Genomic DNA, 55,805 nt, shown 5'->3' with positions numbered 1-55,805 from the left:
GAGGCAGCGGGGTTCCAACCGCGGCACGGGGGAGCCGGCCGCCCGGCAGAAAGATAGTGATGGGTCTCACGAGCAACAACCTCGTGATCGCGGCGGTCGTAGCGGCGTTGCTGCTGTTCGCGGCCACGATATGGCTGTGGCCCCGGTTGTCCGGGCGCGGAGTGGCTCCCGTGCTCGGCCGGGTCGGCATGCTACTGGGGACGCAGCTCACCGTGTTCGCGGCGTTCGGATTGTTCGCCAATCAGTCGTTCGGCTTCTACGGTTCCTGGTCCGACCTCTTCGGTACGCAGGACGAGCCGGGTGTCGTGGTGGACCACGACACCCCGGGTACCCGGGTGCGGGTCACCGAGACCCGCCATCTGGCCGTGGACGGCGGCTCGTCGCCCAAGGTCGCCGGGCGTGTCGAGAAGGTGAACATCCAGGGACCGGTCTCCGGGATCGCGAGCCCCGCGTACATCTATCTGCCCCCGGAGTACTTCCGGCCCGAGTACGCCCGGCGGACCTTCCCCGCCGCGCTGGTGCTGACCGGATACCCGGGCACCACCGAAGCCCTCATCAATGGCCTGAAATACCCCCAGAACTCGCATAAGCTGGTCAAAGCGGGGAGGATGCAGCCCCTCGTCCTGGTGATGATGCAGCCGACGGTCGCGCCGCCGCGCGACACCGAGTGCGTGGACGTGCCGGATGGGCCGCGGACCGAGACGTTCTTCACCAAGGACCTGCCGAAGGCCGTGGCCGACCACTATCGCGTGGGTCAGCGGGCCCGTAACTGGGGCGTCATCGGAAGTTCCACCGGCGGCTACTGCGCCCTGAAGATGGCGATGCGCCACCCCGACGCGTTCTCCGCGGCGGCCGGGCTCTCCCCGTCGTACAAGGCCCCGATCGACGCGACCACGGGCGATCTCTTCGGCGGCAGCAAGCGGCTGGAGCGGGAGAACGACCTGATGTGGCGGCTGTCCCACAAGCCGGCGCCGCCGGTGTCGCTGCTGGTCTCCAGCAGTGAGCACGGTGAGCAGAACTACCGGGACACCGTGCGCTTCGTGAACAAGGTGAAGCGGCTGAACCGGCGCGGGGAGCCGACCCGCATCTCGTCGATCATCCTGGGCACCGGCGGCCACAACTTCAACACCTGGAAGCGGGAGGTCCCCGCAGCGCTGGAATGGCTCGGCGGCCGCCTCAGCGACCGCTGAGCCCCCGGGGCTCCCCTGAACCCCCGAAAGCCTCTGGAAGGCGTCGGGGGAGTCCGGGGGAGGTCCGGAGGGCCCGGGGGCGTCCTAGACGTCGGCGACGGTCTGCAACTCGACGTCCCCGCGGGCAATGCCGCCCGCGTCGGCGTCGATCGAGCGGCGGAGGGCCTCATGGAGCCGGGCCGGGGTGAGGACGCCGAGGAAGCGGTCCTCGTCCAGCACCGCGATCCAGCCCGCGTCATGCTGCAGCATCGTGCTGAACGCCTGCTTGAGCGGCGCCCCGACCGGCAGCCACGCCTCCATCCGGCGCGCCTGGTCCCGTACGGTCCCCTTCGGGCCGTCGACCGCGTCCGCCGGGATCCAGCCGTGCAGCCGCTCGGCGTCGTCCAGGACGACGGCCCAGCGCGCCCCTTCCGAGGCCAGCCGGGCGGCCGCCTTGGGGAGCGGGTCGTCCAGGTGGACGACGGGCGGCTGTTCCAGGTCACCCGGCTCGATGGGGGTGACCGACAGCCGCTTCAGCCCGCGGTCCGCGCCGACGAAGTCGGCCACATACGGGGTGGCGGGCGCGCCCAGCACCGTGGCCGGGGTGTCGAACTGCTCGATCCGCCCCGAGCCGTAGACCGCGATGCGGTCTCCGAGCCGGACCGCCTCCTCTATGTCATGGGTGACGAAGAGCACGGTCTTGCGCACCTGTGATTGAAGTCGCAGGAATTCGTTCTGCAGATGCTCGCGTACGACCGGGTCGACCGCGCCGAACGGCTCGTCCATCAGCAGCACCGGCGGATCCGCGGCCAGTGCGCGGGCCACGCCGACGCGTTGCCGCTGGCCGCCGGAGAGCTGGTCGGGGTAGCGGTCGCCGTAGACGGACGGGTCGAGGCCGACCAGGTCGAGCAGCTCGGCGGCGCGCTCCCGCCCCTTCTTCCGCTGCCAGCCCAGGAGATGCGGCACGGTGGAGGTGTTCTCGAGCACGGTCTTGTGCGGGAACAGCCCGACCTGCTGGATGACATAGCCGATACGGCGGCGCAGGGCGACCGGATCGGCCTCGGCGATGTCCTCGCCGTCCACCACAATCCGCCCCGACGTCGGCTCGATGAGCCGGTTCACCATCTTCATCGTCGTCGTCTTGCCGCAGCCCGAGGGGCCGACCAGGGTGACCAGTTCACCCTCCGCCACCTCGAAGGAGAGGTCGTCCACGGCCGTCGTGCCATCGGGGTAGCGCTTGGTGACATGCTCGAAACGGATCATGGCTCCTCATTGTTGCCGCATTCGTGGCAGACATTGTTGCTGTTGTGTGGCGATCGGACGAGATTGTCATCTCTCGGGGTTAGGGTCACCAGGAATTGTGAAGAGCAACGGGCCGTGACCCGACGGGGGAGGTGAGCGTATGGCCGACGGAAACTGTCTGATCAGTAACGAGTGGATATGCGGTGAGTATGTACGCACACGTGGTCAGGAGCTGACGGACGCGACGCTCGAGCATGTATGGATCACGCTCGCCTCGGTCGCGATCGGTCTGTTGGTCGCCTTTCCGCTGGCGCTGCTGGCCCGCCGCTGGCGGGTGGTCTCGGGGCCGGTGCTGGGGCTGACCACGATCCTCTACACGGTGCCGTCGCTGGCGATGTTCTCGCTGCTGCTGCCCGTGTTCGGGGTCTCGGCCGCGGTGGTGATCACCGGTCTGGTGCTCTATTCGCTCACGATCCTGGTGCGCAACATCATGGCCGGTCTCGCCTCGGTGCCCGAAGAGGCGCGGGAGGCGGCCCGGGGCATGGGGTACGGCCCGCTGCGGCTGCTGTTCGGCGTGGAGCTGCCGCTCGCGCTGCCCGCGCTGATGGCCGGGCTGCGGATCACCACCGTCTCCACGGTCTCGCTCACCACGGTGGGCGCGATCATCGGATACGGCGGCCTCGGCAACCTCATCTACGAAGGCATGCGCAGCTTCTTCAAGGCCGAGGTGCTCACCGCCTCGGTGCTGTGCGTGGCGCTGGCGGTCGTGGCGGATCTGCTGCTGCTCGCCCTCCAGCGGCTGCTCACGCCGTGGGCGCGCAAGAGTCGGAAGGGCACCACCTGATGGACGTCGTCGCCAAGGCGTGGACCTGGCTGGCCACCGGGTCGCACTGGGCGGGCCCCGACGGGGTGTGGCACCGGCTGGGCCAGCATCTGTTCCTGACCTTCGCCTGCCTGGCGATCGCCTGCGCGGTGGCGCTGCCGATCGCCGTGGCCCTCGGCCATATCGGCAAGGGCGGCGCGCTCGCGGTCAACATCTCCAACGCGGGGCGCGCCGTGCCCACCTTCGCGGTGCTGGTGCTGTTGCTGCTCAGCCCGCTGGGGACGCACGGCCAGTGGCCCACGATCATCGCGCTGGTGCTGTTCGCCATCCCGCCGCTGCTCACCAACGCCTATGTCGGGGTGCACGAGGTGGACCGGGAAGTCGTGGAGGCGGCCCGCGGGATGGGAATGACGGGCGGCCAGCTCATCCGCAGGGTCGAGCTGCCGCTGGCGTTCCCGCTCATCATGACGGGCGTACGGACGGCCGCGGTGCAGGTCGTGGCCACCGCGACGCTGGCCGCGCTGCCCGGCGGCGGCGGTCTCGGCCGGATCATCACGGCGGGCTTCCGGCTCACCGACACCCCGCAGGTGGTGGCCGGGGCGGTGCTGGTCGCGGGCCTCGCGCTGGTGGTCGAGGGCGTCTTCGTGGTGCTGGGGCTGGTGCTCGACCCGATGCGGCTCAGGACGGGGCGGCGGCCGGCCGCGGCCCGCCGCCAGCCCGCCGACCAGGCCCCGGCCTCGCCGGTGCTGAAGACGTAGAACCCGCGGGCCGAGCCCTCCCGCGACCGGACGCACGCGTGTGTGCGGACAACCCAGGGCGGACAACCCAGGGCGGACAGCCCGGGTGACGCGGATGGCGCGGCTGACGCAGAGAGCGCGGACAACCCACAGAGCGCCGACGACGCAGAAAAACGCGGAGAACGCGGAGAACGCAGAAAACGCGGCCGACGCGGAAGACGCGACGACGCGGACAACTACGGATGGGGAACCATGAGCAAGATCTATCGGGCGGCGGCGGCCGTGGCGGGGGTCGCCGCGCTGACAGCCGGACTGACCGCGTGTGGCGGGGACAGCCTGGAGAAGTCGAGCGGCGGTGACAGCTCCGGGAAACCGGGCAAGGGATCACTGGTGATCGGATCCGCCTCCTTCTCCGAGTCGAAGATCCTCGCGGAGCTGTACGCGGGGGTTCTGAAGGACGCCGGCTATTCCACTTCGATCAAGACCGTGGACGCCCGCGAGCTGTATGAACCGGCCCTGGAGAAGGGCCAGATGGATGTTGTGCCGGAGTACGCGGCGACGCTGGCCGAATTCCTCAACCAGAAGAAGAACGGGTCGAATGCCGCCCCGGTGGCCTCCTCGGACATCGACGAGACGGTCACGGCGCTGAAGAAGCTCGCCGAACCGCGCGGGCTGAAGGTGCTGGACCCCGGCAAGGCCGTGGACCAGAACGCCTTCGCGGTCAGCCGTTCCTTCGCGAAGAAACATGATCTCAAGACGCTCTCCGACCTCGGGAAGTCGAAGCAGAAGGTCACCCTGGCGGCGGGCGACGAATGCCCCAAGCGGCCCTTCTGCCAGCCGGGTCTGGAGAAGAAGTACGGCATCGACATCGCCGGGATCGACCCGCTGGACATCGGCAGCGTCCAGGCCAAGCAGGCCGTCAAGGACGGTAAGGACCAGATGGTCCTGACCACGACCACGGACAGCACGCTGGATCAGTTCGGGCTCGTCCTGCTCGACGACGACAAAAATCTGCAGAATGCCGACAACGTACTTCCCGTGGTGAATGCGAAGTCCGCCGGCTCGCAGAAGATCGCGGACTCGCTGAACAAGCTCACCAAGGTGCTGACAACCGCCGATCTGCGGGAACTCAACAAGAAAGTTGACGCCGAGCGGCTCAAGCCGACAGATGTCGCCGCCGACTACCTGCGGGACAAGGGGCTGGTGAAGTAGGATCAAAACCCCGCTCGGGAGGGCTTGGCAAGGGATCACGGCCGCGCGACCGCCGCTATTTGCCAACGGATTGACAACAGATCTGGCCCGGCGGGCACCCAAGCGACCCCTTTGCACGGTAAGTTTCGGGCCATGCCACGTGGACGCCACCGCCAATCCCCACCCCTGCACAGGCTTCTTCCCTCCGCTTCGGTCGCAGTCGCGTCAATAACCTGCGCCGCCGGAGCCTGGCTGGTCGGCGATACGGTCGTGATCCGCGGGCTTGCCGCGACCGCGGCCGCCGCCGCGGTCGTCGGCGCCTTCCTGATGCGCCGTTGGGACCGCTCGGCCGGCCGCCGGGTCGCGGAGGCCGCGAGCGAGGCCGCGCGCCAGGAGATGAAGTACGAGGAGCGGATCGCGGAGCTCGAGGCGGACGCCGAGAAGGCGAGCGAGCTCCGCACCGCGCTCAACACCCGGCTGCGCGCCAAGCGCGCCGAGCTCGCCCGGCTGCGCAACGAGCACGCCGAGCTGCTGCGCCGCTACGCCACGGCCGAGACCGAGCGGGCCACCGCCCTGGAGGGCCGCCGCCGGCTCGCGCTGGAGGCCGCGTCCCCGGCGAAGGCGCTGGAGGCGGCGACCCGGCCCGCCGAATCCGCCGGGTCGAGCGTCGAGTCGAACGAGCCGGACGGCGCCGCCTCCGGGCGCGCCATGCCGTCGGCCACCGCCTACGCCAAGGCCGACGAGGCGCTCAGCCGGCTCAGGGAGAGCGCGCGACGGCAGAAGGAGCGCCGGGAGCAGGCCGCCGCCGCGGGCGCCCGGGCCGACGCCACGGCCCCCGCGATGGACGCCAAGAAGGACGCCGAGAAGGACGCGGAGCGCGACGGGCGCGAGGGCCGTCGCGAGAGCCGCGACAAGGGCGGTGCCGCCACGCTGGGGAAGTCCCCGGCGGCCGGCGGGCAGGACGACGACGGTCCCCAGGACCCGCCCGTCCACGCCCGTACGGCCGCCTCGGCGGTGGTGCCGTATGCCGCGGCACGCCGGGCCGCCTCCCGTTCGGAGAGCGGCTTCGACTACTTCGGCACCCAGAAGAAGCACCCGAAGAAGCAGCAGCGGGAGCCCGAACCCGCCGAGGAGGACCTCGCCGATGTGATCGGCGACGAGACCCTCGCGGAGACCAGGAAGGGCGCGGTGGGCGAGGTCATCGACCTGACCGCGCACGACGAGACGGAACAGATCGACCTCGGGGAGCTGCGCAGCGCGATCTCGTAACGGGATCGCGCCCGCGCGGCGGGTCCGGGATCGCGCCCGCGCGGCGTCTTGGCGTCGCCGCCTGCTCGTCGATGCCGCCTACTTGTCGATGTCGCCGACGACGAAGAAGAGCGACCCCAGGATCGCCACCATGTCGGCGACGAGAGTGCCCGGCAGCAGTTCGGTGAGCGCCTGGATGTTGTTGAACGAGGCCGAGCGGAGCTTCAGCCGGTACGGCGTCTTCTCGCCCTTGGAGACGAGGTAGTAGCCGTTGAGGCCGAGCGGGTTCTCGGTCCAGGCGTAGGTGTGGCCCTCGGGCGCCTTGAGCACCTTCGGCAGCCGCTGGTTGATCGGCCCCGCCGGCAGCTCGTCGAGCCGGTCCAGGCAGGCGTCCGCCAGCGCCAGGGAGTTGTGCGCCTGCTCCAGCAGGCATTCGAAGCGGGCGAGGCAGTCGCCCTCCTGGCGGACGACGACCTTGAGGACGTCCTGGAGCTCCGGGTAGGCCAGATACGGCTCGTCGCGCCGCAGATCGAAGTCGACCCCCGAGGCCCGGGCGATGGGGCCGCTGACCCCGTACCCGTGCACCGTCTCGCGGGCCAGGACACCGACATCGCGGGTGCGGCCCCGGAAGATCTCGTTGCCGAGCACCAGGTCGTCGTACACGTTCATCCGCGAGCGCACCTCGGCCACGGCCTGCCGGGCCCGGCCCAGCCAGCCCGCCGGGAGGTCCTCCTTGAGGCCGCCCACCCGGTTGAACATGTAGTGCATCCGGCCACCGGAGATCTCCTCCATGACGTGCTGGAGGTCCTCGCGCTCCCGGAACGCGTAGAAGATCGGCGTGATGCCGCCCAGCTCCAGGGGGTAGGAGCCGAGGAACATCAGGTGGTTCAGGATCCGGTTGAGCTCGGCGAGCAGCGTACGGGTCCACACCGCCCGCTCCGGGACCTCCATGCCCAGCATCCGCTCGACGGCGAGCACGACGCCGAGTTCGTTGGAGAAGGCGGAGAGCCAGTCGTGGCGGTTGGCCAGCATGATGATCTGGCGGTAGTCGCGCGCCTCGAAGAGCTTCTCCGCGCCCCGGTGCATATAGCCGATGACCGGTTCGGCGCTCTGGATCCGCTCTCCGTCGAGGACCAGCCGCAGCCGTAGCACTCCGTGAGTGGAGGGGTGCTGTGGGCCGATGTTGAGCACCATGTCGGTGCTCTCCGCGGCGCCGCCGATGCCGACTGTCGTCTCCGTCATGCCCCCAGTCTCTCAGCTCCCCCGAAGGCCCCCGCGAGGGCTCGTAACAGCGCCCGGGGCCTACGGCCGGAGCGGGTTGTGCGGCAGCTCCACCGGGTGGTGGAGCCAGGTGAAGGCGCCGAGACCGGCGGGGTCGGTCAGCTCCGCGGCCTCGCCCGCCGCGCCGAGGGCGCGGACGTAGGCGGTGGGGTCGGTGGAGGCCAGGGCGAGCGGGGGGCGGCGGGCGTCGAGGCCGAGCGCGCGCAGCGCCGCGCGCTGGGTCATCAGCCCGGCGCCGGGCCCGGCCGCGGCGGCGCACGCGTCCATCGCGACATGCGCCGTCAGATCGCAGGAGCCGTCCGGTACGGGCCGGACCTCGCGCCCCTCGCGGAAGCCGGTCAGCGTGCCGAAGAGGGGCCGGGCGGCGCGTTCGTGGCCGTAGTCGACGGCGACCGCGAGGCCCGCCCGCAGGGAGCGCACGGCCCCCTCCCAGGCCGCCTCGCGCGGATGACCGATCTCGGCGCGCAGCCCCGGTTCGGCGTCCGCCAGGGGCCACCAGCGGGCCAGCCACGCGGCGTCCTCGCCGTTCACCGGGTCGCCCAGCCGCTCGGTGCCGTCCCCGGCCGCGAGATCCACTTCGACCCGGCGCGGCACGCCGTCCGCGTCGGTCTCGGCGACGTCCACGGGCACGTTGTCGAGCCACTCATTGGCGAACAGCAGCCCCGTGCACCCCTCGGGCGGGGTGTCGAGCCAGGCGATCCGCTCGTCCAGGCCCGCCGGCCGCTCCGCCCGCTCCACCGCGTAGGGTCGCAGCCGCCGGTCCAGATCGTGCGGCAGGCCGGGGGCCAGGGCGAGCACCCGCGTGAGCAGCTCGCCGCGGCCGGCGCCCAGGTCCACCAGCGCCAGCTCGGCGGGGTGCCCCAGCGCCTCGTCCACCCGGCCCAGCAGCTCCGCGACCGCCCGGGCGAAGAGCGGTGAGGCATGCACCGACGTGCGGAAATGCCCGGCCGGGCCCTCCGGGCGGCGGAAGAATCCGCCCCTTCCGTACAGCGCCTGTTCGGCCGCCGTACGCCATCCGCTCCACTCATGCTTCTCGGTCGCCACACCGCCACGCTATGTGGAATCGTCTCCACCTTGGGGAGTAGGGCCGGGCGATACGGATCGCCCCTCGGGTTGACCCGAGAGGGTTCGGCGGTGCCTACGCTGGGTGACGTGCAGCGCCTCTACGAATTTCTCCGCAGGCATCCGACAGGGGTGGACACCTTCTGGGCCGTCCTCCTCGTCGGCTTCGGCTTCCTGTGGGTCGTGGAGGCGGAGATGAGCCGGGGTTCCCGCTTCGCGGCCGTGCCGATCGTCCTGGCGCTGGGGACGACGGTCGCGCTGCGCCGCCGCGCCCCCGAGAAGATGCTGGTGCTGGCCATCCTGTGCGGTGTCGCCCAGCTGGCCACCAGCGTCAAGCCCAATCTCGCCGACTTCGCCATGCTGGTGATCGTCTACACGGTGGCGGTCGCCTCCTCGCGCCGGGCCTCCCGCTTCGCGCTGGGCGTGGCGATCAGCGCGGCCCCGCTCGCCACCCTCCGCTGGCCGCATTCCCAGCAGGGCTGGTGGGAGGACGTCGTCTCGGCGGTCTTCGTCTCCATCCCGTTCGTACTGGCCTGGGTGCTCGGCGACTCGATCCGTACCCGCCGCGCCTACTACGCCCAGTTGGAGGAGCGGGCCGCCCGGCTGGAGAAGGAGCGCGAGGCGCAGTCGAAGGTCGCGGTGGCCGCCGAGCGCGCCCGGATCGCGCGGGAGCTGCACGATGTGGTGGCACACAACGTGTCGGTGATGGTGGTGCAGGCGGACGGCGCCGCGTACGTCATGGACGCCTCGCCCGAACAGGCCCGGCAGGCGCTGGAGACGATCTCCGGCACCGGCCGCCAGGCGCTCGCCGAGATGCGGCGGCTGCTGGGCGTGCTGCGCACCGGGGAGCCGGGCGAGGAGAACGACTACGTCCCCCAGCCGGATGTCGAGCAGATCGACGAGCTCGTGGAGCAGGTGCGCGGCGCCGGGCTCCCGGTGGACTTCAAGGTGGTGGGCAGCCCGCGCCAGCTCCCCAGCGGGGTCGAGCTGACCGCGTACCGCATCGTGCAGGAGGCGCTCACCAACACCCGTAAGCACGGCGGCCCGGACGTGGGCGCGAGCGTCCGCCTCACCTACTTCGACGACGGGCTCGGGCTGCTGGTCGAGGACGACGGGCGGGGCGCGCAGCGCGAGATGTACCAGGACGGCGGCGCCGACGGCAGCGGCCACGGGCTGATCGGGATGCGCGAGCGCGTCGGCATGGTGGGCGGCACGCTCGACGCGGGGCCGCGGCCGGGCGGCGGCTTCCGGATCAGCGCACTGCTGCCGCTGAAGCCGGCCCGTTGAGCGGTGGGCGCATCATGAGCCGTATGCGCACTCGTAACGTCGCGCCATGGCCGCTGTAAGCCGGCTGTCGGCCGGCGGAGCTGTCAGCCAGAGGAAGGGACCCGTCCGGAATGTCGATTCGCGTCATGCTCGTCGATGACCAAGTGCTGCTGCGTACCGGCTTCCGGATGGTGCTCGCGGCCCAGCCCGATATGGAGATCGTCGCCGAGGCGGGCGATGGGGTGGAGGCGCTGCAGGCGGTGCGCTCCACGGAGGTGGACGTCGTCCTCATGGACGTCCGGATGCCGAAGCTGGACGGAGTGGAGGCGACCCGGCTGATATGCGAGCGGGAAGGGGCGCCGAAGGTCATCATCCTGACCACGTTCGATCTGGACGAGTACGCCTTCTCCGCGCTCAAGGCCGGGGCGGGCGGCTTCATGCTCAAGGATGTGCCGCCCGCGGAACTGCTCGCGGCGATCCGCGCGGTGCACAGCGGTGACGCGGTGGTCGCGCCCAGCACGACGCGCCGGCTGCTGGACCGGTTCGCGCCGATGCTGCCGGGCGGTGGGGGAAGCGGCGGACGGGTCCGTCCGGAGCTGGAGCGGCTCACCGACCGGGAGCGCGAGGTGGTGCTGCTGGTCGCGCAGGGGCTGTCGAACGGCGAGATCGCGGCGCGGCTGGTGCTGTCCGAGGCGACCGTGAAGACCCATGTGGGGCGCATCCTCACCAAGTTGGAGCTGCGGGACCGGGTGCAGGTGGTGGTGATGGCCTACGAGACCGGGCTGGTGCGGGCCGGAGGCTCGGCGGGCCCGGCCCGCTGAGGCGCGGCGGCGTTCTTACGGCGGTGCTCTTACGGCGGCGTTCTTACGGTGGAAGTGGCGCCCTTACGGTGGGGACGGCCGTCCTACCGTTCGTTCTCGCCACACTCCCGCCGGTCGCGCAGGACCAGGTCGAGCAGTCCGGGGAAGCGCTGGTCGAACTCCGGGCGGCGCAGCCGGTTGACCCGCTTGGGACCCATGTCGCGCTGTTCGATCAGCCCCGCCGCGCGCAGCACCGAGAAGTGGTGGCTGAGCGCCGCCTTGCCCACGGGCACGTCGAAGGTGCCGCAGGCGTGCTCCCAGTCGGCCGTGGTGGCCAGTTCGCGGACGAGCTGAAGCCGCACGGGGTCGGCGAGCGCCGCGAGGGCGGTCTGCACCGGGACGTCGTCGGGGTGGGTGTGCTCGGGTGCGGCCCGGTGGCTTCGGTTGCTCATCGCTGCTCTGCTCCTCTGCCGCTTATGGCCCGGTCTGTGTTCACTCCGGGGTGAACATTTTAGGCGGAGCCCCTGGGGCCGCACGCTACAGACGGGGCCTTACCGCAGCACGCTCTCCAGGAAGTCGCTGCCCAGGCGGGCCACCGACGGCAGGTCGAGCTGGTGCAGCACGTAGCGGCCGCGGCGGCGGGTGGTGAGGAGACCGGCCTTCTTCAGCACGGCGATATGGCGGGAGACCTCCGGGGGCGTGATGCCGTACGACTCGGAGAGTTCACCGGTGGTGTGCGGGCCGCGGGCCAGGGTGCGGCACAGCCGCATCCGCATCGGGTGGGCCAGGGCCTCGAGGCGGCGCTGGACGAGCTCCAGGGCGGCGGGCGGGGGGAGTTCGGGGGCGGCGACCGGGTACTGGATCACCGGGCGCCAGCCGGGGGCGTACAGGACGATGAGATGCGGCCAGCCGAAGGCGGTCGGGATGAAGGTGATGCCCTCTCCGTACGCCGTCGTCCGGCCGCCCGCCAGCTTGTCGACCAGGATGCTGTCCCCGTCCTCCGACAGCGACAGCGCGGCGGAGGCCGCCGTCAGGGCCTCCCCGAGCCCCTTGCGCTGCAGCAGTTCCGCCTTATGGCGGGCGTCGGCGGCAAGCTGGATCCGCGTCCGCCGCCAGGTGTCGGCGAAGAACGCCTCGTCGCAGTCCTCCAGCAGCCGCCGCAACCAGACCCGCAGCCCGTCCGGGTCCTCCAGCATGCGGTGGGTGAAGGCCGCCTGGCGTGGCCCCCGGGCGGCCGCCATCTCGCGGACCCGGGTTCGTTCGTCCGCGTCGACCAGCGGCGAGGGGGTGTGCCGGGCGTACGCGGGGGAGCAGGCGATCTCGAAGGCCGCTGCCACGAACGTCTCGTCGTCGATCCGGTCCAGCGCGTCCAGCTCCTCCGCGAGCGTCGCCCCGGGGACGGCCGGGAGCAGCAGATCGGAGCGGGAGGTGCGCCACAAGAGGTCCGCCTCGCAGAGCCGGTCGGCGAGGTCCGGCTTGAGCGCGGAGGACGTGGCGGTGGCCCAGCCGTGCAGCCCGGGGTGGTGGCCGGGCTCGGACAGCACATGGAGCGCGGCGCCCAGCTCGGCGAGCGGGGACGGGCTGAAGACGATGCGCTCGGGCGGCAGCCCGGCGATGTCGATGACATTGGCCATGAGCCCATGGTGCGGGAGCCCGCCCCCGGCGCCGCCCTCGTTTGACGGCCGCCGTCAATCGGCGTGACGGGCGCCCGGGGCCCGGCGGACCGTCGAGCCATGTCCCTCACGGAGCAGTACGCACTCGACCTGTACCGGGCCGCCCGGCGCGGCGAGCCCGCCCCGCCCGCACCGGGCCGCCACGACTGGCGCACCATCCGGGAGCTGCGGGAGTACCGCGACGTCCAGGCGGTGATGGCGGGGCGCCCGGCCCGCCGCCGCGGCCGCCATGACCGCCTTACGGACGCGCCGGGCGCCGTAAGGGCGATGCCGCATGCCGTTAGGGCGATGCCGCGCGCCGTAAGGGCGATCAGGGAGGCGCTGGCCGCCCTGCGGCGCCGGTCAGCCGTCCCCCGCCATGAGCTCCCGGACCCGGGCGAGGAAGGCACCGGCCGCGGCCGTGACGTCGTCGGCCGTCCAGTCGAGTGCGGGTGAGGCGACCGTCAGCTCCGTCATGGCCAGACCGGGCGGCCCCGGCTCCCGCCAGCGACGGAACAGCGTCGTCCGGGTCTCCTCCGCCAGCCGCACCCCCGCCTCGTCCAGCACCGCCGCCGGATACGGCAGCCACACCTGGAACTGGTGGGTGTGCGGCACCTCGGGATGCACCCGGGACCACCCCACCCCCTCGGCCGTGAACGCCGTCCGCAGCGCCTGCGCCACCACCCGCGCGTGCGCCACGTACGACGGAAGCCTCGGCAGCTCACGGTCCAGGCCGTCCAGCGCGGCCAGCGCCGCCGGCCACTGCTGGAAGAGCTGGCCGCCGTACCGGTGCCGCCATGCCCTGGCCTCCGCCACCAGGGTCTCGGGCCCGGCCAGCGCCGCTCCCGAGATGCCGTCCACCGACTTGTAGAAGGACACATAGACGGAGTCCGCCAGGGCGGCGATCTCCGGCAGCTCCCGGCCGAAGTGGGCCGTGCACTCCCACAGCCGCGCCCCGTCGAAGTGCACCACCGCGTCCCGCTCCCGGGCCGCCTCCACGACCGCGACCAGCTCGTCCCACTCGGGCAGCACGAATCCGGCGTCGCGCAGCGGGAGTTCGAGGGCGAGCGTGCCGAACGGCTCGTCGAGGTCGAGGACGTCCTCGGCGGTGGGCGGCCGCGGCTCGCTCGTGGGACGCACCGCGCGCAGCCCGCTCACCGTCAGATACGCGTCCCGCTCATGCACCTCCAGATGCGCCAGCGGATGCACCGCCACCACCGGATTGCCGGTGCGCCCCGCCCAGCAGCGCAGCGCGACCTGCTGCGCCATGGTGCCGGTGGGGAAGAACGCCGCGGCCTCCATGCCCAGCAGCGCGGCGACCCGCCGCTCCAGCTCCTCGACGATGCCGTCCCCGTACATGTCCACCCAGCCGTCCCCGCCGTACGGCGGGGGATCGGCCGTAAGGGCGGCCGTGAGGGCGGCCAGCCGTTCGGCGATCCGCCCCTCCGCGGGCCCGCGGGTGAGCGTCCGCTCGGAGCCGTGCCAGGCCGCGAGGCGGCGCACTCGCGCGGCCCGGTCCGTGTCGCCGGTGGCGTCGTCCGCCCCGGCCGGAGTCTCATCCGCCGTCTCGTGCGCCGTCCCGTCCGCGGCGATGCGCGTGCCGTCCGACTCGTCTGCCTCGCCCGTCCTGTCCTTCATAGGCCGATCATGTCGCACGGGTGTCCATCGGACCACAGAGTTGTCCACAGGCCCGGGCTACGGCCAAACTCCCCCGGAAACACTCGCGTAGCATGGCGGGGAATCGTCCGGTACCCCCTGAGGACTGGAACGGAAGGCCGCTGTCGCGTGAATGCACAACCACTTCCCGAACCGCAGGACCGGCCGGCCCGGCTCACCGTCGGGGTCGTCGGCGCGGGCCGCGTCGGCCCGGCCCTCGCCGCCTCGCTGCGGCTGGCCGGACACCGCCCGGTCGCCGCCTCCGGTGTCTCCGACGCCTCCGTGCGCCGGGCCGCCGCCCTGCTCCCCGAGGTCCCGATCGTCCCGCCCTCCGAGGTGCTGGCGCGGGCCGAGCTGGTGCTGCTCACCGTCCCCGACGACGCGCTCCCCGAGCTGATCGAGGGCCTCACCGAAACCGGTGCGGTGCGCCCCGGCCAGCTGCTGGTGCACACCTCCGGCCGTTATGGCGTCAGTGTGCTGGAGCCCGCGCTGCGGGCCGGTGCGCTGCCGCTCGCGCTGCACCCCGTCATGACCTTCACCGGCACCTCGGTGGACGTCCAGCGGCTCGCCGGCTGCTCCTTCGGTGTCACCGCCCCCGAGGAGCTGCGGCTGGCGGCCCAGGCGCTGGTCATCGAGATGGGCGGGGAGCCCGAGTGGATCGCGGAGGAGTCCCGCCCGCTCTATCACGCCGCCCTCGCCATCGGCGCCAACCACCTCACCACGCTGGTCGCCCAGTCCCTGGAGCTGCTGCGCGCGTCCGGGGTCGAGGCCCCCGACCGGATGCTCGGCCCGCTCCTCGGCGCCGCGCTGGACAACGCGCTGCGCAGCGGCGACGCCGCGCTGACCGGCCCGGTCGCGCGCGGCGACGCGGGCACGGTCGCCGCCCATGTCGCCGAGCTGCGGCGGCACGCCCCGCACGCCGTGGCCGGCTATCTGGCCATGGCCCGTACGACCGCGGACCGGGCGCTCGCGCACGGCCTGCTCAAGCCGGAGCTCGCGGAGGACCTGCTGGGCGTGCTCTCGGATGTGACCGACGCACGGGGCCGTGGAGGCAGTGAGACATGAGCCCGAAGCTGTGGACCAAGGCGCTTCCTGGGGAGCCGGATGTGGAGCTGTTCCGCCATCGCTCGGATCTGGACGCGGCGCTCGCCCACTTCGCCGTGCCGGGGCGCACAGCCGTCGTGATGACCATGGGCGCGCTGCACGACGGGCACGCCTCGCTCATCCGCGCCGCCCGTGCCCGGGTGGGCGCCAAGGGCCTGGTGACCGTCACCGTCTTCGTCAATCCGCTGCAGTTCGGCGCGGGCGAGGACCTCGACCGCTATCCGCGCACCCTCGACGCCGACCTCGAGGTCGCGGCCGAGGCGGGCGCGGACATCGTCTTCGCCCCCGCCGCCGAGGAGATGTATCCGGGCGGCGAGCCGCACATCCGGATCACCGCGGGCGCCATGGGCGAGCGCTACGAGGGCGCCTCGCGGCCCGGCCACTTCGACGGGATGCTCACCGTCGTCGCCAAGCTGCTCCATCTCACCCGCCCCAATGCCGCCTTCTTCGGCGAGAAGGACGCCCAGCAGCTGGCGCTGGTCCGCCGGATGGCGCGCGACCTGGACTTCCCGGTCGAGATCGTCGGCGTCCCCACCGTCCGGGAGGGCGACGGGCTCGCCCTCTCCAGCCGTAACCGCTATCTGTCGGCCCAGGAGCGGGACACCGCGCTGGCGCTGTCCCGGGCGCTGTTCGCGGGGCGGGACGCGGGGCTGCTGGCGGCCGGGGAGGGCCCGGCCGGCGCCGAGGAGCACGAGCTCATACGGGTCGCGTCCCCCGCCGCGGTGCGGTCCGCGGCGCGGGTGGTGCTCGACGAGGCGGCGCGGCTGGAACCGCCGCTCGTCCTCGACTATCTGGGCCTGGCCGATCCCGCCGACTTCACCGAGGTCTCCGACGGATACACCGGCGAGGCCGTGCTGGCCGTCGCGGCCAAGGTCGGCGCCACCCGCCTGATAGACAACGTCCGCCTGTGGATCGGAGCCGCCCGATGACCCATCCGACCGGGCGGCCCGAAGCCGTGGCCCCCGCCACCGCCCTGCGCGCTTCTGCCCCGGGCTGGGCCACCGAGGCGGATGTCGTGGTCGTCGGTTCCGGGGTCGCCGGGCTGACCGTGGCGCTGCGCTGTGCCGCGGCCGGGGCCAGGGTCACCGTGGTCACCAAGGCCCGCCTGGACGACGGCTCCACGCGCTGGGCCCAGGGCGGCATAGCCGCCGCCCTCGGCGAGGGCGACACACCCGAGCAGCATCTGGACGACACCCTGGTGGCCGGCGCCGGGCTCTGCGACGAGCGGGCGGTACGGACGCTGGTCACCGAGGGACCCGACGCGGTGCGGCGGCTCATCACCACCGGCGCCCGCTTCGACGCCGACGACGGCACCGGCGAGATCCTGCTGACCCGCGAGGGCGGCCACCACCGCCGCCGGATCGCCCACGCGGGCGGCGACGCGACCGGCGCGGAGATCTCCCGCGCCCTGGTCGAGGCGGTGCGCGAGGCCGGTATCGACACCGTGGAGAACGCCCTGGTGCTCGACCTGCTCAAGGACGGCTCCGGCCGGGCGGCCGGGGTCACCCTGCACGTCATGGGCGAGGGCCGGCGGGACGGCGTGGGCGCGGTGCGGGCGGGCGCGGTGGTCCTCGCCACGGGCGGCATGGGCCAGATCTTCTCCGCGACCACCAACCCCGCCGTCTCCACCGGCGACGGGGTCGCGCTCGCGCTGCGCGCCGGGGCCGAGGTCAGCGATCTGGAGTTCGTGCAGTTCCACCCCACGGTGCTGTGGCTGGGCCCGGAGGCGGAGGGCCAGCAGCCGCTGGTCTCGGAGGCGGTGCGCGGCGAGGGCGCCCATCTCGTCGACGCCGACGGGGTGCGCTTCATGCAGGGGCAGCACGAACTGGCCGAGCTGGCGCCCCGCGACATCGTCGCCAAGGGCATCACGCGGCGGATGCAGGAGCGCGGCGCCGAGCATATGTACCTGGACGCCCGCCACTTCGGGGCCCGGATGTGGGAGCGGCGCTTCCCGACCATCCTGGCCGCCTGCCGCGCGCACGGCATCGACCCGGTGACCGAGCCCATCCCGGTCGCCCCGGCGGCGCACTACGCGAGCGGCGGGGTCCGCACCGATCTGCACGGCCGCACCACCGTCCCCGGGCTCTACGCCTGCGGGGAGGTCGCCTGCACCGGTGTCCACGGCGCCAACCGGCTGGCCTCCAACTCCCTTCTGGAGGGCCTGGTCTTCGCGGAGCGCATCGCGGAGGACATCACCGCTGGAGCCGCCGGAGCCGCCGGAGCCGAGGGCCCCGCGCGGCCCGCCACGGCCGCCGAGCGGCCCGGGCCGGACGAGGATGCCCCCGGTGGAGCGCCCCTACTGGCCTCCGAGGCCCGCTACGAGATCCAGCACATCATGACCCACGGCGCCGGAGTCCTGCGCTCCGCCGAGAGCCTGGCCCGCGCCGCCGACCGGCTGGAGCGCGTCCACGACGAAGCCGCGGCGCAGTTGCGGCGGGACGGCAAGACGGCCGAGCCGGGGGTCGAGACCTGGGAGGCCACCAACCTCCATCTGGTCGCCCGGGTCCTGGTCGCCGCCGCGCTCCGCCGTGAGGAGACCCGCGGCTGCCACTGGCGCGAGGACCGCCCCGCGCGGGACGACGCCGCCTGGCGCCGCCACCTCCTGGTCACCCTCGGCCCGGACGGCGCCCTCGATGTGCGTTCCACGGACTCCGAGGCGTTTCCCCCACCGACCACCCCCCGAACCGAGACGGAGTCCCGCCCGTGAGCAGCACCTCCGAAGACCGCCAGCCATCCGTGTCCCTGCCGCTGCTGCAGATCGGCCGCCCCGGTGAGGCGGCGGGCTGCGGCGACGCCTGCGGCTGCGGCGACGACGCCGACGGCGCCGGGCTCGACCCGATGGAGTGCGGTCTGGACCCCGACCTGGCCGAGCTGCTGATCAGCGCCGGACTCGACCCCATCCAGGTCGAGGACATCGCGCACATGGCCATCGAGGAGGACCTCGACCAGGGCGTGGACGTCACCACCGTGGCCACCGTCCCCGAGGACGCCTTCGCCACCGGTGACTTCACGGCCCGTGAGGCGGGCACCGTCGCGGGGCTGCGGATCGCCGAGGCGATCCTGTCCGTCGTCTGCACGGACGAGTTCGAGGTCGAGCGGCATGTCGAGGACGGCGACCGGGTGGCGGCGGGCCAGAAGCTGCTCAGCGTCCGCACCCGCACCCGCGACCTGCTCACCGGTGAGCGCAGCGCGCTCAACCTCCTGTGCCGGCTCTCCGGTATCGCGACGGCGACGCGTGCGTGGGCGGACGCCCTCGACGGGACGAAGACCAAGGTCCGTGACACCCGTAAGACCACCCCGGGGCTGCGCGCCCTGGAGAAGTACGCGGTGCGCTGCGGCGGCGGGGTCAACCACCGGATGTCGCTCTCGGACGCCGCGCTGGTCAAGGACAACCACGTGATCGCGGCGGGCGGGGTGGCGGAGGCGTTCGGCGCCGTGCGGGCCGAGTTCCCGGACGTGCCGATCGAGGTGGAGGTCGACACCCTCGACCAGATCCCGCCGGTCCTGGAGGCGGGCGCGGACCTCATCCTGCTGGACAACTTCACCCCGGAGCGGACCCGCGAGGCCGTCGAGCTGGTCGCCGGCCGCGCCGCGCTGGAGTCCTCGGGACGGCTGACGCTCGCCAATGCCCGTACGTACGCCGAGACGGGCGTCGACTATCTGGCGGTCGGCGCGCTCACCCACTCCTCCCCGATCCTGGACATCGGCCTGGACCTGCGCGAGGCCGAGGGGAAGTAAGCGATGCTGCCGACCATCGACGCAGGAAACATCCGCCCGCCCGTCGCCCCACCCACCACCCCAGGGCTCGTCCTCGGCCGTCAGCCCGCCCGGAAGCGGTGCCGCCCATGCTGCTGACCATCGACGTCGGAAACACCCACACGGTGCTGGGCCTGTTCGACGGCGAGGAGATCGTCGAGCACTGGCGGATCTCCACCGACGCCCGCCGCACCGCCGATGAACTCGCCGTCCTGCTGCAGGGCCTGATGGGCATGCACCCGCTGCTCGGCGAGGAGCTGGGCGACGGCATCGCGGGCATCTCCATCTGCTCCACCGTCCCCTCGGTGCTCCACGAGCTGCGCGAGGTGACCCGCCGCTACTACGGCGATGTGCCGTCCGTCCTGGTCGAGCCGGGCGTGAAGACCGGTGTGCCGATCCTGATGGACAACCCCAAGGAGGTCGGCGCCGACCGGATCATCAACGCGCTGGCCGCCGTCGAGCTGTACGAGGGTCCGTGCGTGGTCGTCGACTTCGGCACCGCGACGACCTTCGACGCGGTCAGCGCGCGCGGCGAGTACGTGGGCGGGGTGATCGCGCCGGGCATCGAGATCTCGGTCGAGGCGCTGGGCGTACGCGGGGCGCAATTGCGCAAGATCGAGCTGGCCCGTCCGCGCAGCGTGATCGGGAAGAACACGGTGGAGGCCATGCAGTCCGGCATCCTCTACGGCTTCGCGGGCCAGGTGGACGGGATCGTCCGGCGAATGGCGCGGGAGCTGGCCCAGGACCCGGAGGACGTCACCGTGATCGCCACCGGCGGGCTGGCGCCCATGGTGCTAGGAGAATCCTCAGTGATCGATGAGCATGAACCCTGGTTGACCCTGATCGGCCTCAGACTGGTCTACGAGCGGAACGTCTCGCGCGGCTGAGCACCGGCGATCAGCTCTTCACCTGCGTGCTCGACCGTATTGACGGCATTCCGAAACGAATTCCCGCCGCCCTGGATTCGCCGGGGCGCCGATCGCTCTTCGCCATTGGTCGCGGAGCGGTCAAGGGAAAGACGGCACTTCGAATTCCGTATTGACAAGCGGAAGGGCCGTCGACCACGTACACCGGCACCCGGATGCGACGGTCCGCCCCGGGTGCCGGGTCCGGACGGGGCCGCCTCGACGCGGCCCCGTCCGGCGCTTCCTCCGTATGGCGGCTCGGCGTCCGCAACGCGCCGCACCGTCCGGCGCTCAGCGAAATTTGTCCGCTTAGCACTTAAAGTCGCCCCATGCCCACGCCATATGGATCCCGCGGCGGAATGGCGTTCAGTGCGGATGAGCTGCGTGTGCTCCGACGCGCCCTCGCCATCGCCCTCCGACCCGACCCCGTCACTCCCTCTGCCGGCCCCCTCGGCCCGGACCGGGCGGAGGAGGTCCAGGACTGTCTCCGGCTCGCCGAGGCCGTGGACGAAGCGGTCCGCGAGGGCGGGCGGCTGCGAGCGTTCCTGCTCGACGAGCTCGCCCGCTACCGCGCCGCCCTGCCCGGCGCCGCCGTCGGCTATCTCGAGCAGCTCCAGGGCGCCCTCGCGGCCGGTTACGAGCCGCTGGCCGAGGATCTGGCCGCGCTCCGCGCGCTGTGCGGGTCGGCCGCCGGGGGTGGTGAGGCGACGCGCCGACGCGCGCTGCTGAGCCACTGCGGGCGCCTTGCCGAGCGGGGCGTGCGCGCCCGGCTCGCGGAGCACGCCGGCGCCGTCGTACAGCCGCGCACGAGCCCCGTGGGGCCCCGGCTGCGCGCCCTGCCCGGCGGGGTCTCGGCGGCGCCCGGGACGGCCGCGCAGGGGACGGTGCGGAAGGGGTCGGAGGTCGTGCTGGAGGCGCTCCAGAAGGCCGACGAGCCCAAGCGGGAACCGCAGCCGCGCAAGAAGCCCGCGGCGCCGGAGCACGGCGACCGCGAGGAGCCGAAGCGACGGGAGCCGGGCCGCCGGGCGCCGCGCCCGGGGCGTCCGGTGCCCACGCCGGCGGAGGTCTTCCCGCCCAAGCGCCGCCCCTCGCCGCCGCCGGAGCAGGAGTCACGGCTCGGCGCCGGGGCCCGTTCCGCCTGACCCCGGGCCTGGACCCCGCCCCTGCGCCCGCCCGGCCCCCGGGCCGCCGCGCCCGGGCCGGTGCCCGGCTCCGGGAGGCCGCGGCGCGCCGCGTAATCTGGTGGTCTCGAGCAAAAGGAGGCCGAGAGCCATGGATTATGTCTCCGCGCTGATCCCGCCCGTCGTGATGGCCGTGGCCTTCACCGCGCTCATCGTGACGATGGTGAAGAGCCAGGGCGGCGCCAACAAGTCCAAGGAGGACGCCGCGGTGGACGCGGTGCTGGCGGCCCGCTCCGAGGCCGAGGGCCCGGCCCCGGAGCGCGAGACGGCCTGATCGGATCGATCGGGCCCATCGGGCGCCGCCACCCCCGCACACCACGGCGGCAGCACGCCGGACCACGCCCCGGGACGCATCGCGTTCCGGGGCGTGTGGCTTTTCCCGCGCAGACCTCCCGACATTCGGGACATCTCCCACTATTATTCTCGGTGTGCCTAGGCCATTGGGAGATCTCGAAGACGCGGTCATGACGCGGGTGTGGAAGTGGAACCGCCCGGTCACGGTCCGCGAAGTGCTGGAAGACCTTCAGCGGGAACGCTCGATCGCCTACACCACCGTGATGACCGTAATGGACAACCTCCATCACAAGGGCTGGCTGCGCCGGGAGGTTGAAGGCCGCGCCTATCGATATGCCGCGGTCTCCACGCGCGCCGCCTACTCGGCCGCACTGATGAACGAAGCGTGGTCGACCAGTGACAACCCCGCGGCCGCTCTCGTCGCGTTCTTCGGGATGATGTCCGAAGAGCAGCGGGACGCACTACGGGATGCCATGCGCGTCGCACAACTGGGGCAGACCGGGGAGAGCCCCGGTGAGTCGGGGCGATGACCCAGGGCGATAGCGTCCGGTCATGTCCTCCCCACTATCAAAAGTAGTCACCGTCCGCCGTGCCCGGACCGGCGATGTACGGGCGGTGCGCCGCCTCATCGACTCGTACGTGGACGATCGCATCCTGCTCGACAAAGCCACCGTGACGCTTTACGAGGACATCCAGGAGTTCTGGGTCGCCGAGCGCGACGAAGACGCTGAGGTCATTGGCTGTGGAGCGCTGCACGTCATGTGGGAAGACCTCGCGGAGGTCCGCACTCTCGCCGTCGATCGGACTCTCAAGGGCACCGGCGTAGGCCACCTGGTGCTCGACAAGCTGTTGCAGACGGCGCGCTGGCTGGGGGTGCGGCGCATTTTCTGCCTCACCTTCGAAGTCGACTTCTTCACCAGGCACGGCTTCGTGGAGATCGGCGAGACGCCGGTCGACGGCGATGTGTACAGCGAGCTCCTGCGTTCCTATGACGAGGGCGTCGCCGAGTTCCTTGGTCTCGAACGGGTGAAGCCGAACACCCTTGGCAACAGCCGGATGCTTCTGCAACTGTGATCGCGGGTCCTATGTCCGAATCGCTCCCCTATCACATAGCTCCGGAACATGACCTTCCATGAGGCTTCCCGCTTGGTGGATCCATCGAACCTTCCCGGAGGGTTTGTGTTTTTCCGGGAAAGGCGGTTTCCTATTCTCTCGTAGTGTAATTACCTGGGGGGTGAGTCATCAGCGGCTAACGCCGCACCCCCGAGCCCCCCGTTTTCCCTGAAAGGAACCCCATGGCACAGAAGGTTCAGGTCCTTCTTGTCGACGACCTCGACGGCGGCGAGGCGGACGAGACCGTGACGTTCTCGCTTGACGGCAAGAGCTACGAGATCGACCTCACCACCAACAACGCGGACAAGCTCCGTGACGCCCTGGAGCCCTACACCAAGGGCGGGCGGCGCACCGGTGGCCGGGCCGCCGGCGGCCGGGGCAAGGCGCGCGCGGCGTCGGGCGGAAGCCAGGACACCGCGAAGATCCGCGCCTGGGCGAAGGAGAACGGCTACGAGGTCAACGACCGCGGCCGTGTTCCGGCGACCGTTCGTGAGGCGTACGAGAAGGCCAACGGCTGAGCGCGTCAGCCTTTCCCGGCTCGTCGCTGCCTTGGCAGCGGTCGGGCGCGCACCAATCGGGCGCGGAGGCATTCGGTAGCCGCCGTGCTCACGAGCCGTACGAGATCGGGGGCGCCCCCATCGCCCCCGAAGCCTGTCCTCGGCAGCGTTGGCTCCACCTCGCCCCTCGGGTCGGGAGGTCGCAGCCATACGGCGGCCTCCTGCGGGCATCGCTCTCCGGGCGCCCCGGCGGCCAGGAGCGGCGGCCAGGAGCGGGAGGGGCATGGCGCGGTGATCCGGCCACCGGCGCCGATCGCGCCAAGGTCCAGGGCCACAGCGCCCCACTCCAGCCAGTCGAGCAGCCCCGGAAGCTCGTCGGCGCTGCCAGGGGCCACCAGGAGCCGCATCCAGGCGCCCTCCACCGCGACCGGACCGGTCCGCGGTACGCGCCGCAGCATCGCCATTCCGGCCACGGCCGGCAGTTCGATGACGTCGAAGGCCACCCCCGTGAGCAATTCGACGGGATCGCTGCCGGCCGTCGGCCAGCCCAGCTCCCGCTCGTACCAGCGTGAAAAGGGAGCCGGTGTCGTCGGTGCGGACGGCCTGGCGCCGTGGACCCTGTGGATCATGCCCAGCAGAACTCTCCGCCCTCCCGCTTGGTTACGCCCTGGATGACCTACCGTGCGGGCCCGTGCGCGCACCGTGCCCGTAAGGGGTCCTGCAGGGCCGGTGAACGGGCGCAAGGTTGTTCGCCCGTAGCGGATGGAACCGGCCTCTACGGCATGGACTGTCTGTGCTTGCGGGTAAGACATCCCTAGTGGGAAGGGGCGGTCCGCGTGTCGGGAGGAAGCGGCGTTCGCCATCGGCGTACTGGCGGTGGGCGTAGATGCCTGGCCTGCGGGAACATCGTCTCGCACCATCGGGTTAAGGCAGTTGTCGGCTGTTCGGGCAGGAAGCCAGTGGCTGTTTGCCCCGCGCGAGCGGGGGTGATCCGGACGGTTGTCGGCAGTTGGAATGAGCTGTCCCGGGTTGCGGGACTAGCATGCGGAAGGACAGGGAGGGGATCGTCCCCGATCTTTCTGACCGCTCTGAGGAGCGATTAACGATGTTCGAGAGGTTCACCGACCGCGCGCGGCGGGTTGTCGTCCTGGCTCAGGAAGAAGCCCGGATGCTCAACCACAACTACATCGGCACCGAACACATCCTCCTGGGCCTGATCCACGAGGGTGAGGGTGTCGCCGCTAAGGCCCTGGAGAGCCTCGGGATTTCGCTCGAGGCGGTCCGCCAGCAGGTGGAGGAGATCATCGGGCAGGGCCAGCAGGCCCCGTCCGGGCACATCCCCTTCACCCCCCGTGCCAAGAAGGTCCTGGAGCTGTCGCTCCGCGAGGCCCTCCAGCTCGGCCACAACTACATCGGTACGGAGCACATCCTGCTCGGCCTGATCCGCGAGGGCGAGGGCGTCGCCGCCCAGGTCCTCGTGAAGCTGGGTGCCGATCTGAACCGGGTGCGGCAGCAGGTCATCCAGCTGCTCTCCGGCTACCAGGGCAAGGAGGCCGCCACCGCCGGCGGCCCGGCGGAGGGCACTCCCTCCACCTCGCTCGTCCTGGACCAGTTCGGCCGCAATCTCACGCAGGCCGCCCGCGAATCCAAGCTCGACCCGGTCATCGGGCGCGAGAAGGAGATCGAGCGGGTCATGCAGGTGCTTTCGCGCCGCACCAAGAACAACCCCGTCCTCATCGGCGAGCCCGGCGTCGGCAAGACGGCGGTCGTCGAGGGACTGGCCCAGGCGATCGTCAAGGGCGAGGTGCCCGAGACCCTCAAGGACAAGCACCTCTACACCCTGGACCTGGGCGCCCTGGTCGCCGGCTCCCGCTACCGCGGTGATTTCGAGGAGCGCCTGAAGAAGGTGCTCAAGGAGATCCGCACCCGCGGCGACATCATCCTGTTCATCGACGAGCTCCACACCCTGGTGGGTGCGGGTGCCGCCGAGGGCGCGATCGATGCCGCCAGCATCCTCAAGCCGATGCTGGCGCGGGGCGAGCTGCAGACCATCGGCGCGACCACGCTCGACGAGTACCGCAAGTACCTGGAGAAGGACGCGGCCCTGGAGCGCCGTTTCCAGCCCATCCAGGTCGCCGAGCCGTCGCTGCCCCACACCATCGAGATCCTCAAGGGCCTGCGGGACCGCTACGAGGCGCACCACCGCGTCTCGATCACGGACTCGGCCCTGGTCGCGGCCGCCACCCTGGCCGACCGCTACATCTCGGACCGCTTCCTGCCGGACAAGGCGATCGACCTGATCGACGAGGCCGGTTCCCGGATGCGGATCCGCCGGATGACCGCACCGCCGGACCTGCGCGAATTCGACGAGAAGATCGCCGATGTGCGCCGGGAGAAGGAGTCCGCGATCGACTCGCAGGACTTCGAGATGGCCGCGGGCCTGCGCGACAAGGAGAAGCAGCTCCTGGCCGCCAAGGCGAAGCGGGAGAAGGAGTGGAAGGCCGGCGACATGGACGTCGTCGCCGAGGTCGACGAGGAGCTGATCGCCGAGGTCCTGGCCACGGCCACGGGCATCCCGGTCTTCAAGCTGACCGAGGAGGAGTCCTCCCGGCTGCTGCGCATGGAGGACGAGCTGCACAAGCGCGTCATCGGCCAGAAGGACGCCATCAAGGCGCTCTCCCAGGCCATCCGGCGTACGCGTGCGGGCCTCAAGGACCCCAAGCGCCCCGGTGGCTCGTTCATCTTCGCGGGCCCGTCCGGTGTCGGTAAGACCGAGCTCAGCAAGACTCTCGCCGAATTCCTCTTCGGCGACGAGGACGCGATGATCTCGCTCGACATGTCGGAGTTCAGCGAGAAGCACACCGTCTCGCGGCTCTTCGGCTCCCCGCCCGGATACGTGGGCTACGAGGAGGGCGGCCAGCTCACCGAGAAGGTGCGCCGCAAGCCGTTCTCCGTGGTCCTCTTCGACGAGGTCGAGAAGGCCCACCCGGACATCTTCAACTCGCTGCTGCAGATCCTGGAGGACGGTCGGCTGACCGACTCCCAGGGCCGGGTCGTGGACTTCAAGAACACGGTGATCATCATGACCACCAACCTCGGCACCCGGGACATCTCCAAGGGCTTCAACCTGGGCTTCGCCGCCCAGGGCGATGTGAAGACCGGCTACGAGCGGATGAAGAACAAGGTCAACGAGGAGCTGAAGCAGCACTTCCGCCCCGAGTTCCTGAACCGTGTCGATGACACCGTGGTCTTCCACCAGCTCACCGAGGAAGACATCATCCAGATCGTCGACCTCATGACCACCAAGGTGGACGAGCGGCTCAAGGACCGCGACATGGGCATCGAGCTCAGCGGTGACGCCAAGAAGCTGCTTGCCAAGCGGGGCTACGACCCCGTGCTGGGCGCCCGGCCGCTGCGCCGGACGATCCAGCGCGAGATCGAGGACGTGCTCTCGGAGAAGATCCTCTTCGGCGAGCTGCGTCCGGGCCACATCGTGGTCGTGGACACCGAGGGCGAGGGTGAGGAGAAGAAGTTCACCTTCCGCGGCGAGGAGAAGGCGGCGCTGCCGGACACTCCGCCGATCGAGTCCGCCGCCGGTGGCGCGGGCCCGAACCTCAGCAAGGAGGCGTGACGCGGCGACGCGGTAACGCGGCGTCGTCCATCGCCACGGGGCCGCCCCGGACCGTTCCGGTCCGGGGCGGCCCTTTTGCGTGGCCACGCCCCTGACGGGCCCTGGCGCGCCCTGACACGAACTGGGGCGCAACTTGGGCGCGCGCGGCCGTGGGAGGGCCCGGAGAGCCCGGAGAGCCCGGGGACCAGGGCTCTCCGGGCTCTCCGGGGGCTTCCGTGGGCCTGTTGCGGGGCACGGCCCGCCGTTCTTCCTTACGCGCCCGCCACGATGACCTGGACGCCCTCCGGGACCCCGGTCACCCCCGTGTTGCGGTGGCTCAGCCGCAGGGTGTGCAGCCGGGGGAAGGCGGACAGCCAGCTCAGGTCCAGGTCCGCGCCCAGGTCGTAGGCGAGCCACAGCTCGGTCAGCCGCTCCGCCACCAGGCCCTCGGCGAGCTGTTCCGGGGTGAGCGCACCGGCTATCTGGACGCAGGGGCGGCCGCCGAGCCGCCGCAGGGCCCGCAGTTCCTCCAGGTCCGACACCGGAAAGTCGAGTTCCCGCTCATCGAGATGGCCGATGATTTCCTCGGCGTAACGATCGGTGTCATATCGCCGCCAGGCGCCCGCGAGCTGCGCCCGTACCGCCCAGGAGGCGCGGTCCCGCAGCCGGACCAGATAGTCGATGGCGCGGTCGTCGGCTATCGAGGTGGCGGTGACGGCCAGCCGATGGGCTTCCTCATCGGATACGCCGCTGGGATCGGGCAGCATTTCCAGCACGATAGGCCCGATCCAGCCGAGCGCGCGGGCCGCTTCCAGCGAGGTCGGGCGTACCAGATCGCGGGTATAGCGATGCACCCGGGAACGCACCTCGGGGTCCAGCTCCGTCGCGTGTTCCAGACATGCGGCCGCCAGGAGTTTGCGATGGCGGGCATGGACCGGCCGGGCGTCTTTACGGGCCGCCAGCAGCCCCTCCAGGAGGTAGCCGCATTCATCGGGGCGGGCGAGAGCGACCGACATTCTGATCACTTCTTCCCAGTCGTCCAGGTGTGCGTGGTCGATCAGGAAGTCGAAATCGTGCCGTTCGACGACCGCTCTCGCGCTGAGATAGTCCTGGAACGTTCGGTGCACGAAATCGACCGAACCGGGTGTGGGCTCGCGCAATAGACCGGTCCGGTTGAGCAGATGTCGGTAGATCTCCTCCGGCCCGCCCTGCCGCGCCGCGTGCGGAATGGCCGGGAGGTGACGGCCGAGCGTCTCGACGGCGGTGGTCCGGTCCATTTCGGACCGGCCGTTGACGAGCATCCAGTGCGCCAGCTTCTGCAGCAGCTGGATCTTCGGTTCCTGAGGGAGGTCGATTCCCTCCGGCGGCAGCATGGCGCGCTCGCGGTCTCGCCGTTCCAGCAGCATGGAAAGGGCCGCGTCATAGAGCGCTTTCCGGCCGCGCGGCAGATAGCCGCGGCGGTCCCGGTGCAGCGCGCACAGCAGACCGCACATCAGTGGATTGGTGGCCAGCCGGCCGAGGTCCCGGGTAATCCTTACGGCGTCCAGCAGCGTTTCCTCGTAACCACTCAGCCGGTCCAGATCGGCACGGTCGGTGATGTCCTGGCGGGCGGCCGCATGCCAGCGCCGGATGAACGCGGTGACCCCCTCGCGGCTGAGCGGGGAGAGTCTCAGCTCGGTGAAGCGCTCCGAGGCCAGCCAGTTCTCCCTTACGGCCGAGGGGCGCGAGGTGACCAGCCAGACATTTCCCGGATAGCGCGCCGGAAGCTCGCGCAGCGCCTCCCGCAGCCGCTCACGCTCCCCCTCCGGGGCCTCGTCCACCCCGTCCACGAGCAGCAGCCCGCGCCCGTTGGACAGCACCCGCTCGGCCCATCCCGGCGGCTGGGCGGCGGTGTGCGGATAGCGGACGGCGGACAGGAAGGCGTCCGGCTCCGGGAAGCCGTCGCGGCGGAACCGGCGCACGGGGAGCACGAAGGGGACCCGCCCGCGCAGCCCCGCCAGCGGGGCCGGGAGGTCACCGCGCGCCACGGACACCGCGAGCCGCTGCACCAGCGTGGTCTTGCCCGACCCCGCCACGCCCCACAGCAGCACCCGTTCGCGTCCGGCGAGGGCCTGTTCGGCGGGGGCGCTCGGGCCTCCGCCGTCGGCCTCGGTCTCCAGGCTGAGATAGGCGGCGTCCAGCGGCCAGCTGTCGGGGGAGTGGGCCAGATCGATGCCGTAGATGGTGAGGTGGTCGTGGGCGGCGATGATGTCCTGGGCGTAGCGCTGCTCGAACGCGGCGTCCTCGGCGGCCGTGACGAAGGGGGAGCGGCGGACGAGGAAGCGGAGGATGTGGGCGCAGGTGGTCTCGCGCAGTGCGGCGTGGGTATGGGCGTCCGCCGGGTCCAGCTCTTCGTCGGCGTCGGGGGCGGCGATGGCGAGGTGGCGGGCGAAGGCTTCGGGGCCGAGGCGGACGGCCCGCAGGTCGTCCAGGTCGACGGTGCCGAGGGCGTGGAGGGTGCGGGCGAGCGCGTCGGTGAGGGCGGAGCGCGCCTGGTCTGCGACCTCTTCGGAGATCTCTTCGGAGACGCCTTCGACGAGCGCGGCGGCGACTCGGGTCAGGTCCCGTTCGGTGAGCGTGCGGTGGTCGCCCTGGAAGGCGACCAGGGAGGCGATGCGAACAGGCCGGTCCACCGGCCCGTTGGCGACGAAGAGTTCGTGGACCAGTGTGTCTATGGCTGCGGGATCCATGAGGCCCCGTCCCCCGGTGACTGTTGTTCGCCGTTCAGAAGCCACCAGGGTAGGCGGGGTCGGGCCGGGGATGGTGGGGGTTCGGCGTGGGTTCCGGGGGCGGGCGGGGGCACGGGGCGGGGGCGCTCAGGGGCGCTGGGGGGTGGTTGCGGTGCTCTGCGGTGCGGTGCGTTGCCGGGCGCGGGGGCGCTGTTGCGTGGGGTGCGGGTGCGGGTGCGTGGGGGTGCGCCTGCTGTTCGTGGTGGGTGCCGGGGGCGGGGCCTCCGGGGCGGCGCCCTGGACCGTATATTTACGGCGCCATTTGCCGGGGGCGTTGGGTGGGCCGGGGATTGGCGCCACAAATACACGTAAGCGTCCAGGACACCACCCCTCCGACCCCACCCCCTCCCGCCGTCGGCGGCTCCCCGCCGGTGGCCCCGGCCCCTGGATCGGTTCCGGGCCCGCCCGGTGGGCCTACCGGCCTGGCTCCTCCCCGAAGAGCTCGTCCAGCAGCTCGTCTGCCTGGGAGACGGTGAAAGCGCGGTCGAGCCAGTGCCTCAGGGTGTCGCGGTAGGCACATTCGTTGATACGGCGGCGTGTCTCGGACCGGACGGCGATCCCCCGGTGTTCGAGGATGCGCAGGACCCCCTCGGCAAGCCCTGCCGCCTCTCCGTGGGCCTGGCCCTTGAGGAAGGTCTGCTCGATGAGGGTGCCACGGCCGGGGAAATAGGTACCTACTACGGCCATGGTGTCGTCAGCCGTCCTCGGTGAAGAGCTCGTTGGCGGTGGAGACGGTCATGGCGCGGTCGAGCCAGTGGTCCAGTGTCTTGATGTCGGTGCAGTTGGTGATGCGCTCGCGGATCTCCGCCGACGTGCGGATACCCCTGTTCTCCAGGGTGCGTAGCACGGCGCGCGCGCCTCCCACGGCCTCACCCACGGCCTTGCCTTTCAGGAAGGTCTCTTCGACAAGGGTGCCGCGACCAGGGAAGTAGCTGCCTACCACGCTCATCAGTTTCCTCCAGACGTCTCGTGCTGGGGTGTCCCCCAGGCCGATCTCCAGTAGCTCCGAGTAGTAAGGGCGGGTCTCCGGGTCGGCCTTGGCGAGGGCCTGAGCCAGTGTTTTCAGTATGGCCGGAGCGTTTGGATCGCGCCCATGTGTCAAGGCCGAGAAGGCAGCCAGGGTCAGATCCTGGGACGCCTCCTCGGGGTCGAGGATCACCGGGACATTTCCGGGGCCCAGCACCAGCGGGTGTACGGACAGTGCTGTCCACCCTTCCACGCCGATCCGAAAGGGCCCCGCCGCCCAGTCGGCGGTTTTCTTGTCCTGGCAGACTACGAGTAGCAGTGCCGGAAGCTCGTGCTTCGCTGCCATGTACGAGAGGTAATACGCCCAGCTGACCGCCTTGTCTGGGTCGCGGCGCCCTTGTGCCTCGATGGCCGAGAGGAAGCCGCCGCCGTCAGGAGGCGTCACGCGCAGCACGCTGTCCACGCGCCGTTCCAACGGTCGGATCTCGGTGGCGTCCGGGGTGAGTACTTCAACTGCCGCCTTCTCGGGGAGCGGCAATTCCAGGATGCGGAACACCGGAGTGAGTAACTCCGGCCGATCTTGAAAGATGCGATGTGCGGCCTCGTGCCGCGAACTGACCATGTTCGTGAACGTATGGTCATCGGAGCATGTGCACGGGGCAAATGACCGGTGATCACCCGATTGGGGGAAAGGTCTGCGGGGGGTCAGGCGGCGATCTCGTAGGCGTTCTGCTGGGGGGTGAGTTCGAACCAGAGCAGCTTGCCGCTGATGCCGAAGAGGTCGTCGGCGAGGGGGTAGCCGCCCCAGTTGTCGGCGCACAGCCGGACGATGAGCAGGCCCCGGCCGGAGGTCGCGTCCAGGCAGGAGGCGGCCTCGGTGAGGGCGGTGAAGCGGTCGAGGGGGCTGGGCGGGGCGTCGAAGGGCGCGGGGATGGTGGGGTTGGTGTCCCAGATGCTGACCCGGAGGCGGCTTTCGCAGAGGTGGCGGATGCGGAGTTGCGCCGGGCCGTCGGAGTGGCGGACGGCGTTGGTGACCAGCTCGCAGGTGAGGAGTTCCGCCGTGTCGATCAGCTCGGCCATGCCGTGGGAGGCCAGGACGGCCCGCAGGGTCACCCGCGAGATCCTGGCCGCCCGTGGGTCGTTGGGGAGGCGGAGGGAGTACGTCCACGGTCCCTCCGACGGTCCTGCGGTTGGCTCCTGCGGCGCTACGGTTGCCATGCGAGTCTCCCTCGGCTGATCAAGTTGAGTGGCTTGGGTCACACCATATGGTGTTCGCTGTAATGTCTTCCATTGAAGCCAAGGAAGTCATTCCAAGTTGACTCGTGTGGGTGACGTTCGCGCAGCGTGCGCATTCCGAGGAGGAGACGGCCGGTGCCGCCAAGTAGTACGCCCACCGCGCGAAAGCAAAGGCTGGGCGCCGAGCTGCGCAAACTGCGAGAGCGCGCAGGAATGTCATCGACTGCGGCCGCCGCCCTCCTGGGCGGCAACCAAGCGCGGATCAGCAATATTGAGGCAGGCCGCTACGCGGTGAGTGCGGACCGGGTACGTGTTCTGGCGCAGAACTACAGCTGCTCGGATCAGGCGCTCGTGGACGCGCTCGCCGGAATGACGGGAGACCGAAAACGAGGCTGGTGGGAGGAGTATCGGGAGACGTTCTCCTCTGGGCTTCTGGACTTGGCAGAGCTTGAGCACCACGCCGTCGCGGCTCGAGTAGCCCAGGTGATCACTGTTCCCGGTCTGCTGCAGACTCCCGAGCACGCCCGGGCGATCTTTCGTGACGTCGTCCCGCCGCTCATGCCGCCTGAGGTGGAACATCGGGTGTCGTACCGGGTCAAGCGTCAGGTCGTCCTGTTCCGAGACGAGCCGCTGCCGTACACCGCGATCATCCACGAGGCCGCCTTGAGGATGCAGTTCGGCGGTGCGGCTACGGCCAAGGCCCAGCTGGAACACCTCATCGGCATGAGCGAGCGGGACCATGTGACAGTCGTCGTCATCCCCTTCGGCGGCGTGTCCTTCCCCATCTCGGCACACGGGGTCGACTACTTCTGCGGTCCGGTGACCCAACTCGACACTGTCCAGCTCGATACAGCGCATGGCGTTGAACTGGTTGATGCTGCTGCGCAGTTGGAGAAGTACCGGTTGGTGCTCGACCGCATGGAGCAGGCCGCTCTGGGACCGGACGAGTCACGGGACCTCATTCGCCGCATTGCGCGGGAGATCTGAAGGGGAAGGTTTGTGTCCAGGCTCGACTGGCGGAAGTCCACGTTCAGCGAAGAGGCATCGTCCTGCGTCTACGTCGCGGTCACAGGCAACGGGAAGATCAGGCTCCGGGAGAGCGACGACCCCGACGTCATCCTGACCACCACACCCGCCGCCCTGCGCGCCTTCATACGTGGCGCCAAGGCCGGTGCCCTCGATGGCATCCAGGGAGGCGGAGCGTAAGGCGCGACGGCCCGTCGTGAGAGGGAGGGAGAACAAGACGGCCCGTCGCGTTCGCGACCCTAGGCCGACGCGCTGAGCCGCCGCTTACCGATTGCTGAGTCGGGGGAAAACCGGAGGCGGTGGGATGACCGGCCGGGGTACCGTCGTCCGCATGGACTCGTTTCTTCAGATCTACGGCTGACACGCCGCTCTCTCCGGCGCACCGGTGACCACGCCCGTGCGCTGGGCCGTCGTGTCCATTTCGCCGTAGACCTGAAACGAGTGATCTCTCATGTCACGTCCGTCCCGTCGCCGTGCCCATATCGCGATGGTCGGCATCCCCGCCATCAGCCATGTACTGCCCAGCCTCGAGGTCATCCGCGAGCTCGTGGCGCGCGGTCACCGGGTGACCTACGCCAACGATCCCTTCGTCGCGCACGTCATCGAGCCCACCGGTGCCGCGTTGGTGCCGTACCGGTCCACGCTGCCCGTCGTGGACAACAGCTGGCCCGAGGACCCCATCGCCGCCGGCACCGTCTTCCTGGACGACGCGATCCAGGCGCTGCCGCAGCTGCGCGCCGCGTATGACGACGATCCGGCCGACCTCTACCTCTACGACATCGGTGGCTACGTCGGGCGTGCCCTGGCCGAGGCGCAGGGGCGGCCGGCGCTACAGCTCTCGCCGTCCTTCGTGGCCTGGGAGGGCTACGCGGAGGAGGTCGGGGCGGCGCTCAAGGCGCTGCCGGGGGCCGATGCGTATCAGGAGAAGTTCGCGTCGTGGCTGGCCGGTTGCGGGGCGACCACGCTCGACCCCGACGTCTTCAGCGGGCGGCCCGAGCGGGCCGTCGCGGTGATCCCCCGGGCCATGCAGCCGAACGCGGACCGAGTGGACGAGGAGGTGGTGACGTTCGTCGGGCCGTGCCTCGGGGACCGGGCCGGGCAGGGCCGGTGGGAACGGCCCGCAGGGGTGGAGAAGGTACTGCTGGTCTCGCTGGGCTCGGCCTTCACCCGGCAGCCGGGCTTCTACCGGGAGTGCGTCGCGGCCTTCGGGGAACTGCCCGGATGGCATGTGGTGTTGCAGATCGGGAAGTACGTGGACCCGGCCGAGCTGGGGGAGATCCCGGGCAACATCGAGGTGCACCGCTGGGTGCCGCAGTTGGCGATCCTGGAGCAGGCCGACGCCTTCGTCACCCATGCCGGGATGGGCAGCAGCGCCGAAGGGCTGTACTGCGGGCTGCCGATGATCGCCGTACCGCAGAGTGCCGAGCAGCCGATGAACGCCGACCGGCTGGTCGAACTGGGCGTGGCCCGCCGTATCGACACGGCGGATGCCACGGCCGAGGTGCTGCGTGCCGCTCTGACCGAGCTCACCACGGATCCGGAGGTCGCGCGCGTCTCGGCGCGGCTGCGGGACGAAGCGCGGGCCGAGGGCGGCACCGGGCGGGCCGCCGATCTGATCGAGGACGCGCTGCGGTGACATGACGATGGCCCGGCCGCTTGTGGCGGCCGGGCCATCGGCAGGCGTCGGGCGGTTACTTCACGATCGTGATGCGGTCCGCCTTCGGCGGGTCCAGGGGCGAGGACTGCGACGAGTGCGCGCCCAGGTAGGCCGTGAACGCGTCCAGGTCGGAGGCGCCGACGAGCTTGTTCTTGCCGTCCTTGAAGGCGGGGAAGCCGTCGCCGCCGCCCGCGAGGAACTCGTTCATCGCGACGCGATAGGTCTTGGCGGGGTCGATCGGCTCACCGTTCAGCTTCACCGTGTCCGTGACGATCCGGTCCTTGCCGGACTTGGTCAGATCCAGGGTGTAGGTGAGGCTCTTGGAGACCTGGAGGATCTTCGGGGATGCCTCGTTGGAGCCGCTGACCTGCTGCTGGAGCGCGGTGATGAGCTGGGAGCCGGTCAGGTCGATCACGTTCATCATGTTGGTGAACGGCTGGACGGTGAACGCCTCGCCGTAGGTCACCACCCCGTCGCCCTCACTCCCCGACGCCTTGTGGGCGAGGTCGGAGCGGATGCCGCCGGGGTTCATGAAGGCGAGTTGGGCGCCGCCCTTGTCGGCCGGGGCGAGCGCTTCGAGCTGGCCGTCGGCGATGACGTCGCCCAGGGGCGTCTCGTACGCGGTGGAGCCGCGGCCGTTGACGTCGGCGGAGATGTAGCCGACCGGCTTGTTGGCGATCGGGGCGGCCAGCTTGTTCCAGCGCCCGATGAGCGAGGTCATGTCGGGGGCCTTGGGCTGGTCGCGGTCGACGACGTGGTTCGCCGCGTTGGCGCCCTTCACGTTCGTCCGCACGATGTCGCCGGTGCGGCGGTCGTAGGTGAGCGTGGTGTCCGTGTAGAGGCGGCCGAAGGAGGCCGCGGAGGTCACGGTGCGCGGGGTGCCGGACGGGTCCGGGATGGTGCAGGTGTACGCCTGGTGGGTGTGGCCGGTGACCAGGGCGTCGACCTTGGGCGAGATGTTCTTGGCGATGTCGACGATGGGGCCGGAGATGCCCTTGCCCGCACCGCCGTTGTCGCAGTCGTCGTTGTACGAGGCGGAGGCGGGCAGCCCGCCCTCGTGGATGAGCGCGACGATCGACTTCACGCCCTTGCGCTGCAGCTCCTTGGCGTACTTGTTGACCGTCTCGACCTCGTCGTGGAACTTCAGGCCCTTGACGCCCTCGGCGGTGACGATGTCCGCGGTGCCCTCGAGGGTGACCCCGATGAAGCCGATCTTCACGCCCTTGTGCTTCCACACGGTGTACGGCTTGAGGATGGGCTTGCCGGTCTTCTCGTCGGTGACGTTCGCGGCGAGGTAGGGGAAGTCGGCGCCCGGGAAGGTCTTGCCCTTCTCGTAGCAGCCCTCCTTGGGGTGGCAGCCGCCGTTCTGAATCCGGTTCAGCTCGGCGCGGCCCTCGTCGAATTCATGGTTGCCGACCGCGGTGACGTCGAGGTCCAGCTTGTTGAGCGCCCCGATGGTCGGCTCGTCGTGGAAGAGACCGGACAGCAGCGGGCTGGCGCCGATCATGTCGCCGCCGGCGGCGGTGACGGAGTAGTCGTGGCCCTTACGGGCGTTACGGAGGGAGGTGGCGAGGTATTCGGCGCCACCCGCCGGGATGGTCTTGGTGGTGCCGTCGGGCTGGGTCTCGGTGACGGTGCCCGAGGAGCCCTGCGGGGGCTCCAGGTTTCCGTGCAGGTCGTTGAAGGACAGCAGCTGTACGTCGACGGTGCGTCCGGGCCGGTGCTGGTCCGAGGCGGCGGCGGTGTCCGCGCCCGCCGGGCCCACGGCGGTCAGCACCCCGGCCGCGGCGGCCAGCACCGCGACTCCCGTGGCCAACCGGCGTGCTGCCCCGCGCCGTTGAGGTCTCGCTGGCATGTCGTCCCCTTGTGTACCCCGTGGTGGATGGTGGGGCGCAGCTTACGGTCAACGCGCGTAGCGGGGCAGGGGCAGGAGGTTAAGAGCTGGTAGCCGATGGTCAACGGTGTGGGGCGACCTCGCCCGACCCTCGGGATCCTCATCGCGAAGAGCCGCGGCAAGGGGACGATCGAGTACGCCTTGCGGAGCAACAACGCACCGTTCGCCGTGAGCACCTACGCCGCGCTGCCGCCCCATGTGCGGGAGCTGATGCCCAGCGCCGAGGATCTCTTCCGTATCGCCGACGACGTCCTCGACGGGGGTGGGGCAGCCGGGTGACCCGCCGGTAATAAATTGTGCAGCGGCTTGCCGCACAATTGGGCCGCCGTAGGCTCGGCTCCATGAATGACGTGGTGAACGAGACGTCCGGGGCCCGGCGGCTCGATGTGCTGGAGGAGCTGGCGCCCACCGAGGCGCAGGATGTGCTGCGGCTGGTCGCGGAGTCCGCGCGCGCCGATGGTCAGCAGGCCGTCTCCGAGCAGGGGCGGCTGCAGCTGCGGGGGCGGCGGGAGGGGGTGCGGCATCTGGTGCTGCGGGAGCCGAGCGGGGAGCTGGTGGGATACGCGCAGCTCGAGGACACCGACCCGGTGGAGGCCCCGGCCGCCGAGCTGGTCGTGCATCCGGCGCACCGCGGGCAGGGGCATGGCCGGGCGCTGGGGGTGACCCTGCTGAGGGAGTCGGGGAAGCGGCTGCGGGTGTGGGCGCACGGGGGGCATGCCTCGGCGCGCCATCTGGCGCAGGTGCTGGGGCTGACGCTGTTCCGGGAGCTGCGGCAGATGCGCCGGCCCCTGGGGTCGCTCACGGAGCTGGGCCTTGCGGAGCCCACGTGGCCGGAGGGCGTGACCGTAAGGACCTTCCGGCCGGGTGAGGACGACGCCGCCTGGCTGGCGGCGAACGCGGCGGCCTTCGCCCATCACCCCGAGCAGGGCTCGCTCGCCCAGCGTGACCTGGACGACCGTAAGGGTGAGCCGTGGTTCGATCCGGCGGGGTTCTTCCTGGCCGAGCGCGATGGACAGATCGTCGGCTTCCACTGGACCAAGGAGCATGCCGAGGAGCGGCTGGGGGAGGTGTACGTCGTGGGCGTGCGGCCGGATGCGCAGGGTGGCGGTCTCGGTAAGGCGCTCACGTCGGTCGGGCTGCGGCATCTGGCGGCTCAGGGGGTGCCGACCGCGATGCTCTACGTGGACGCCGACAACTTCGCCGCGGTCGCGGTCTACGAACGGCTCGGCTTTGTCACCCATGAGACGGACCTGATGTACCGGACCGAGACCTGAGCCGGCCCCGCGTCCGGAGGGCTTGAGAGGGCGGAACCCCAGGGGGTCGGACCCCTGGGGGATGGGTCCCGATTTCCTACGCGCCATGTGTCCGTTACCGGCGATTCAACCTTGGTTGCGAGCATCACTGAATGCAGCCCGCTGTGCCGAATTCGTCGAACCGGAGGCTCCGTGCCGTTTCCGCACCCGCTTCCGCCACGCCGTCTTCGCCTCCGGCGCGGAACAATGAATTCATGAGCGACAGCAGCGGTCAGGCATCGGTTTCCCCCCAGCCCCAGCGCCAGCCCTCGGTCGGGTCCATCGCGGCGCACCGGCCGCGTGCTGTCGCCGGGCCACCGGTGCGGTCGCTCGACCCCGACCTCGACGCCGACCTGGACTCGTACGAGGAGGGGGCCGGGCCCGATGTGGCGGGCGGGGAGCTGCCGCAGGGGCGGTTCCTGGACCGGGAGCGCAGCTGGCTGGCGTTCAACGAGCGGGTGCTGGAGCTGGCCGAGGACCCCTCCACCCCGCTGCTGGAGCGGGCCAATTTCCTGGCGATCTTCGCGGGCAATCTGGACGAGTTCTTCATGGTGCGGGTCGCCGGCCTCAAGCGGCGCATCGCGACCGGGGTCGCCACCCGTTCGGCCTCCGGGCTGCAGCCGCGCGAGGTGCTGGATCTGATCTGGAACCGGTCCCGTGAGCTCATGGCCCGGCACGCCGCCTGCTATCAGCAGGACGTCGCCCCGACGCTCGCGGAGGAGGGCATCCATCTGGTCCGCTGGCCGGATCTCACCGAGAAGGAGCAGTCCCGCCTCTTCACCCTCTTCCGGCAGCAGATCTTCCCCGTGCTGACCCCGCTCGCGGTGGACCCGGCACACCCCTTCCCCTACATCTCGGGGCTCTCGCTCAATCTCGCGGTCGTGGTGCGCAACCCCGTGAGCGGGCATGATCACTTCGCACGTGTGAAGGTCCCACCGTCGCTCTCCCGGATCCTGGAGGCGTCGCCGCAGCGGTATGTGCCGCTGGAGGACGTGATCGCGGCGCATCTGGAGGCGCTCTTCCCGGGGATGGAGGTGCTCGCGCACCACATGTTCCGGGTGACCCGCAACGAGGACCTCGAGGTCGAGGAGGACGACGCCGAGAACCTCCTGCAGGCCCTGGAGAAGGAGCTGCTGCGCCGCCGCTTCGGGCCCCCGGTGCGGCTGGAGGTCGAGGAGTCCATCGACCCGTATGTGCTGGACCTGCTGGTGCGCGAGCTGAAGATCTCGGACGCCGAGGTCTATCCGCTGCCGGGGCCGCTCGACCTCACCGGGCTGTTCGGCATAGCCGCGCTGGACCGGCCGGAGCTGAAGTACCCCAAGTTCGTGGCGGGCACCCACCGGGACCTCGCCGAGGTGGAGTCCGCGTCCCCGCCCGACATCTTCGCGGCGCTGCGCGAGCGGGACGTCCTCCTCCACCACCCGTACGACTCGTTCTCCACCTCCGTGCAGGCGTTCCTGGAGCAGGCTGCCGCCGACCCGGACGTGCTGGCGATCAAGCAGACGCTCTACCGCACCTCCGGCAAGTCGCCGATCGTCGACGCGCTGATAGACGCCGCCGAGTCCGGCAAGCAGGTGCTGGTGCTCGTGGAGATCAAGGCGCGTTTCGACGAGCACGCCAACATCAAGTGGGCGCGGAAGCTGGAAGAGGCCGGGTGCCACGTCGTCTACGGCCTCCTGGGTCTGAAGACCCACTGCAAGCTGTCGCTGGTGGTCCGCCAGGAGGGCGACACCCTGACCCGCTACTCGCATGTGGGCACCGGCAACTACCACCCCAAGACCGCCCGGCTGTACGAGGACCTGGGGCTGCTGACGGCGAACTCCCAGGTCGGCGCCGATCTCTCCGACCTCTTCAACCGGCTGAGCGGCTACTCCCGGCGGGAGAACTACCGGCGGCTGCTGGTCGCCCCCAAGTCGCTGCGCGACGGGCTGATCACCCGGATCAACAAGGAGATCACCCATCATCGGGCGGGGCGCCCGTCCTACGTCAAGATCAAGGTCAACTCGATGGTCGACGAGGCCGTCGTCGACGCCCTCTACCGGGCCTCGCAGGCCGGAGTGCCGGTCGATGTGTGGGTGCGCGGCATCTGCGCGCTGCGGCCGGGCGTCCCCGGGCTCTCGGAGAACATCCGGGTCCGCTCGGTGCTCGGACGCTTCCTGGAGCATTCGCGCGTATTCGCGTTCGGTAACGGCGGCGAGCCGGAGGTGTGGATCGGCAGCGCCGACATGATGCACCGCAACCTCGACCGCCGGATCGAGGCGCTGGTGCGGGTCACCGACCCCGGCCACCGCGCCGCCCTCAACCGCCTGCTGGAGACCGGGATGTCCGACTCCACCTCCTCCTGGCATCTGGGCCCGGACGGGGAGTGGACACGGCATGCGACGGACGCGGAAGGCCAGCCGCTGCGGAACGTTCAGGAGATGCTCATCGACGCCCGGAGGCGACGGCGTGGTTCAACGACATGACCTGTCACCGGCCGGGATGACGGGCGCCGCGGATCCGGCCGCCGCCCCGCCCTGCCCAGGGGCGGACGGCATGGCGGACCGGGGTGCGACGGATCGCGGTGTGACGGACCGGGGTGCGACAGATCGCGGTGTGACGGCGGACCGGGGCACGGCCGACCGGGGTGTGCAGGACCGGGCGGCGGAGGCCGCGGCGGCACCTTCGTGGGAGTCGGCGACGGCCGGTGAGGTGCTGTCGGCGTATCTGCACGCCCAGGCCGGGGACTTTCTCCGCAGCCTGCGGCTGCACCGCGAGAGCGGCTCCGATCTGCACGAGGTGGCCGAGGCCGCCCGACTGCTGCGCCGCGCCGCGCGGCGGATCAGCGGCGCACTCTACGTCTACCGCCCGCTCACCGACACGGCCTGGTCCGATCAGCTGCGGACCGAGCTGGCCTGGCTGTCGGGCACGTTGGCGCGGGAGCACGCCTACGCCGAGCGGCTGGACCGGCTGCGCGGCGCCCTGTACCGGCTCTCGGGCGCGGGTGGCCCCTCCGACCGGTCGTCGCAGGCCGAGGGGACGGCCGCCGAGGTCGCGAGCTCCGGTGAGTGGCCCGCCGAGGGCGCCACGAACGCCGCGCATGCCACGAGCGCGGCGCGCTCCGTGCGTGGCGGGGTCACGATCGCGGTCGACGGAGCGGGCGGCCCCTCCGGCACCGCGGGCGCTGCCGGTACGGGCGGTGCTGCCGGTACTGCCGCCTCCGTCCCGCCCCGTTCCACCCGTGCCGCACGCCGCAGTGTCTCCCTGGCCGCCGGTGCGCCGGGAAGCGGAGCCGCGGACCCTGTCGGGGGGCAGGGTGCGCGGTCCGGTCCGGCCGATCCGGGCAGCGGCGCCGAGGGCGCGGCCGGGACGTCCAGGGACGAGGGCCGGGCGGCCGGACGGCGGCGCGGTGAGCGCGGTGACAAGAACGGCCGGGGAGTCAAGGGCGAGAAGGCCGACCGGCCCGGCCGGCCGGGCGCGGCCCATCAGCGGGCCGGTGCCGAGGAGGAGGCCCGCGGCGGGGCGCTGACCGTGGGCGCGGCCCGCGCCGGAGCGCTGCTGGAGCGCCAGCTCACCCTGGCCCGGACCCGGGCCCACACCGCGGCCCTGGAGGCGCTCGGCTCCTCCCGCTTCCACGCGGTCGCCGACACCGTCGCCCTGCTCGCCTCCGACGCCCCGCTCGACGAGGCCAACGCCGCCCGCCCCGCCGGGCAGGTGCTGCCGCCGCTCGCCGAACTGGCGAACCGGCGGCTGGCCGAGGCGGTGGAGGCGCTGCCGCTGATCCGCGCCGGACATCCGTACAACGCGGAGGCGCTGGTCCACGGCCTGGCCGCGACCTCGGCGGCGGACGCCCCGCCCGCCAGCGAGCGCCAGGACGCCCCCTGGCACCAGGTGCGCCATCTGCTGCGGCTGCGGCGGTACGCCCTGGAGGTGCTCGACCAGGTGTGGCAGCAGCCGGACGGGGCAGGCGCGCCGGGTGGGTCCGGGCCGGGTGGGTCCGGCACCGCGGACGCCGAGCCGCCGCTGTCCGTAAGGCTGCTGGCCGCCGGACAGGCGCTGGAGCGCCACCGCGACGCGGCCGAGGCTGCCGCCGCCGCGGCGGCAGCCGCCCGTACGCCCCGGATCGCCCCGGCGACGGCGTACGCGCTGGGCGTGCTCCACGCCGATCAGCGGCATGAGGTCGAGGCGGCCCGCTTCGCGTTCGGCCGGATCTGGCGGCGCGTGGCCACCAGAGCCTCCTGACGGCGGACGCCCGGGGCGAGCGGTAACAAGAGACGACGCAGCCGCACGAAGAACGCGGCGGACATCGGAGACCGGGGAGGGAGACGGCGGATGAACCGGTCAGATTCCCGTGATGACGGGGGAGCGGACACCGGGACGGTCCTGGCGGCGGGCTGTGTGCTGTGGCGACGGTCCCCGCACGGCGGCGGGCTGGAGATCGCCCTCGTCCACCGCCCCCGCTACGACGACTGGTCCCACCCCAAGGGCAAGCTGAAGCCCGGCGAGGACGCGCTGCACGGCGCGGTGCGCGAGGTCGTCGAGGAGACCGGTATGGGCTGTGCCCCGGGGGCGGTGCTGCCCACCGTTCACTACATGGCCAACGGCCGCCCCAAGGAGGTCCGCTACTGGGCGGCGGAGGCCGTCGACGACGAGATCTTCGTGCCCAACCGCGAGGTCGACCGCCTGCTCTGGCTGCCCCCGGACGCGGCCCGCCGCCGCCTCTCCTACGACCACGACCGCACGCTCATCGACGCGCTGCCGCACGCCCTGCGGCCGTCCTGAACCGCGCCCGGTGCCCTGACCGGCGGGGGCGGCTCCCCGCCGGCGTCCCGGTTCCCTTACAGGAAGCGTGCGAGGAACGCCCGGGTGCGGGGGTTGGCCGGATCGTCCAGCACCTCCTGCGGGCTGCCGCTTTCCAGGACCTGGCCGCCGTCCATGAACACCACACGGTCCGCCACCTCCTTCGCGAACCCGATCTCGTGCGTCACCACGAGCATGGTGAGCCCGTCCCGGGCCAGATCGCGCATGGTGGCCAGGACCTCGCCGACGAGTTCGGGGTCCAGGGCGCTGGTCGGCTCGTCGAAGAGCATCAGCTTGGGCCGCATGGCCAGGGCGCGGGCGATGGCCACGCGCTGTTGCTGACCGCCGGAGAGCTGCCGCGGATAGGAGGCCGCCTTGTCGGCGAGGCCCACCCGGGACAGCAGCTCCATCGCCGTCCGGCGCGCCTCGGCCTTGGAGACGCGGAGCACACCCACCGGGGCCTCGATGACGTTCTCCAGGACCGTCTGGTGCGGGAAGAGGTTGAAGTGCTGGAACACCATGCCGATGTCACGGCGCTGCCTGGTCACCTCGCGGGGGCGCAGATGGTGGACGCGCCCGGCGGACTGCCGGAAGCCGATCAGCTTGCCCTCGACATGGATGGCGCCCGCGTCGATCTGCTCCAGGTGGTTGATGCAGCGCAGAAAGGTCGACTTACCGGAACCGGACGGTCCAAGGAGCACCACGACCTCGCCCCTGTGTATCTCCAGGTCGATGCCGCGGAGCACCTCCAGCTGCCCGAACCGCTTGCGGACCCCATGGGCCACGACCATCGGCGGCTCCGCCGCCGCGCCCTCGGGAGCGGTGGCCCCCCGGGTGTCCTGGATCGTCATGTGTCCTCCTTGGAGAGGGGGCCGTCCTTGGTGGGGGAGCCGTCCTCGGTGGGGGAGCCGTCCTCCGGCGCCGGGGACGTGACGTCCGGGCGTCGGCGGAAGAGCGCGAAGTCCCAGAACCTCTGGGGGGCCTGGCGGCTCGCCCCGCGGGCGTAGTACCGCTCGATGAACGACTGGCCGACATACAGCACCGACGTCATGACCAGGTACCACAGGCAGGCCACGATCAGCAGGGGGATGGTCTCGAAGGTGCGGTTGTAGATCGACTGGACCGTGTAGAGCAGATCGGCCAGGGCGAGCACGCTCACCAGCGAAGTCGCCTTGAGCATGTTGATGACCTGGCTGCCGGTGGGCGGCACGATGAACCGCATGGCCTGCGGGAGGACGACCCGCCGCAGAACCCTGGCCCGGCCCATGCCGAGCGCGGCGGCGGCCTCGGTCTGACCGTGGTCGACGCCCAGCAGACCACCGCGCACGATCTCGGCCATGTACGCGGCCTCGTTGAGGCCGAGCCCGAGGATGGCGGCGAGCCAGGGGGTGATCAGCGAGTTGGTCTGCCCGCTGATGAACTCGGGGCCGAACGGCACGCCGAAGGAGATCCTGGGCAGCAGCGCCGAGAGGTTGTACCAGAAGACCAGTTGCACCAGCACCGGGATGCCGCGGAAGAACCAGACGTAGGCACCGCAGACCGTGCTGAGCACGCGGTTCTCCGACATCCGGCCCACCGCGACGAGCACGCCGCCGACGATGCCGATGAGCATGGCGACGGCGGTCAGCTCGACCGTGGTGGCGATGCCCTGCCCGATGACCTGGGCGCCGAAGTAGGCGCCGACGGTGCCCCATTCGAAGTGGGGGTTGGTGACCAGGAAGTGCACGAGCTGGGCGCCGAGCACCGCGAGGACCAGCACCGCGAGCCAGCGCAGCGGATGGCGGACGGGAGAGGCTCCGGCCACGTCGACGACGGGGACCGCTCCGGGCCGCGGATCGGCCTTCCCCGGGTCGCCCCGGGTCGCCGACGGTTGCGTGGTGGCCATAGTCGGGCTCACCTCCTCACAGGAACAGGGGGACGGGGGTCAGGACGGGCCGCCGAGGTTGACGCCCGGCTTGTCGAGGGTGTTGGCGGACAGGCCCCACTTCTTCATGATCTTTCCGTAGGTGCCGTCGTCGATGAGCTTCCGAAGTGCCTTGAGGAGCACGTCGCGCAGCGGGGAGTCCTTGGCGACGACCGCGCCCTGGTAGAGGTCGTCGAAGCCGTTGCCCTTGCCGGTGCCGGTCAGTTCGAGCTGGTCCTTGGCCTGCGCCACGAAGTAGGTGAGCGGCGCCTGGGAGGAGAAGAAGGCGTCCGCGCGGCCGGAGCGGACGGCCAGGATGGAGCCCGGCTGGTCCTTGTACGACTGGACCTTCACGGCCTTCTCGCCGTCCTTCTCACAGGTGAGCGACTGCTTCTTGATGACTCCCTCGGCGGAGCCGCCCGCCATCACCGCGATCCGCTGTCCGCAGGTGTCGGCCAGGGAGCTGATGTGGTGCGGATTGCCCTTGGGCACGGCGAAGACGACGAACTCGCGCACCCAGTCGACGAAGTCGTTGGCGCCCTGCCGGTCCTTGAAGTCGCCGACGGGGCCGAGGGCGAAGTCGTAGCGGCCCGCCTTGATGCCGGTGAGCTGGCTGGGCAGCCCGTCGGTGGTCACATGCCGGATCTTCACGCCGAGGACCTGGCCGAGCGCGTCGGCGAGGTCGGCGGAGGCACCGGTGAGGCTGTGGCCGTCCGAGCCGGCGATCTCGTACGGCGGGAAGGAGCCGTTGTTGACCGATACCAGCGTGCCGGAGGTGCGGTTCCTCGCGGGCAGCGCGGCGTGCAGCGCCTTGTCCTCGGCCAGCTTGGCCGGGGCGGCCTTGGAGCCGCCGGAGGAGTCCGCGGCGCCCTCCGCCTGGGGCGGGTTGGCTCCGCAGGCGGCCAGGGCGAGACAACAGGACAGGGCGGTCGCCACGGTGGCCAGGGGACGTCTCATGGGGATGTTCACTGGGGCGCTCCGAGGGGGATGACGGTCGGGTCGACGGCGAACCGGCGGTTGGCCAGCACCGGGAGGGTGCGACGGGCCGCGGCGGTGGTGTCGGGGTCGGCGTCGGCCCAGGCCAGTCCGGGGGCCGCGGCGAGGCGGGAGCGGACGGTGCCCAGGGGGTCGACGATGAGGCTGTTGCCGATGTTGCGCGGGCCGCATTCGCCGCTCGCCGCCACCCAGCAGGTGTTCTCCAGGGCCCGTGCGGTGGCCATGACCTCCCAGTGCCGTTCCTTGGCGGGGCCGCGCACCCACGCCGCGGGCAGGGCCAGCACCTCGGCACCGGCATCCACCAGCAGCCGGGCCAGCTCCGGGAAGCGCACGTCGTAGCAGGTCATCAGGCCGACCTTGGTGCCCGCGACATCGATGACGACGGGGGGCTCGGCCGCGGGGCGGACGTTGGCCGACTCCAGATCGCCGAAGGCGTCATAGAGATGGATCTTGCGATAGCGGGCGATCAGCTCACCGTCGCGCAGCGCCACCAGGGTGTTGAACACCCGTCCGTCCTCGGACGGCTCATGGATGCCGACCACGACCGTGGTCCTGCCGCCGGCGGTGGCGGCGCGCAGCTCGGTGACGAACGGGCCGTCGAGGGGCTGGGCCACCTCACGGATGCGGTGCCGGTCCTCGGTGAAGCGGGCGAGCACGCCCTCGGGGAGGACGAGCAGATCCGCGCCGCCCCGCTCCGCCTCGGCGGTGAGTTCCTGGCAGGCGGCCAGGTTCTCCTTCCAGTCGGGGGTGGCGGTGAACTGTCCTACGGCGATGCGCATATGAAGTGCTCCGGGGTGGTCAGAGGGCGGGAACGGTGGCGAGGGCGGGGTCGGGGAAGACCACCTCGGGGTCGATGGGCTCGGGCCAGACGCCCTGGGCGTGCAGCTCCGCGCAGAAGGCCCGGGTCATCTCCGCGTTGCTCTTCGTCCCGTACGGCATCCAGTCGTCGCCGAACAGCCGGGCCGACTCGGTCAGTTCGTGCAGCAGCCACGGAGTGGTGTCGGCGAGCAGCCGGCGCCTGCCGAGCCAGCGGCGTTTGGACTCCTCGAGGCCCGCGAGCAGGGCGGCGGGCAGCTCGGGATGGGCCTCGACGACCTCCCGCTTGAGCGTCACCAGATGGATACCGGGGACGAAGCCGGTGGCCTGCCAGTAGGCGCGCTCCGCGGAGCGGTGGTCGTCGAACAGATGCCGGAAGCGGCTGGTCGTGGTGAACAGCTCCTTCGGCATGAAGGGCGAGAGCACCGCGTCCAGACGGCCCGCCGCCAGCTCCTCCACCAGGGACTCGCCCGCTGCCATGACGGAGACGTTGGCGGGCAGCGGACGGCTGCCGACGCGGTCCTTACCGGTCTCGCCGGCCGTCAGCGGTCCGATCCGCCACTGGATGCCGGTGAGATCCACTCCCGCGCCGCGCAGCAGCGCGCGGGTCCAGGTGTTGCCGGAGTCCGGCCAGCCGGTGAGCCCGACGCGGGACCCCGCGAGCTCTTCGAGGGAGCGCAGGGGGCTGTTCTCGCGCACCAGGACGCAGCGGTGGCGGAAGCCGCGCATCACGAACGCGGGAAGGCCGACGAGGCGGTCGTCCCCCGCGGCGCGGGCCTGGACATAGCGGCTGAACGAGGTCTCACCGCCGTCGAGACCGGGTTCGGCGAGGACGTCGGGGGTGACGTCCCGCGAATCGATCCGGACGGTGAAGTCCGGGACCTCGACGAGCCCGGAGGCGAGCGGCACCAGATGGTCCCAGTCGCGAAGTCCCAGGCGTATGACGGGGGATGACACAGTACGCACTCCTTGCACATGGCGCATATCGCGCAAAGTTCACATTCGGTTGCGCGATGCCAGGCAGGTTATTGTTCAGAGAATCCGGTAGACAAGGTCTATTTTGTTACCGAACATAGTTTTTCCCTGCCGTAACCAGCTGACTGTGTGCCAGGTGCCGGGCGTCAGGACCGACGAGGGGTGGGCGATGCAGGAGGAGACCGCGCAAGAGGCGCCGGCCGGCGGGGCGGATCCTGGGTCGGTGGCCGGGCTGGCCGCTCGCGTCCAGGACCGCAGCGCGCGCGGTATCGCGGCCGCCATGACCGACCTCATCCGGGCCGGGGAGCTGGCACCGGGCAGCGCCCTGCCCACCGTGCGCGCGCTCGCCGCCGAGCTGGGGGTCAGCCCCGGCACGGTGGCGGAGGCATGGGCGGTACTGCGCAAACACCGGATGATCGCCACGCTCGGCCGCCGCGGAAGCGTCGTCAGCGGGCCGCCGGCCGTTCCGCATCCCACCCGCTTCGAACGCGTCGGGGACTTCGGCGACCATCTCGCGCTGGACCTCGCCGTCGCGGCCCCCGACCCGGCCCTGCTGCCGCCACTGGAGCAGGCCCTGCTCGCGGGGGCACGGACACCGCGGCTCAACGACTACTCGCGCACCGCGATCACCGACGCCCTGCTGGCGGCGGTGCGGGACACCTGGCCGTACCGGCCGGAGCGCTGGATGGCGGTCGGCGGCGGCTACGAAGGGGTGCAGCTGCTCTGTCAGGCCCTGCTGGTGCCGGGGGACCGGGTGGCGGTGGAGGATCCGACGGCGGCGCGGCTGCTGGACATCCTCGAGGCGCTGGACGTCCAGACCGTGCCCGTGGCCTGCGACGACCAGGGGCCCCTTCCCGACTCACTGGCCCAGGCGCTCAAGGCGCGCCCCGCGCTGTTCCTGCACCAGTCCAGAGCCCAGGTGCCCTGCGGCTGGTCGCTCGGCCCCGAGCGGTCGGCCGCGCTGGCCGGGGTGCTGGAGGGCGCGCCGAACGTCATCATCGTCGAGGACGACGGCCTGGGCCCCCTCACCACCACACCCGTCGCCGTACTCGGCGCCCATCTGCCGCACCGGACCGCTCTCGTCCGCTCCTACTCCAAGGCGTACGGCCCGGATCTGCGGATCGCGGTGGTCGGCGGACCCCAGGAGATCATCGAACGGGCGCGGGTGCTGCGCACCTTCGGTACCGGGTGGACCAGCCGCATCCTGCAGGACGCCCTGGCCCATCTGCTCACCGACGAGGACGCGAGCCGGTGTGTGCGCGATGCCGCCCGGCGCTATGACGAGCGGCGGTCCGCACTGGCCGAGCGGCTGGCCCGGCGGGGTGTGCGGACCGGCAGCCGGGACGGGCTGATGCTGTGGGTACCGGTGGTGGACGAGACCTCCGCGCTGGTCACCCTGGCTGCCCGGGGCATCACCGTCTCGCCGGGCAGCCGGTTCTGCGTCTCCTACGCGCGTCCCCATGTGCGGGTCGCCACCAGCAGGCTGACACGGGACGGGACGCTGCTCGACGAGACCGCCGAGCTGATCGCGCTCGCCGCCGCCTCCTCCTCCGTCGGCCGGCTGGAGTGACGGGAGCGACGAGTGACGCGCCTCGAGGACGCGCACGAGTGACGCGCCTCGAGGACGCGCCGTGAGAGGGCTACCGGCGGCGCAGGCTCTTGTCCGCGAGCGCCGGCGGCAGGTAGTAGCTGTCGTCCCGGTTCAGGTCCGTGCCCGGCGGGACGATCTCGTCGATCCGGTCCAGGACGTCCTCGCTCAGCTCCACCTCGGACCCGGCGAGCAGATCCTCCAGCTGCTCCATGGTGCGCGGGCCGATGATCACCGAGGTGATGGCCGGATGGGCCCGTACGAAGGCGATGGCCAGATGCGGCAGCGAGAGCCCGGCGTCGGACGCCAGCTCGGACAGCGCGCCGACCGCCTCCAGCTTGCGCGCGTTGCCGGGCAGCGTCGGGTCGAACTTGTGCTTCTCCACGGCCGCCCGGCCGCCCGACAGATCGACGTCGGACGCCTTGGTGTAGCGGCCCGTGAGCCAGCCCGCGGAGAGCGGGCCCCAGCTCAGCACGCCCATCCCGTACTTCCGCGCGGTCGGCAGCACCGCCGCCTCCACGCCCCGCGCCAGGATCGAGTACGGCGGCTGCTCGCTGCGGAACCGTACGTGCCCGCGCCGGTCGGAGACCCACTGGGCCTCCACGATCTGCTCGGCCGGGAAGGTGGAGGATCCGACGGCGCGCACCTTGCCCGCCCGGACCAGGTCGGACAGGACCGACAGCGTCTCGTCGATGTCCGTCGTGGGGTCCGGCCGGTGGATCTGGTAGAGGTCGATGTAGTCCGTGCCCAGGCGGCGCAGGCTGTTCTCGATCTCCTGGGTGATCCAGCGCCGTGAGTTGCCGCCTTCGTTGGGGTCGTCGCCCATCGGGAAGTGGGCCTTGGTGGCCAGGACGATGTCGTCGCGACGGCCCTTGAGGGCCTTGCCGACGATCTCCTCGGACTCGCCCTCGGAGTAGGTGTCGGCGGTGTCGACGAAGTTGATGCCCGCGTCGAGGGCGCGGTGGATGATCCGTACCGAGTCGTCGTGGTCGGGGTTGCCCAGGGCGCCGAACATCATCGCGCCCAGGGCGTACTCGCTCACCGAGATGCCCGTCCCACCGAGGATCCTGCGCTTCATGGCTGGTGCCTTCCTCTGTTCTCCATGGCGTCTGTTGTCCACGGCGTCTGTTGTCCATGGCGTCTGCTGTCCACGGTCTTATGCGCCTTCAGCCTCGGGCCCGGGCGGATACCTCACCAGGCCCGGCTCAACCTGGGTCTGCCAGAACCACCTGTCCGGCCCAGAAACGGGCGGCGCGCGGATAATGGACGGATGGGCCATGCCGAACCGGAGATCAAGTCGTTTCTCAAGGCGCGCCGCGCCGCGCTCGACCCGGCCGAGCTGGGGCTGCCGGAGGGGGTCGTACGGCGCCGGGTGCGGGGTCTGCGCCGTGAGGAGGTCGCCCAGCTGGCCGGGATCAGCGTCGACTACTACACCCGTATCGAGCAGGGCCGGGCCCCGGCCATCTCGGACTCGGTGGTCGGCGGACTGGCGCGGGCGCTGCGGCTGACCCCGTCCGAGCACACCTATCTGCGCAACATCACCCTGCCGCGGCGGCGCGGCGGCGCGACCGACCCCGATCCGCGGCCGCGCGTACGGCCGGAGATCCAGCAGCTGCTGAACGCGATGGACGGCAATGTCCCGGCCTATGTCTACGGCCCGGCGATGGACGTCCTGGCCTGGAACCGGCTCGGCACCCTGCTCGGCATCGACTACCCCGCGATCCCCGAGGAGCGGCGCAACGGCCCGCTGCTGGTCTTCCTCGACCCCCGGCTCAAGGAGATCCATCCGAACTGGGCCGAGGTCGCCGACGACACGGTGGCCGGGCTGCGCGCGGAGGTCGGGCGCCACCCCGGCAGCTCACGGGTGTGCCGGGTGACCCATGAGCTGCTGGAGCGGAGTGAGGAGTTCCGGCGGCGGTGGGAGGCACAGGAGGTGCAGGAGCGGACGCGGGGCGTCAAGCGGTTCCGCCATCCGGAGATGGGGGAGCTGGTGCTGCGGTTCGAGGCGTTCGTCCTGCCCGCCGACCCGGGGCAGATGCTGTGCACGTACACGGCCGACGAGGGGTCGGCGACGGCGGAGGCGCTGAAGGTGCTGGCGGGCGCGGCGGCGGTGGCCTGACGGCCCGAGCCGCCGCCCCGCGCCCCGCGCTCTGCCCCAACCCTGTTTCGTCCACCTCCTTGACGCGACTGGAAAGTTTCCTTACTTTCAACTCCTCCCACGGTGGCGCGCTAGGGCAATGGAGGTCCGGATGTCCGGCACCGAGGGCGGATTCGTCCGCCGTATCGGCCTGTTCCAGGCGACAGCCATCAACATGAGCCAGATGTGCGGCATCGGGCCGTTCGTCACCATCCCCCTCATGGTCGCCGCCTTCGGCGGACCGCAGGCCGTCATCGGCTTTGTCGCGGGCGCGGTGCTCGCGCTCGCCGACGGGCTGATCTGGGCCGAGTTGGGCGCCTCGCTGCCGGGGGCCGGGGGCAGCTATGTGTATCTGCGCCAGGCGTTCCAGTACCGCAGCGGCAAGCTGATGCCGTTCCTGTTCGTCTGGACGGCGATGCTGTTCATTCCGCTGATCATGTCCACGGGCGTGGTCGGTCTGGTGCAGTATCTGGGCTATCTGTGGCCGGATATGACGCAGACCCAGGGCGATCTGGTCGGACTGGGCGTCATCGTCCTGGTCATCGGGCTGCTGTGGCGGGGGGTCGAGCACATCGCCCGGATCACGGCCGTCATGTGGTGCGTGATGATCGCCTCCGTGGTCCTGGTCATCGTGGCCGCCTTCAGCCACTTCGACGCGGGACAGGCGTTCACCTATCCGGCCCATGCCTTCGAACTGAGCAGCGGTCACTTCTGGACCGGGTTCGCCGCGGGCCTGACCATCGGGATCTACGACTACCTCGGCTACAACACCGCCGCGTACATGGGCGCCGAGATCAAGGACCCCGGCCGCACCCTGCCGCGGGCGATCGTCACCTCGATCGCCGGAATCATGGGGATCTATCTGCTGCTGCAGATCGGCACCCTCGGCGTCGTCGACTGGCACGAGATGACCGAGCCCGGCTCGGTGGCCTCCCAGTCCGTCGCCTCGGCGGTGCTGGAGGAGACCTGGGGCAAGGGCGCGGCCGACGTCGTCACCGTGCTCATCCTGATCACGGCCTTCGCGTCGGTCTTCGCCGGGCTGCTGGGCGGCTCCCGGGTGCCGTACGACGCCGCCCGCGAACGGGTCTTCTTCCGTCCGTACGGCACGCTCCACCCGCGCCATCGCTTCCCCGTGCTGGGCCTGGCCACGATGGGTGTCGTCACCGCGATCGGCTTCCTGATCGGCCGCCACACCGATCTGGCCACGCTGATCCAGTTGCTGACCACGGTCATGGTGATCGTGCAGGCCCTGGCGCAGATCATCGCCCTTACGGTGCTGCGCCGCCGCCAGCCGGGGCTGCGGCGGCCGTACCGGATGTGGCTCTATCCGCTGCCGAGCGTGGTGGCGCTGGTGGGCTGGGTGGTGATCTACGGCTACGCGGACAAGAACTCCCCCGGACGGCACCCCATCGAATGGTCGCTGGCCTGGGTCGTGGCGGGGTGTGTGGCGTTCGTGCTGTGGGCGCGGGCGGAGAAGGTGTGGCCGTTCGGGCCGAAGGAGATCAGCGAGGAGTACGCGGCGGGCGCCGATCCGGACGCGGCCCCGGGCGGAGCCGTCAGCCCCGGGGCGCCAGTGCCTCCCACCGCACCGTGACCTCGCCCTGGCGCCAGCGCCGTGGTCCGTCGGCGAGCGGCCAGCCCCGCGCGCGCAGCGTCTGGGCGCTGCGTATCCAGCGCTGACGGGCGCTGAGCGGCGCGTACGGGGCGGCGGCCGCCCAGGCGCGGTCGAAGTCGCGCAGGAAGGTGTGCACCGCCTCGCCCGGCACATTGCGGTGGATCAGCGCCTTGGGGAGCCGTTCGGCCAGGTCGGAGGGGCGTTCCAGGGAGCCGAGGCGGGCCGCGAAGGTCACGGTGCGGGGGCCCGCCTCGTCGAGCGCGACCCACACGTGCCGCCGCCCGATCTCGTCGCAGGTGCCCTCCACCAGCAGCCCGCCGGGGGCCAGCCGGGCGCACAGCCGCCGCCACACGGCGCCGACCTCGCCCTCCTCGTACTGCCGCAGCACATTGGCCGCCCGGATGAGCGCCGGGCGGGCCCCGCCGGGCAGCGGCACCTCGAAGCCACCGTGCGCGAAGGTGAGCCCCTCGCGCTCGTACGGCCGCGCGGCGGCCACCCGCCCGGGGTCGATCTCGACCCCCACGACACGCGCCCCGGCCCGTACGGTCCGTAGCCGGTCCAGCAGCTCGACGGCGGTCCACGGGGCCGCCCCGTACCCCAGATCCACCGCCACCGGCGCGTCCCCGGCCCGCCGCAGCGCGGCCCCGTGCGCCGCCGCGATCCACCGGTCCATCCGGCGCAGCCGATTGGGATTGGTCGTCCCGCGGGTCGCCGAACCGATCGGACGGGACGGCGGGGGAACGCGGGCGGGCATGGCGCAGAGCCTATGCGGGGGCGGACGGGGCGTGGCCGACGGGTATCGGAACGTCACGCTTTGGCAAAGCGGAAATGGGAACCATGGGTTCCGGTGTTAACGCCCGAGGAGAGCCCGCCCCGTCAAGGAGGTAACGCTCGGTGAGCCAGCACGCGTCCCGGCTCGGCGGTCTGCGAGGCCGGTCCCCTATACCGTTCGGCGCCCCGCCCCACCAGCGGCTTCGCCGCATGCCACGGCGTCCGCGGCGGATCGCGATGCTCAGTGTGCACACCTCGCCGCTGCATCAGCCCGGCACCGGCGACGCCGGGGGGATGAACGTCTACATCGTCGAGCTGGCCAAGCGCCTGGCCGCCATCGACATCGAGGTGGAGATCTTCACCCGGGCCACCACCGCCGCGCTGCCGCCATCCGTCGAGCTCGCCCCCGGTGTGCTCGTACGGCATGTGGACGCGGGGCCCTACGAGGGGCTGGCGAAGGAGGAGCTGCCGGCCCAGCTCTGCGCGTTCACCCACGGGGTCATGCGGGCGTGGGCCGGGCACCGGCCGGGCCATTACGATCTCGTCCACTCCCACTACTGGCTCTCCGGCCACGTCGGCTGGCTGGCCGCCGAGCGCTGGGGAGTGCCGCTGGTGCACGCCATGCACACGATGGCCAAGGTCAAGAACGCCGCGCTGGCGGCGGGCGACACCCCCGAGCCCGCGGCCCGCGTGATCGGCGAGCAGCAGATCGTCCGCGCCGCCGACCGGCTGATCGCCAATACCGGCGGGGAGGCCGACGAACTGGTGCACCACTACGAGGCGGCCCGCGAGCTGGTCGCGGTCGTCCACCCCGGGGTGAACCTCGACCGCTTCCGTCCCGCCGACGGCCGGGCCGCCGCCCGGGCCCGGCTGGGGCTCCCGGCCGACGCGCTCATACCCCTCTTCGCCGGGCGCATACAGCCGCTCAAGGCCCCCGACATCCTGCTGCAGGCGGTCGCCCACCTCCTGGAGGAGGACCCCTCGCTGCGTGAGCGCATGGTCGTGCCCGTCGTGGGCGGCCCCAGCGGCAGCGGCCTGGCCAAGCCCGAGGGGCTGCACAAGCTGGCGGCGCGGCTGGGGATCTGCGATGTGGTCCGGTTCCGCCCGCCCTGTGCGCAGGACGAGCTCGCGGACTGGTACCGGGCGGCGTCCGTGCTGGTCATGCCGTCGTACAGCGAGTCGTTCGGGCTGGTGGCCATCGAGGCCCAGGCATGCGGCACGCCGGTCGTCGCGGCCTCGGTGGGCGGTCTGCCGGTGGCCGTACGGGACGGGGTCAGCGGCACCCTGATCCAGGGCCACGACCCCGCCGACTACGCCCGCGCCCTGCGTCCCTTCGCGAGCGAGCCGGGGAGGGTGGAACGGATGGGCGCGGCGGCGGCCCGGCACGCGGAGTCCTTCGGGTGGGACACGGCCGCCGCGGCCACGGCGGACGTCTACGCGGAGGCGATGCGTGAGCGGCGTCGCCTACGATCGGCCCATGGCTGACTCCAAGGCTGATCCCCACGCTGACCCCAAGGCCGGCACCGCCGCCGAGGCCGACCCCCGGGCCGTCATCGAGCGGACGCTGAACGACGCCGAACTGGAGTGGGAGAGCCCCAAGGACGGCACCTACGTCGTCACGCTCCCGGGCACCCGCAAGCTGTCGACCACCTGCTCGCTGCGGGTCGGCCGGCACTCCCTCTCGGTCAACGCCTTCGTCGTCCGCCATCCCGACGAGAACCACGAGGCCGTCCACCGCTGGCTGCTGGAGCGCAACACCCGGCTCTACGGGGTGAGTTACGCGATCGACCAGCTCGGCGACATCTATCTGGTGGGCAAGCTGCCGCTCGCCGCGGTCATCCCGGAGGAAGTGGACCGGCTGCTCGGCACGGTGCTGGAGAACGCGGACGGCAGCTTCAACACCCTGCTGGAGATGGGGTTCGCGACCGCCATCCGCAAGGAGTACGCCTGGCGCACGGCGCGCGGCGAATCCACGCGCAATCTTGAGGCGTTCAGCAACCTGACCCGGGATGCGGCGAAGTGAACGTCGGCGGGGCGCGTTCCGCTCGCGCTCGATGTACGGCCCGGACGCGCCTCCTTGCCATGCTTGACGCGCGTCCTTGTCATGCCTGACGCGCGTCCATCCTGACGCGACCCCTTCCGCGCACCCCTGCCCCATGGCATTCTCACGCCGTCTCTCACCTGAACTGCGTTCACATCCATGGAAGGCGGGGCTGGTTCATGGGCACGGAGATCAACAGAAGGCGGCTGCTCGGCGGCGCGATGGGCGTGGCGGCGGGCGCCACGTTCCTGGGGACGGGCACCCCGTTCCTGCCCCCCACGGACGCGGCGGCCGCATCGCGTACCGCCGCCGGACCGGGCGCCTCGGGCGGACCGCGCACCTCGGGCGGGGCGGGTACGTCCCCCCTCTGGCGTGAGTTCCGCGCCCGGCCATACACCCATCCGCAGATCCCGTACGTCGGCCGCGCCGGATTCCTCGGCGGGCGTACACACTTCCCCCGCCTGCCCGTCGTCGCCAACGTCCGCGACTACGGCGCCCGGCCCGACGGCTCCACGGACGCCGCGCCCGCGATCAACCGCGCCATCGTCGCGGTCGGTCGGCGCGGCGGTGGCACGGTCCTGGTGCCGCCCGGGACGTACCGCGTGGACGACGTCATCCGCCTCGGCTACGACAACGTCGTGCTGCGCGGCGCGGGCAGTGGCCGCACCACCCTCCACGCGACCCGCAGCCTCACCGAGCTGATCGGCCCGTACGGCAGCCGCTACGGCGGGAACAAGTCGTCCTGGTCCTGGGCCGGC

At 71.4% G+C, this 55,805-nt stretch carries 52 protein-coding genes (1 of these 52 running past the window's edge); 33 read left to right on the top strand and 19 right to left on the bottom strand.

What is annotated here, in order from left to right:
• The first annotated feature begins 59 nt into the window (after positions 1 to 59).
• The gene (locus CGL27_RS22760) at positions 60 to 1,190 is read left to right on the top strand and encodes an alpha/beta hydrolase-fold protein (protein ID WP_119989657.1); all 1,131 of its coding nucleotides are present in this window, start codon (positions 60 to 62) and stop codon (positions 1,188 to 1,190) included.
• A gap of 84 nt (positions 1,191 to 1,274) precedes the next feature.
• On the opposite strand, the gene CGL27_RS22755 is transcribed toward CGL27_RS22760, so the two are convergent.
• Positions 1,275 to 2,432, bottom strand: coding sequence for a betaine/proline/choline family ABC transporter ATP-binding protein (locus tag CGL27_RS22755; RefSeq protein WP_078642176.1), 1,158 nt, complete (start codon positions 2,430 to 2,432; stop codon positions 1,275 to 1,277).
• Between the two features lie 139 nt (positions 2,433 to 2,571).
• On the opposite strand from CGL27_RS22755, the gene CGL27_RS22750 reads away from it, so the two are divergent.
• From CGL27_RS22750 to CGL27_RS22735, 4 genes are all read left to right on the top strand, one after another.
• Positions 2,572 to 3,255: an ABC transporter permease gene (locus CGL27_RS22750; protein ID WP_078642175.1), complete on the top strand. Its 684-nt coding sequence runs from the start codon at positions 2,572 to 2,574 to the stop codon at positions 3,253 to 3,255.
• Positions 3,255 to 3,992 carry an ABC transporter permease gene (locus CGL27_RS22745; RefSeq protein ID WP_119989655.1) on the top strand — a complete coding sequence of 246 codons (738 nt, stop codon included), beginning with the start codon at positions 3,255 to 3,257 and terminating at the stop codon, positions 3,990 to 3,992. The genes CGL27_RS22750 and CGL27_RS22745 overlap by 1 nt, the downstream gene beginning before the upstream one ends.
• A gap of 231 nt (positions 3,993 to 4,223) precedes the next feature.
• Positions 4,224 to 5,183, top strand: a complete 960-nt coding sequence (locus CGL27_RS22740; RefSeq protein WP_078642173.1) for an ABC transporter substrate-binding protein — start codon at positions 4,224 to 4,226, stop codon at positions 5,181 to 5,183.
• Positions 5,184 to 5,432: 249 nt separating this feature from the next.
• Positions 5,433 to 6,431 (top strand): hypothetical protein, encoded by a 999-nt coding sequence (locus tag CGL27_RS22735; protein ID WP_119989653.1) that lies wholly within the window; start codon positions 5,433 to 5,435, stop codon positions 6,429 to 6,431.
• Positions 6,432 to 6,509: 78 nt separating this feature from the next.
• On the opposite strand, the gene CGL27_RS22730 is transcribed toward CGL27_RS22735, so the two are convergent.
• Entirely contained in the window at positions 6,510 to 7,652 is a 1,143-nt protein-coding gene (locus tag CGL27_RS22730) for an NADH-quinone oxidoreductase subunit D (protein ID WP_078642171.1), read from the bottom strand.
• Between the two features lie 60 nt (positions 7,653 to 7,712).
• Positions 7,713 to 8,735, bottom strand: a complete 1,023-nt coding sequence (locus CGL27_RS22725) for an SAM-dependent methyltransferase (protein ID WP_119989651.1) — start codon at positions 8,733 to 8,735, stop codon at positions 7,713 to 7,715.
• A gap of 108 nt (positions 8,736 to 8,843) precedes the next feature.
• On the opposite strand from CGL27_RS22725, the gene CGL27_RS22720 reads away from it, so the two are divergent.
• Together CGL27_RS22720 and CGL27_RS22715 are read left to right on the top strand one after the other, a co-directional pair.
• The gene (locus CGL27_RS22720) at positions 8,844 to 10,040 is read left to right on the top strand and encodes a sensor histidine kinase (protein WP_078642169.1); all 1,197 of its coding nucleotides are present in this window, start codon (positions 8,844 to 8,846) and stop codon (positions 10,038 to 10,040) included.
• Positions 10,041 to 10,150: 110 nt separating this feature from the next.
• A complete protein-coding gene (locus CGL27_RS22715; RefSeq protein WP_078642168.1) occupies positions 10,151 to 10,840 on the top strand; it encodes a response regulator transcription factor in 690 nt (229 codons plus the stop codon).
• An 83-nt stretch (positions 10,841 to 10,923) separates the two neighbouring features.
• Here CGL27_RS22715 and CGL27_RS22710 read toward each other — a convergent pair whose 3' ends face one another.
• Together CGL27_RS22710 and CGL27_RS22705 are read right to left on the bottom strand one after the other, a co-directional pair.
• A complete protein-coding gene (locus CGL27_RS22710; RefSeq protein ID WP_078642167.1) occupies positions 10,924 to 11,271 on the bottom strand; it encodes a helix-turn-helix domain-containing protein in 348 nt (115 codons plus the stop codon).
• A gap of 99 nt (positions 11,272 to 11,370) precedes the next feature.
• Complete coding sequence (locus tag CGL27_RS22705) at positions 11,371 to 12,453, bottom strand: DUF5937 family protein (RefSeq protein ID WP_119989649.1); 1,083 nt, start codon at positions 12,451 to 12,453, stop codon at positions 11,371 to 11,373.
• A gap of 99 nt (positions 12,454 to 12,552) precedes the next feature.
• Between CGL27_RS22705 and CGL27_RS22700 the strand changes: the two genes are divergently transcribed.
• Positions 12,553 to 12,927: a hypothetical protein gene (locus tag CGL27_RS22700; protein WP_119989647.1), complete on the top strand. Its 375-nt coding sequence runs from the start codon at positions 12,553 to 12,555 to the stop codon at positions 12,925 to 12,927.
• Here the strand turns inward: CGL27_RS22700 and CGL27_RS22695 are convergent.
• Complete coding sequence (locus CGL27_RS22695; protein WP_205587734.1) at positions 12,835 to 14,109, bottom strand: beta-eliminating lyase-related protein; 1,275 nt, start codon at positions 14,107 to 14,109, stop codon at positions 12,835 to 12,837. The two genes, CGL27_RS22700 and CGL27_RS22695, sit on opposite strands and share 93 nt — an antisense overlap.
• Positions 14,110 to 14,256: 147 nt before the next feature.
• Between CGL27_RS22695 and CGL27_RS22690 the strand changes: the two genes are divergently transcribed.
• From CGL27_RS22690 to CGL27_RS22645, 10 genes are all read left to right on the top strand, one after another.
• Positions 14,257 to 15,192 (top strand): DUF2520 domain-containing protein, encoded by a 936-nt coding sequence (locus CGL27_RS22690; RefSeq protein ID WP_078642164.1) that lies wholly within the window; start codon positions 14,257 to 14,259, stop codon positions 15,190 to 15,192.
• Positions 15,189 to 16,160, top strand: coding sequence for a pantoate--beta-alanine ligase (panC, locus tag CGL27_RS22685; protein ID WP_203348471.1), 972 nt, complete (start codon positions 15,189 to 15,191; stop codon positions 16,158 to 16,160). Before CGL27_RS22690 ends, panC begins: the two co-directional genes overlap by 4 nt.
• The gene (locus tag CGL27_RS22680) at positions 16,157 to 17,938 is read left to right on the top strand and encodes an L-aspartate oxidase (RefSeq protein ID WP_119989645.1); all 1,782 of its coding nucleotides are present in this window, start codon (positions 16,157 to 16,159) and stop codon (positions 17,936 to 17,938) included. Before panC ends, CGL27_RS22680 begins: the two co-directional genes overlap by 4 nt.
• On the top strand, positions 17,935 to 18,969 hold the full coding sequence (gene nadC / locus CGL27_RS22675) for a carboxylating nicotinate-nucleotide diphosphorylase (RefSeq protein WP_119989643.1): 1,035 nt from the start codon (positions 17,935 to 17,937) through the stop codon (positions 18,967 to 18,969). Before CGL27_RS22680 ends, nadC begins: the two co-directional genes overlap by 4 nt.
• Before the next feature lie 107 nt (positions 18,970 to 19,076).
• Positions 19,077 to 19,874, top strand: a complete 798-nt coding sequence (locus tag CGL27_RS22670) for a type III pantothenate kinase (RefSeq protein ID WP_059142477.1) — start codon at positions 19,077 to 19,079, stop codon at positions 19,872 to 19,874.
• Between the two features lie 347 nt (positions 19,875 to 20,221).
• Positions 20,222 to 21,034: a hypothetical protein gene (locus CGL27_RS22665; RefSeq protein ID WP_240450604.1), complete on the top strand. Its 813-nt coding sequence runs from the start codon at positions 20,222 to 20,224 to the stop codon at positions 21,032 to 21,034.
• 130 nt (positions 21,035 to 21,164) lie between these two features.
• Complete coding sequence (locus tag CGL27_RS22660) at positions 21,165 to 21,347, top strand: hypothetical protein (RefSeq protein ID WP_078642160.1); 183 nt, start codon at positions 21,165 to 21,167, stop codon at positions 21,345 to 21,347.
• A 154-nt stretch (positions 21,348 to 21,501) separates the two neighbouring features.
• Entirely contained in the window at positions 21,502 to 21,897 is a 396-nt protein-coding gene (locus tag CGL27_RS22655) for a BlaI/MecI/CopY family transcriptional regulator (protein WP_119989639.1), read from the top strand.
• 22 nt (positions 21,898 to 21,919) lie between these two features.
• Positions 21,920 to 22,441, top strand: a complete 522-nt coding sequence (locus CGL27_RS22650; RefSeq protein WP_014061627.1) for an amino-acid N-acetyltransferase — start codon at positions 21,920 to 21,922, stop codon at positions 22,439 to 22,441.
• Positions 22,442 to 22,662: 221 nt separating this feature from the next.
• The gene (locus CGL27_RS22645) at positions 22,663 to 22,998 is read left to right on the top strand and encodes an Lsr2 family protein (protein ID WP_078642158.1); all 336 of its coding nucleotides are present in this window, start codon (positions 22,663 to 22,665) and stop codon (positions 22,996 to 22,998) included.
• 5 nt (positions 22,999 to 23,003) lie between these two features.
• Here CGL27_RS22645 and CGL27_RS22640 read toward each other — a convergent pair whose 3' ends face one another.
• Positions 23,004 to 23,606 carry an SCO3374 family protein gene (locus CGL27_RS22640; RefSeq protein ID WP_119989637.1) on the bottom strand — a complete coding sequence of 201 codons (603 nt, stop codon included), beginning with the start codon at positions 23,604 to 23,606 and terminating at the stop codon, positions 23,004 to 23,006.
• A gap of 476 nt (positions 23,607 to 24,082) precedes the next feature.
• Here CGL27_RS22640 and CGL27_RS22630 point away from each other — a divergent pair, with 476 nt between their 5' ends.
• Positions 24,083 to 26,608, top strand: a complete 2,526-nt coding sequence (locus CGL27_RS22630; RefSeq protein WP_078642155.1) for an ATP-dependent Clp protease ATP-binding subunit — start codon at positions 24,083 to 24,085, stop codon at positions 26,606 to 26,608.
• Between the two features lie 251 nt (positions 26,609 to 26,859).
• On the opposite strand, the gene CGL27_RS22625 is transcribed toward CGL27_RS22630, so the two are convergent.
• The 4 genes from CGL27_RS22625 to CGL27_RS22610 all read right to left on the bottom strand — a co-directional run bounded on the left by CGL27_RS22625 (position 26,860) and on the right by CGL27_RS22610 (position 31,539).
• Positions 26,860 to 29,316, bottom strand: coding sequence for an NACHT domain-containing protein (locus CGL27_RS22625; RefSeq protein ID WP_119989635.1), 2,457 nt, complete (start codon positions 29,314 to 29,316; stop codon positions 26,860 to 26,862).
• A gap of 453 nt (positions 29,317 to 29,769) precedes the next feature.
• Positions 29,770 to 30,042 (bottom strand): hypothetical protein, encoded by a 273-nt coding sequence (locus CGL27_RS22620; protein WP_119989633.1) that lies wholly within the window; start codon positions 30,040 to 30,042, stop codon positions 29,770 to 29,772.
• 7 nt (positions 30,043 to 30,049) lie between these two features.
• Positions 30,050 to 30,943 (bottom strand): hypothetical protein, encoded by an 894-nt coding sequence (locus CGL27_RS22615; RefSeq protein WP_119989631.1) that lies wholly within the window; start codon positions 30,941 to 30,943, stop codon positions 30,050 to 30,052.
• Between the two features lie 83 nt (positions 30,944 to 31,026).
• On the bottom strand, positions 31,027 to 31,539 hold the full coding sequence (locus CGL27_RS22610) for an ATP-binding protein (RefSeq protein WP_119989629.1): 513 nt from the start codon (positions 31,537 to 31,539) through the stop codon (positions 31,027 to 31,029).
• A 153-nt stretch (positions 31,540 to 31,692) separates the two neighbouring features.
• Between CGL27_RS22610 and CGL27_RS22605 the strand changes: the two genes are divergently transcribed.
• From CGL27_RS22605 to CGL27_RS22595, 3 genes are all read left to right on the top strand, one after another.
• Positions 31,693 to 32,544 (top strand): helix-turn-helix transcriptional regulator, encoded by an 852-nt coding sequence (locus CGL27_RS22605; protein WP_119989627.1) that lies wholly within the window; start codon positions 31,693 to 31,695, stop codon positions 32,542 to 32,544.
• A gap of 12 nt (positions 32,545 to 32,556) precedes the next feature.
• Positions 32,557 to 32,763 (top strand): DUF397 domain-containing protein, encoded by a 207-nt coding sequence (locus tag CGL27_RS22600; RefSeq protein WP_119989626.1) that lies wholly within the window; start codon positions 32,557 to 32,559, stop codon positions 32,761 to 32,763.
• Positions 32,764 to 33,034: 271 nt separating this feature from the next.
• Positions 33,035 to 34,219: a macrolide family glycosyltransferase gene (locus tag CGL27_RS22595; protein WP_119989624.1), complete on the top strand. Its 1,185-nt coding sequence runs from the start codon at positions 33,035 to 33,037 to the stop codon at positions 34,217 to 34,219.
• 55 nt (positions 34,220 to 34,274) lie between these two features.
• Here CGL27_RS22595 and CGL27_RS22590 read toward each other — a convergent pair whose 3' ends face one another.
• On the bottom strand, positions 34,275 to 36,095 hold the full coding sequence (locus CGL27_RS22590; RefSeq protein WP_119989622.1) for a bifunctional metallophosphatase/5'-nucleotidase: 1,821 nt from the start codon (positions 36,093 to 36,095) through the stop codon (positions 34,275 to 34,277).
• Between the two features lie 108 nt (positions 36,096 to 36,203).
• Between CGL27_RS22590 and CGL27_RS22585 the strand changes: the two genes are divergently transcribed.
• The 5 genes from CGL27_RS22585 to CGL27_RS22565 all read left to right on the top strand — a co-directional run bounded on the left by CGL27_RS22585 (position 36,204) and on the right by CGL27_RS22565 (position 42,187).
• The gene (locus CGL27_RS22585) at positions 36,204 to 36,413 is read left to right on the top strand and encodes a hypothetical protein (RefSeq protein WP_240450601.1); all 210 of its coding nucleotides are present in this window, start codon (positions 36,204 to 36,206) and stop codon (positions 36,411 to 36,413) included.
• Positions 36,414 to 36,475: 62 nt separating this feature from the next.
• Positions 36,476 to 37,408 carry a mycothiol synthase gene (gene mshD / locus CGL27_RS22580; protein WP_078642146.1) on the top strand — a complete coding sequence of 311 codons (933 nt, stop codon included), beginning with the start codon at positions 36,476 to 36,478 and terminating at the stop codon, positions 37,406 to 37,408.
• Between the two features lie 233 nt (positions 37,409 to 37,641).
• Positions 37,642 to 39,891 (top strand): RNA degradosome polyphosphate kinase, encoded by a 2,250-nt coding sequence (locus CGL27_RS22575; protein WP_078642145.1) that lies wholly within the window; start codon positions 37,642 to 37,644, stop codon positions 39,889 to 39,891.
• Positions 39,892 to 39,961: 70 nt separating this feature from the next.
• Positions 39,962 to 41,647, top strand: coding sequence for a CHAD domain-containing protein (locus CGL27_RS22570; protein WP_240451004.1), 1,686 nt, complete (start codon positions 39,962 to 39,964; stop codon positions 41,645 to 41,647).
• A 90-nt stretch (positions 41,648 to 41,737) separates the two neighbouring features.
• Entirely contained in the window at positions 41,738 to 42,187 is a 450-nt protein-coding gene (locus tag CGL27_RS22565; protein WP_119989621.1) for an NUDIX hydrolase, read from the top strand.
• 56 nt (positions 42,188 to 42,243) lie between these two features.
• Here the strand turns inward: CGL27_RS22565 and CGL27_RS22560 are convergent, their stop codons facing one another.
• From CGL27_RS22560 to CGL27_RS22540, 5 genes are read right to left on the bottom strand one after another with little or no spacing between them, the layout of a single operon-like run.
• Positions 42,244 to 43,056 carry an amino acid ABC transporter ATP-binding protein gene (locus tag CGL27_RS22560; RefSeq protein ID WP_269467409.1) on the bottom strand — a complete coding sequence of 271 codons (813 nt, stop codon included), beginning with the start codon at positions 43,054 to 43,056 and terminating at the stop codon, positions 42,244 to 42,246.
• Positions 43,053 to 44,090, bottom strand: coding sequence for an amino acid ABC transporter permease (locus CGL27_RS22555; protein ID WP_119989619.1), 1,038 nt, complete (start codon positions 44,088 to 44,090; stop codon positions 43,053 to 43,055). The genes CGL27_RS22560 and CGL27_RS22555 overlap by 4 nt, the downstream gene beginning before the upstream one ends.
• Before the next feature lie 39 nt (positions 44,091 to 44,129).
• Entirely contained in the window at positions 44,130 to 45,065 is a 936-nt protein-coding gene (locus CGL27_RS22550) for an ABC transporter substrate-binding protein (protein ID WP_119989617.1), read from the bottom strand.
• Between the two features lie 8 nt (positions 45,066 to 45,073).
• On the bottom strand, positions 45,074 to 45,883 hold the full coding sequence (locus CGL27_RS22545; protein ID WP_078642142.1) for a deaminated glutathione amidase: 810 nt from the start codon (positions 45,881 to 45,883) through the stop codon (positions 45,074 to 45,076).
• 19 nt (positions 45,884 to 45,902) lie between these two features.
• Positions 45,903 to 46,877: a hypothetical protein gene (locus tag CGL27_RS22540; protein WP_119989615.1), complete on the bottom strand. Its 975-nt coding sequence runs from the start codon at positions 46,875 to 46,877 to the stop codon at positions 45,903 to 45,905.
• Positions 46,878 to 47,031: 154 nt separating this feature from the next.
• On the opposite strand from CGL27_RS22540, the gene CGL27_RS22535 reads away from it, so the two are divergent.
• The gene (locus CGL27_RS22535) at positions 47,032 to 48,465 is read left to right on the top strand and encodes an aminotransferase class I/II-fold pyridoxal phosphate-dependent enzyme (protein ID WP_240450600.1); all 1,434 of its coding nucleotides are present in this window, start codon (positions 47,032 to 47,034) and stop codon (positions 48,463 to 48,465) included.
• Positions 48,466 to 48,535: 70 nt separating this feature from the next.
• Here CGL27_RS22535 and CGL27_RS22530 read toward each other — a convergent pair whose 3' ends face one another.
• Positions 48,536 to 49,561, bottom strand: a complete 1,026-nt coding sequence (locus tag CGL27_RS22530) for an aldo/keto reductase (protein WP_119989612.1) — start codon at positions 49,559 to 49,561, stop codon at positions 48,536 to 48,538.
• 192 nt (positions 49,562 to 49,753) lie between these two features.
• Between CGL27_RS22530 and CGL27_RS22525 the strand changes: the two genes are divergently transcribed.
• Together CGL27_RS22525 and CGL27_RS22520 are read left to right on the top strand one after the other, a co-directional pair.
• Entirely contained in the window at positions 49,754 to 50,602 is an 849-nt protein-coding gene (locus tag CGL27_RS22525; protein WP_078642138.1) for a helix-turn-helix transcriptional regulator, read from the top strand.
• Positions 50,603 to 50,732: 130 nt separating this feature from the next.
• Positions 50,733 to 52,214, top strand: coding sequence for an APC family permease (locus tag CGL27_RS22520; protein ID WP_119989610.1), 1,482 nt, complete (start codon positions 50,733 to 50,735; stop codon positions 52,212 to 52,214).
• Here the strand turns inward: CGL27_RS22520 and CGL27_RS22515 are convergent.
• Positions 52,177 to 52,989: a class I SAM-dependent methyltransferase gene (locus CGL27_RS22515; RefSeq protein ID WP_119989608.1), complete on the bottom strand. Its 813-nt coding sequence runs from the start codon at positions 52,987 to 52,989 to the stop codon at positions 52,177 to 52,179. The two genes, CGL27_RS22520 and CGL27_RS22515, sit on opposite strands and share 38 nt — an antisense overlap.
• 140 nt (positions 52,990 to 53,129) lie before the next feature.
• Here CGL27_RS22515 and mshA point away from each other — a divergent pair, with 140 nt between their 5' ends.
• The 3 genes from mshA to CGL27_RS22500 all read left to right on the top strand — a co-directional run.
• Entirely contained in the window at positions 53,130 to 54,491 is a 1,362-nt protein-coding gene (mshA, locus tag CGL27_RS22510; protein WP_119989606.1) for a D-inositol-3-phosphate glycosyltransferase, read from the top strand.
• On the top strand, positions 54,484 to 55,029 hold the full coding sequence (locus CGL27_RS22505) for a YbjN domain-containing protein (RefSeq protein WP_119994502.1): 546 nt from the start codon (positions 54,484 to 54,486) through the stop codon (positions 55,027 to 55,029). Before mshA ends, CGL27_RS22505 begins: the two co-directional genes overlap by 8 nt.
• Before the next feature lie 197 nt (positions 55,030 to 55,226).
• Positions 55,227 to 55,805 carry the start of a glycoside hydrolase family 55 protein gene (locus tag CGL27_RS22500; RefSeq protein ID WP_119989604.1) on the top strand. 1,161 nt of this gene lie beyond the right edge of the window, so 579 of the gene's 1,740 nt are visible here — the first part of the coding sequence; the start codon lies at positions 55,227 to 55,229; the stop codon falls past the right edge of the window.

The organism is Streptomyces sp. 11-1-2 (assembly GCF_003595545.1).
Lineage (GTDB): Bacteria > Actinomycetota > Actinomycetes > Streptomycetales > Streptomycetaceae > Streptomyces > Streptomyces hygroscopicus_B.
This window is presented reverse-complemented; position numbering and strand designations above follow the sequence as displayed.

Bases quoted from the DNA above. Each gene is read 5' to 3' on its own strand.
- CGL27_RS22760 (WP_119989657.1), top strand. From the start codon at position 60: ATGGGTCTCACGAGCAACAACCTCGTGATCGCGGCGGTCGTAGCGGCG.
- CGL27_RS22755 (WP_078642176.1), bottom strand. From the start codon at position 2,432: ATGATCCGTTTCGAGCATGTCACCAAGCGCTACCCCGATGGCACGACG.
- CGL27_RS22750 (WP_078642175.1), top strand. From the start codon at position 2,572: ATGGCCGACGGAAACTGTCTGATCAGTAACGAGTGGATATGCGGTGAG.
- CGL27_RS22745 (WP_119989655.1), top strand. From the start codon at position 3,255: ATGGACGTCGTCGCCAAGGCGTGGACCTGGCTGGCCACCGGGTCGCAC.
- CGL27_RS22740 (WP_078642173.1), top strand. From the start codon at position 4,224: ATGAGCAAGATCTATCGGGCGGCGGCGGCCGTGGCGGGGGTCGCCGCG.
- CGL27_RS22730 (WP_078642171.1), bottom strand. From the start codon at position 7,652: ATGACGGAGACGACAGTCGGCATCGGCGGCGCCGCGGAGAGCACCGAC.
- CGL27_RS22715 (WP_078642168.1), top strand. From the start codon at position 10,151: ATGTCGATTCGCGTCATGCTCGTCGATGACCAAGTGCTGCTGCGTACC.
- CGL27_RS22710 (WP_078642167.1), bottom strand. From the start codon at position 11,271: ATGAGCAACCGAAGCCACCGGGCCGCACCCGAGCACACCCACCCCGAC.
- CGL27_RS22705 (WP_119989649.1), bottom strand. From the start codon at position 12,453: ATGGCCAATGTCATCGACATCGCCGGGCTGCCGCCCGAGCGCATCGTC.
- CGL27_RS22700 (WP_119989647.1), top strand. From the start codon at position 12,553: ATGTCCCTCACGGAGCAGTACGCACTCGACCTGTACCGGGCCGCCCGG.
- CGL27_RS22695 (WP_205587734.1), bottom strand. From the start codon at position 14,109: ATGAAGGACAGGACGGGCGAGGCAGACGAGTCGGACGGCACGCGCATC.
- panC (WP_203348471.1), top strand. From the start codon at position 15,189: ATGAGCCCGAAGCTGTGGACCAAGGCGCTTCCTGGGGAGCCGGATGTG.
- CGL27_RS22680 (WP_119989645.1), top strand. From the start codon at position 16,157: ATGACCCATCCGACCGGGCGGCCCGAAGCCGTGGCCCCCGCCACCGCC.
- CGL27_RS22670 (WP_059142477.1), top strand. From the start codon at position 19,077: ATGCTGCTGACCATCGACGTCGGAAACACCCACACGGTGCTGGGCCTG.
- CGL27_RS22665 (WP_240450604.1), top strand. From the start codon at position 20,222: ATGCCCACGCCATATGGATCCCGCGGCGGAATGGCGTTCAGTGCGGAT.
- CGL27_RS22660 (WP_078642160.1), top strand. From the start codon at position 21,165: ATGGATTATGTCTCCGCGCTGATCCCGCCCGTCGTGATGGCCGTGGCC.
- CGL27_RS22650 (WP_014061627.1), top strand. From the start codon at position 21,920: ATGTCCTCCCCACTATCAAAAGTAGTCACCGTCCGCCGTGCCCGGACC.
- CGL27_RS22645 (WP_078642158.1), top strand. From the start codon at position 22,663: ATGGCACAGAAGGTTCAGGTCCTTCTTGTCGACGACCTCGACGGCGGC.
- CGL27_RS22640 (WP_119989637.1), bottom strand. From the start codon at position 23,606: ATGATCCACAGGGTCCACGGCGCCAGGCCGTCCGCACCGACGACACCG.
- CGL27_RS22630 (WP_078642155.1), top strand. From the start codon at position 24,083: ATGTTCGAGAGGTTCACCGACCGCGCGCGGCGGGTTGTCGTCCTGGCT.
- CGL27_RS22625 (WP_119989635.1), bottom strand. From the start codon at position 29,316: ATGGATCCCGCAGCCATAGACACACTGGTCCACGAACTCTTCGTCGCC.
- CGL27_RS22620 (WP_119989633.1), bottom strand. From the start codon at position 30,042: ATGGCCGTAGTAGGTACCTATTTCCCCGGCCGTGGCACCCTCATCGAG.
- CGL27_RS22615 (WP_119989631.1), bottom strand. From the start codon at position 30,943: ATGGTCAGTTCGCGGCACGAGGCCGCACATCGCATCTTTCAAGATCGG.
- CGL27_RS22610 (WP_119989629.1), bottom strand. From the start codon at position 31,539: ATGGCAACCGTAGCGCCGCAGGAGCCAACCGCAGGACCGTCGGAGGGA.
- CGL27_RS22595 (WP_119989624.1), top strand. From the start codon at position 33,035: ATGTCACGTCCGTCCCGTCGCCGTGCCCATATCGCGATGGTCGGCATC.
- CGL27_RS22590 (WP_119989622.1), bottom strand. From the start codon at position 36,095: ATGCCAGCGAGACCTCAACGGCGCGGGGCAGCACGCCGGTTGGCCACG.
- mshD (WP_078642146.1), top strand. From the start codon at position 36,476: ATGAATGACGTGGTGAACGAGACGTCCGGGGCCCGGCGGCTCGATGTG.
- CGL27_RS22575 (WP_078642145.1), top strand. From the start codon at position 37,642: ATGAGCGACAGCAGCGGTCAGGCATCGGTTTCCCCCCAGCCCCAGCGC.
- CGL27_RS22570 (WP_240451004.1), top strand. From the start codon at position 39,962: ATGGCGGACCGGGGTGCGACGGATCGCGGTGTGACGGACCGGGGTGCG.
- CGL27_RS22565 (WP_119989621.1), top strand. From the start codon at position 41,738: ATGAACCGGTCAGATTCCCGTGATGACGGGGGAGCGGACACCGGGACG.
- CGL27_RS22560 (WP_269467409.1), bottom strand. From the start codon at position 43,056: ATGACGATCCAGGACACCCGGGGGGCCACCGCTCCCGAGGGCGCGGCG.
- CGL27_RS22555 (WP_119989619.1), bottom strand. From the start codon at position 44,090: ATGGCCACCACGCAACCGTCGGCGACCCGGGGCGACCCGGGGAAGGCC.
- CGL27_RS22550 (WP_119989617.1), bottom strand. From the start codon at position 45,065: ATGAGACGTCCCCTGGCCACCGTGGCGACCGCCCTGTCCTGTTGTCTC.
- CGL27_RS22545 (WP_078642142.1), bottom strand. From the start codon at position 45,883: ATGCGCATCGCCGTAGGACAGTTCACCGCCACCCCCGACTGGAAGGAG.
- CGL27_RS22530 (WP_119989612.1), bottom strand. From the start codon at position 49,561: ATGAAGCGCAGGATCCTCGGTGGGACGGGCATCTCGGTGAGCGAGTAC.
- CGL27_RS22525 (WP_078642138.1), top strand. From the start codon at position 49,754: ATGGGCCATGCCGAACCGGAGATCAAGTCGTTTCTCAAGGCGCGCCGC.
- CGL27_RS22520 (WP_119989610.1), top strand. From the start codon at position 50,733: ATGTCCGGCACCGAGGGCGGATTCGTCCGCCGTATCGGCCTGTTCCAG.
- CGL27_RS22515 (WP_119989608.1), bottom strand. From the start codon at position 52,989: ATGCCCGCCCGCGTTCCCCCGCCGTCCCGTCCGATCGGTTCGGCGACC.
- CGL27_RS22505 (WP_119994502.1), top strand. From the start codon at position 54,484: ATGGCTGACTCCAAGGCTGATCCCCACGCTGACCCCAAGGCCGGCACC.